Source organism: Methanosarcina baikalica, assembly GCF_031461075.1.
GTDB lineage: Archaea > Halobacteriota > Methanosarcinia > Methanosarcinales > Methanosarcinaceae > Methanosarcina > Methanosarcina baikalica.
The window spans coordinates 1-55063 of record NZ_JAVKPK010000020.1 but is presented as its reverse complement, the minus strand read 5'-3'; the positions used below and the strand labels follow the sequence as shown (position 1 = coordinate 55063).

Sequence of the window (55063 nt, the reverse complement as noted above, 5' to 3'; positions counted from 1 at the left end):
CCAAGTTCATGTGTTGTGAGAGTTATTTTTTGCACACTCCATAAACTTTTTTGAATTAATTCTTTATAAATTTTTAGTATGGTGTATGAAATTATACTATTTTTCGTAGTATTTTGAGTCTGAGATTCGTTCTTAATATTTGATTGTTCGAGAATTTACACCGAAAGAATATATAGGATGTAATGCCCAAACTCATATTTAGGACATATATAAAAGAGAATTTGTACAATTCAAAAGTCACCTAAGTTGATATTTAAACTAATCCTTACAAAACCTAGGCAGATTCATTCTCTACCTGCAATATACTGATGAATAACTGCGCGTATTAAAGATCCTATGCTTACCGATCACGGGTTATAAGGAAAGCTTCCTCAGGTTCCCAGTGCTATTCCATTTAGTAACTCACTCTAGCACATGTGTGCCTACAAGCTTCAAAATCCTAACTTAAAACTCTAAATTCTATGCCAATTTTGCGGGAAGACGGAACAAAAACCATAAAATAATCGACTGCGCAGTTATTCACCAGTAAGTTGCGGTTAGAAAAATGTATCTGTCCTAGATTTTGCATGGATTAGTTTTAGTACCGACTTAAACTGCTGTAACTCGCAAGATAAACAGAATCATGCTGGCGCATTCAGCTGCAAGTAATCGTGCCCGTCTGCGCCATCGCTTCCTTCCTGAATGAGATTATATAAAGGACGTTGTCCTATTAACAGAGAGAACTTAAAAGGGGGAGCCAGATATGAATAGCAGTAGTTTCAGCAAGATAATGATTGCAACCGACGGTTCTGAACTCGTCAAAAGAGCAGTTGATGAGGCAATTGAAATCGCAAAAATTAGCGACGCAAAACTGTATGCTGTCTATGTTATCGCACCTGGAGGGCTTTCGATAGGTTATCCCAAAGATGTGGAATGGGAAAAGACCACTTTAGAATATTTCAGGACTGAAGGTGAGGAAGCAACAGCTTATGTCGAAAACGCCGGAAAAGCTGCAAATGTTAAGGTAGAATCCGTCCTTCTTGAAGGAAGCCCTGCAAATGAGATTGTCGATTTTGCAGAAAAGAACGGTATTGACATCATCGTTATGGGTACACTCGGAAGAACCGGAATTGATCGATTCCTGCTCGGAAGCGTGGCCGAAAATGTGGTAAGGCACTCTAAAAAAGCAGTACTTGTTGTAAGGGAAGAAAGTACCGAAGAAGGAAGTAAATATTAAATTTTTCAAGGCGGAAATCAAGGACTTTTTCTGGATATATTGATTTACTGATCTATGCAAATAATTCTCACGGATAGGCCTTTTCATCAGAGTACTGAATTTTGCAGTCCCTGTACTTAGAAAGAATTCAGAGCTTTTTGGGGATTGCAGGAGTTTACATTATTGCAACTGCTATTATTTTAGTTCTTCAGAAACAGGGAGCTTTCGAGATTTTCAGTGTATTTCCTGGTGCTGAACTTTTTAAAATATCTCTCGATCAATCGTCCCGCTGACAAGCTATGTAGCAAGTCCTATCCTGGGAATCTCTCTTGTGGGTCCACTGTATTCGGTCGGGGGAGGTCACAAACATGCAGGCAATGATCGTGCTCATGCTTGGGAGCATGAAAATGCTCCCTATTTTTGCACTTCGCAGCCAGCTTCCAGGAAAAGTAGCGATTTTTCGGGACGCTCCCGGACCTTCAGATTGTCGCGTACTCAACTGTAAGCATTTTGTCAGGTTCTCAATTCTGTTAGTATTGCTAAGTATCGCTTCATAAGATCAAGAGAAGCTTCCGGAAAAGTTTTTCTTGCAATAAGGAAGTTCCTGAAAATTTAGAATAAGGCGATCTGAAAGAAGAAAAGTAGAAGAAAGATAACTAAAAATTACTTGTATAAACTTAAAAAAGATATAAAAAACATAGTAGTGAACGGGGGTTTTTGGAGGAGGTTAAAATATGTTGGATATAATTATTGTAAATAATACTTGATTTTGAGCGTTATCCGTTCACCAACCCTTTTTGACGATTAAGCTCTATATAACTATTTTGCTGCGTAAGAAAGCTGATTCCTTTTTGTGCCAAAATAATTAAAAAATACATTGAGTTTTAGAGCTTTTTATCCTATATGACTAATAAAACAGAGAATTATTCTACGCAGAAAAATTGAAAGGATTTCAATGATCCGATCTCAAAATCCATTTTATTCTTAATCATTTGAGTTTTTCAGAATTGCTTTCATGATCAGAAACTCTGTTGGGCATTCAACATAAGAGATTTAGAGAAGCAATTTTGAGTTTTGGGATCTGCTCAAGAGCAAATAGATGAAAACTTAACTAAAAAGTAATTTATATAATAATTGTATATAATAATATGTGGATGGGATGCATTTTTCGGTAAGAGGGGACAAATAAGAAAATGCCTGCACAATAGAAAGTTTCCAGAGGTTTGGAATTGTAGGGTATAATGTAAAAAATTGGGGATTTTAGGGTGGAAGGCAAAAAATACGAAAAGATAATGGTTGCAACCGACGGTTCGAAAGCCGTCAGAAAGGCAATTGAAACAGGAATTGAGCTTGCGAGGCTCAGTGGAGCAAAGCTCTATGCTGTGTACGTAATTGCCCCGTCAGGCTATTCTCAAAGAGACTTTGGGTGGGAAAAATCATTAAGAGAATTTCTACAGGATGAAGGGGATAAAGCCGTTGCTTTTATTGAAGATGCCGGAAAAACTGCCGGCATTAAGGTAGAACCTGTAACTCTTGAAGGGCATCCTGCAGAAAAAATTTTGGAGTTTGCAGAACAAGAAGGCATAGACATTATCGTCATGGGTACACTTGGAAAAACAGGACTTGAAAGGTTCCTGTTGGGAAGCGTAGCTGAAAATGTAGTAAGGCATTCGAAAATACCGGTGCTGGTCGTAAAAGACGAAATTGAGGAATGAAGGGAAATTTTTCCGCAAACTGAATCCTGTTAAAATACAGTATTCTCGTTAAAATGCAGTATTCTTTCTGCAACGCATCATTATAAAAAAGAAAAGGCTTAAAGAGCCTTTAACCTATTACACTCATATCCGAAACCCGGATAGAAGGCGTAATTATGCCGCCGACTTTCCTGACATCAAAGCCTGCACCTGTGATATGTTTTAAGAGTTCGAAAGCATTGCCCGAAATCATAAGAGACTTTACAGGCTTATCAAGAGCTCCGTCTTTGATTGTGAAAGCATTTCTGGCTTCTACGGAAAAATCTCCTGAAATTGAGTTTGCTGTGTGGGCACCGATAATCGTATTTACGAAAATTCCGGACTGCGTATCAGCAATAACATCCGTCTTCGGATAATCGATAATGAAGTTCCTTAGCCCTACCGAAGGAGGACTTGTATAAGAAGACCTTGAGCCATTTGCTGTGCTCTTCACGCCTGCTTTTCCTGCGGTATAGCTGTCATATAGATAGGTTTCAAGCACACCTTTCTCGATTACAGTGGTTCTCTGTGAAGGAATCCCTTCGTCGTCAGACACTGAAGTCTCGATTCCTGCCTCAATCAGCCCGTCATCGTAGATGCTAAGTTCCGGAACTGCCAGTTCCTCTCCAAGCTTTTCTATCAGGCCTGACCTTCCCTTCTGGACATTGTCCGCGTCAATTGAAGGGGCAAAGGCCTCTTCAATAATATCTGAGAAGGCAAAAGGATGGAAGATCACGTCAGTCTTTTGAGGTTCGATTTTTATTCCGCCATTAGACTTCAGGGCAAGTTGAGATGCACTTTTTCCGATAGCAAAAAAATCGATATCAAGAGAACGAGAAACGGCAAAATCATAAGCTGTTGAAGTATGCCCGTTTACCGTAATAACATCCACAAAACCTGAAACCGCTGTGGATTCTTCTTCTATTTCTATCCCGTTTGTATTCAGGATAAGTTGTCTGCCCTTTGCCCGGGTAAAGCCTCCTGAAGTCGGAAGCGTACCTGGAAACTCTTTTGTGCCTTCAACGAGTGCCAGGGCATACCCAATACACTCTTCGAGTTCCATCGCCTCGACTTTTTTATCAAAGATGCCCGATACCGTGGGATATTTTTCATTAGAAGGTAAACACACCCAATCAGGGTCGTTTTCTCGGACCCTGGCTTCGGAAACTGCAACTTCAACAGCATTTTCGATTTTTACTTTAGAATTTGTGCTGGCAAAACCCACAGCTCCATTTACTATAGCCCGGATACCTATGCCTTCCGAGAAGCGATCTTTAGCACTCTCAAGGGCATCCTTTTTAAAATTCACACCTGTTGAGTGACTTGCAGCGTAATAGATTTCAGCCTCCTCAGCTCCTGCTTTTTCTGCCAGCTTGAGGGCTTTTCTTGCAAGATCGTACATCTTCAGGCACCTCCCAAAAGGGCTTTTGAGATGGCCAGATGAGGAGAACCGTCTGATACGGGCACAAGCTGCCCGGCTTTTCCACATCTGCCTGCAGTCATTTTCAGGTCATTGCCCACAAGAACTACCTGGTTGAGAATCTCAAGGGTTTTTCCAGAGAGAGAGACGTCCCTTATAAGTTCAGTGAGTTCTCCGTTTTTTATCAGGTACCCTTTTTCGGCATTGAACTGGAAAATCCCTTCCCCTGTATTCACCTGTCCGCCTCTGGATCCGATAAGATACATTCCATCCCTGACCTCTTCAAGCATTTCTTCAAACCTGGCATCCCCGTTGTCTATGAAGGTATTGCTCATCCTGACAACTGGCATGGAATAACCTTGAGCCCTGCAGTTCCCTGGAGTTCCCCCGAGTTTGGCTGCAGTTTCTCGAGAATGGAGATAGGAATTAAAAACCCCTTTACTTATAATCTCGGTCCTTCTTGATTGTGCTCCTTCAGCATCAAAAGGATAGTAACCGAACTCGTGAAGGGTAGGGTCATCGATGATCGTAATAAGGGGAGATGCAATCTGTTCTCCTATCCTGTTTTCAAGGATCGAATCCCCTTCGAGAACAAGATCGGCTTCCGAAGCATGTCCAACGGCTTCATGGGCAAAGACGCCAGCCAGTTCCTGATCAAGAATTACAGGCATCTCCCCGCCTTTAGGGGTTTTCGCTTTAAGAAGTTCGACTGCGGTGTTCCCTGCCCTGCCTGCAAGCTCAAGAACATTTTCTTTCTCAAAGAGCTCATATCCATAACCAAACCGGCTCTCCCTGCCTGCCTGATATACGCCGTTCTCCGAAGCAACTGCAGAAACGGAAAAACCGACGTTCAGAAGCTCATAGGCACATTCCAGGCCCTCGGAATTCCGGTATTCGATTTTAAACTCGGCTTCCAGATACATTACTTTGGTGCTGTTGACTCCTTTTACCTTTGCATTAGTTTCTATGCTCTTCAAAAGGTCAACCTTTTCCTCGATAGCAACATCCCTTGGATCGATCCTGATCTCAGGGAGATTCATCATCTCCGGGAAATTCACGGCTGCAAGCTCTACAGCTTCTTTGGGAGTGTTAGTATTCATAGAAAAAGCAAGTTTTGATGCAGCTTCTACTCCCTGTTTAAGGTCGATTTCTCCTTCTATAGCCGTATAGCCCCAGGAACCCCCACAGAGAGCCCTTATGCCGGCCCCCCGCGTGAAGTTTCGGGAAATTTCTTCGATCTTTCCGTTATCCAGGACAATAGAGGTGGAACTTCCCTCTATAACCCTGCAGTCGTGAAATTTGATGTCCTGCATAATACCTGTCATAATCAGTTCCTGCATCCAAGAAGATTTTTAGCCTGTACGGTAGCGGATGAGACATCAGGAATATCGAAACTGAGTTTTGTAATGTTCTTCAGTTTTTCGATAATAGTGTTCTTTCTAGGGCCCACAAGACTATGCTCCAGCACTTCCGCAATCGTGGAAACCGCAACAATTTGAATCTTATCCCGGTACGCCTTTTCAATAAGAACATCTGCCTCGTTTGCTTTCGGGATAATAACTTTCTTTATACCTGCCCGGGCTGCAGCCTCGATCTTGTAGGTTACTCCACCTACAGGCAAGACATCTCCCCTTACAGAGAGGGAACCTGTCATTGCCACCGTCTGGTCCACAGGAATCTTCTCAATGGCAGATATGACGGCTGTTGCAATGGAAACTGATGCACTATCTCCTTCAACACCTTCATAGGTCCCTACAAACTGGATGTGGACGTCATGTCTGGATACGTCCGTACCGGTCATGTTCTTAATCACGGCAGAGACATTTAGTACTGCTTCCTTTGCAATCGTCTTAAGCTTACCTGTTGCGATAATGCGTCCTTCGGTCCCGGAAAGTGCAGGGGTGACTTCGGAAACTATGGGTAGTACAATTCCGGAATCTCCACCCATGACTGCAAGCCCGTTGACCCTGCCCACAGCGGAACCATTTTTCATGAAGGATTCGTATTCCTTACGCTGATCCAGGTAACTGTCTGCAAGCTGCTGTTCGATAGACCTTGCAATCGTCTTTGCTGCAAGCACATGTTCTGCAGTTGTAATTGGAGCGCCTTCGGAATGGGCAATGTCTCCTGCCACGCGCACAAGTCCGCCAAGGTCACGGAGCTTCAGGGTAAGATGGCCTTTTCTGCCTGCCCGCCTTCTGGCTTCACGGATTACTTCTTCTACTGCGCCTTCGTCAAAGTGAGGAATATGCCCGTCCCGAACAACTTCCTGGGCAACGAAACGGACCATTTTCTTCCGATTTTCAGCGGAGTCTTCCATGGAGTCCCGCATGTAGACTTCGTAACCGTAACCTTTTATTCTTGACCTGAGCGCAGGGTGCATCTTCTGCACTGCGTCCAGGTTCCCTGCAGAGACCATAATAAAGTCGCAAGGTACAGGTTCAGTTTTAACAAGAGCGCCTGAACTTCTTTCGGACTGCCCGGTAATAGGATATTCCTTTTCCTGAAGTGCAGTCAGGAGACTCTGCTGGGATTCCAGCCTGAGAGTATTGATTTCATCAATAAAGAGCACACCTTTGTGGGCCTTGTGGATATCTCCGGCTTCTACCCTGTCGTGAGCAGGGGTCTCAAGCCCGCCTGACTGGAAAGGGTCGTGCCTGACATCACCAAGCAGAGCTCCTGCGTGGGCTCCGGTTGCATCGATATAAGGTGCGTGCTCTTTGTCATAATTGGAAACCGCCATTTTCGGGATCATCATTTCCTCTTTAGGAAGGAACTGGCGGGTTAACATGAGGATCATGATGCCTGCAATAATTCCCCAGAGCAATTGGGCAACAAAATAAGAATAGATTATAATGCCCAATACAAAAAGCATCATGAGCATGTTCCTGGCCTGCGCTTTCTTCCTGGCCTCCATCTTGTGAGCCATGACGATTTCTCTGCCCTTTCCGGCAGGAACCTCCCTTATTTTAGGATTGTTGAGGTCTTCCATATTAGGATATACAAGGATATCCTTGAGTTCTTCTTTGGGAAGAAGCTCTGCCATTGCTTTTGCAAGTAAGGATTTCCCTGTCCCTGGGGTTCCTATCATCATGATGTGCCGTCTCTGGCTAGCCGCTTTCTTTACGACTTCTACGGCATGCTCCTGCCCCAGCACCTGGTCGATAAGAAGTTTGGGTACGTCTATGTTAGAAGTGTTTTCAAACAGGAAGCCGATGTCAACATCTTCATCCATATCGTGATTAGACTGAGACTCGGCCGTAACCTTATCGGATTCAGTAACCTGATTGGATTCGGATCCAGTTATACCCCTACCGGACTCATCCTTCCCGGCCGCAGATGACTCATCCTTCCCGGCCGCAGACTTGTCTACGTCCTGAACAGACTCGCCCAATTTTTGAGCGGATTCGTCCATATTCCCCGAAGACTCGTCTATGTTCTTATTATTATACACCATGGTTAGCTCACATATTCGAACGTTATTAAATAGACGTTACTAATCGACATATATACTTGACCTTTTCGAAAAAATAACAGACTTCGCGATAAATGATTGGCAAAAAGCGGATGTCACAATAACAATTCCTGAAGTTGCTGTGACCCCATTCATACTTCGGCTAATCATATAAACTTACTGTATATAAAATTAACCTACAACTGTGTATTACAGTATATAGAAACCTTTTGCTATATACTATTTGCTAGTTGCATACTTGGGTTGAAAAAGCGATTCGAAAATCAATGCTCAAATGAATCTAAATGAATCTTTGAGATCGATCTTTGAGATCGATCTAAGATAGTTTCAATTAACTTATGATATCTCCCCTATTTATATGTTAAGCTTTGTCCACAAATTCAGAGTTATTATTCTCCCGGCCATCCATAATCGGCATCGACAGTTATTTAAAAAACAGGAGGCATTTTTATATTATGTCCAGAAGCAAGGTAAAAGATCTTCTCCTTCTGAAGCAGATCCACAGTGCCGTAAACCAGATCAAAAAAGGCAAACTGGATAAGGCTCTTGAAACTCTAGATAAAGCTGAAAACTCAGCAAGTAAAGCAAAGTCCACTGACGCCCTCTATTACATTCTTTTCACGCGCGGAGGTATCCTTTATTCTGCATCAAAATACGATGAGGCCCTCGAAACCTACGAGAAAGCCCTCGGAGTAGGCGCAGAACTTCTCAAAACCGACCCTGAAAATACCGACTACAAGCACTACATGGGTACAACCCTGAGCAATACTGGAAACCTTCTTAAAAAGAAAAGCGAAAATCACAGAGCTGCTGAATACTATATCCGTGCACGTGAGATCTATGTAAACCTCCTGGCTAAAGATCCTGAAAATGCAATCTTCCGATCCTATGCCGGCGAAAACCTGAACAACTACGCTGCTCTCCTTACGGATACGGGCTCTTTTGAAGGAGCATGCGATATCCTCGGGCAAGCAATTGAGATTTACGGAAAACTCTTTGAAGAAAAACCCGATAACCTGGGCTATCAGGCCGAACTTTCAGTCGCGTTCAGCCAGTTAGGAGACTGCCTCATCCGGCAGGGCCCGGAAAATAACGAAAATGCAAAACAGAACCTCGAAAGAGCGCTGACCATGCAGGAAGACCTTCTCGCCCGGCAGCCCGAAAATGAGAATACTAAAGAAGCTATTGCTTTAACCCGGGAAAGGCTGGAAAAACTGGAAAGGCTTTAAGAATTGACTATAAGAATTATCTATAAAGATTTCATCTCAGATGCGCCGGCAATCTTTTAGAGCTGGCTTAAAGCTTGAAGATTCTCACCTTTAAAGGTTATCTTCTGAAAACAACAGCATATGCACATAAAGCAAAATCAGCAAACCCGCAACGACTCCCCATATAAACTGAGAAGTAAAGTATGAATAAATAACCACCCCAAGCACGAAAAGGGTAATAAGAATATTCGCAAGCCTGATTTTCCATTTTATTTGGGGGTCATGAGAAGTTCCTGCTTCTTCTTCATTCCGGTCACATTCCCTGAAATAACTCCTTTCCCTTTTCATGAGGAAATAAAGCCTCAAAATAAGGATATCAATAACTATGCCCCAGAGAAGCTGGCCGATATAAAGGGTATAAAAAAGAATAGCTGCGAGAAAGACACTCACGAGAATAAGGTATGTTTTTTCATGCTTGCGAGATTTAGGAACGTCGATTCTACCCTTCCCCTGACTGGATCTATCTGTTTCTTTCTCTGCTCCCATATCCACTTTCCTCAAATACCTTTTTAGATATCAATAAGCATCAAAAGATTAAAAACGCGGGTTAAAGAAAGATACGGAACTTCAAATATCTGTAATTAAGTTGTTATTAATATATATAAAGGGGTTGGAAGAAAAAGATAATTACAGGACGGAAAAAGCACAGTAACAGAAACGAAAAAAATGCGGTCCAAAACAGAACCTATAAAACGTCACACGCCAGTCTTTTTATTATGCTCGCGGAGAAGTTGAGAGAAGAAGCAGTAAAATATTTCAATGAAACCCTGGACCTGATGCAAAAAGGAAGGATCGAGGAAGCCTTTGAATCTCTCCAGACAGCCGAAAAAATTGCACAGGAGGCAAAGGATGGAGCCATTTTGTTCCACACTTTAAAAGTAAGAGGCCAACTGCTGCAATCCCTGGGCAGGCTTGAAGAAGCCCTGGAAACATACACCTTTTCCTTAAGGACCGGCGAAAAACTCCTCTCAATAGACCCGGAAAACAAGCTTTACCTTGATACCCTCCTCATGAACCTGAACAACATAGGGAACCTTGGGAACATATTTCAGAGAGCTGGCAACTCCCAATCCTCGCAAAAGTGTTATGAAATCGGTCTCGAAATCTGCCGGAAACGGCTTGATGCCAGGCCGGAAAGCGAATTTTATCAAATGTACGAAGGAAGCACGCTCAACAACCTTGGAGAACTGCTCGCCGGAATGGGGCAAACCGAAGAAGCAAAAGAAAATTACGAAAAAGCCCTCAAAACATATAAAAAGCTCCTTAAAAGTTATCCTGAAAACACGGAATATCTGTCAGATACAGCAATAACGCTCAACAATCTTGGAACTCTGTTTTCTGAAAAGGGGCAAAAAGAAGAGGCAAAAGAGAACTTTGAAAAAACGCTTGAGATCCTGAAAACCCTGAGCGAAAAAAACCCCGAAAACAAACAGCTCCAGGAAGAACTCAGCCTCATACGGGAAAAGCTCGAAGCGCTCTGAAATCGAACCCGCGTCAACCGTAATCAGCCTTTTGAGCACGAATTTGTCCACGCGCCGTCTGCGCGGCTTTTTCCTGTGTGCTAAGAGGAAGAAGCAATTCGTTTATTATTCTCACACTTTTTGCTACAATTGCATCGTAAAAAAACGCAACATTTAAGCCATCTTTAATTCATTCTTTTTATTATGTCGGAGAGTTTGAGAGATTCGGCTAAAAGACATTTAAAAAAGGCTTCACAACTTGTACAAAAAGAAAAAAATACAGAAGCCTTAATAGAGCTTGAAAAAGCAGAAGAAGCCGTAAAAAGGGTGAAAGCAAATGACATTTTACTCTATGCCCAGACTTTAAAAGGATGTATAATGCAGACAGTGGGGGCATATGAAGAAGCACTGAAGATCCATTCTCTTGCCTTAAAAAAGACTGACGAATTCCTCTCAAAAGATCCTGATAACAAACTTTGCCAGTCAAGTTTTCAGATGAATCTGGATGCCGTTTTTGATATTGGAAACATTTTCTATGAAATGGGACGTTTTCGTCAGGCAAAAAATTGCTATGGGCTACACCTTTTTATCTCTCAAAAACTCCTCAAAACAGATCCCGAAAACGTAGCCTACCAATTAGATGTAGCAATGACACTCAACAATTTAGGAAACTTGCTTTGGAATATGGGGCGCATCGAAGAGGCGAAACAAAGGTACGAAAAAGCACTTGAAATGTATGAAAAACTCCTCAATAACGACCCAGAAAACGTAGCCTACCAATCATCTGTAGCAATGACACTCAATAATTTAGGAATCTTGCTTTCTGATATGAGGAGCATCGAAGAGGCGAAACAAAGGTACGAAAAAGCACTCGATATGAGGCAAAAACTCCTCAATAACGACCCAGAAAACGTAGCCTACCAATTATCTGTAGCAATGACACTCAACAATTTAGGAAACTTGCTTTCTGATATGGGGCACATCGAAGAGGCGAAACAAAGGTACGAAGAAGCACTCGAAAAAGTCTATACTGAACCGATGCAGTACCTGACTATAGGTAAAAAATCAGGGTCAATAATCAGGTTTATTGAATTTAATTTGGAACTGGCAAAAAAAGGCAATCAATATGATCAAATGAAATGCCTGAAAGAAGCAGTCGAGCTGTGCAAAAAATATCAGGATTTTTTAATTAAATATGAGCTGAAGCACGAAAGAGAACTGGTTACTGGAGCAGGGCTAAGTGCATATATCGATTTTCTGCTCAAGAATATCAGAGCTGAGCCCGATGCGGGAAAACGTGCAGGTGAATATGAAAAAGCTATAAAAACAGTCGAAAAGCTAAAATCTGTTGGAGAAGACGAGGCTATTTCAAAACTCTGTGATTCTACCTCATATTACCTTTCTGGAAGAAAACTTGTAAACGAAGCACTTTCTTCAAAGCAGCCTGATCTGAAACGGCTCAAACAGGCAATGGAACAGTTCAAAAAAGCAACTGAAACATATGAAAAAGCAAATGTTTGTTACTGCGTCTATACCGGGCTGTTTGAAGTTCTGAAGGAAATTGAAAAACCTGAGGAAATAGATGTGCTAAGATTGAAGAAAGTTGTAGAGGAGGTTACCAAAGCCCTATCTGATGATGTCAACCCAAGTATCTGCGCTTCATTTAAGAACCTTCCGCAGATCTTTGAAGAAAAAGACTGCAAAACCAGGGAAAAACTTCTTTTTGATTTTTTGGAAAAAATTAATTCAATTGACTACCGACTTCTTGAAAACCTTTTCGAATATGTTCACAGGAAAACAAAGGACTATTTTGAAGAGCCTTTCAACCCTATCAAGATGATCTACGAAAACTGGAAACTCAAAATTATCTTTGATGACCCTGAAAAAGTAAAAGGCAAGTTGACAATCAAAGCAGGGAATAGAACGCTTTTCAATAGGCTCCTTACCCCTGAAGAAAGAAAAAACAATTCGCTTGAAATCGATTATTTTGAAAAAAAATATTTCCCGGAAGGAAAAGACGAAATCACTTTCAGCGTTAGAGGGCAGAAAAAACCAGTCATAAGGTCAATTGACTATTTTGAAAGCATACCTGGAAATAAGAAAATCCGGATCTTACAGCATGACTGCTGCAACATCTCTTTTGAGGGCTCTAATTTACGGATTGCGGCTGTACAATTGAAATATCATGTTTATGGAGAAAATTCAGTTGTAAAACTTACGACTGATGAGGCTTACCACAGGAAAGTTATGGCAATTCTTGAAGATATAAAGGAAAAAGCCAACATTGTGGTATTTCCTGAGTTTTCTATACCTTTTGAATATCTTGAAGAGATACAGCAATATGCCGATGAAAATGGGATTATTATTGTTGCAGGCAGCCATTATGTTCAGGAAAAGAACATTGAGAATTATGGAAAACTGTTCATCCGTGAGTTTGAAGAAGAGGACTTACGGAAAAATATTTCTCCTATTGTGATCCCGGATTCTAAAATCGTGCACAATGAAAAAATGCTGGCAGCATGGGATGAAAGAGGATGCGGCTTTGAGGAAGGAATGGAAACAGGCACATTGAACCATATTCTCAAGCTGAGAGAAGATTTCAGGGTAGGGATTATGATCTGTTATGAATACGTGAATTCTGATTTAAGGCAGCGTCTGATACGTGCCTGTGACGTAATCCTTGTGCCTCAGACAAACCCAGCTCCAGATATATTTTATAGAAAAGCAGACAGTGAGCTCAATATTCAGCTTTGCACCGGAAACAGGGCTCATGTTATGGCAAATGGGATATATACTTGGGGAAAAGATAAAACAATAATACATGGAGGGCATACAGGAGTTGTTTTAACACTTGACAAACACTCATACTCAAAACTTGGGGAGAATGAAACCGTCATAAAGCCAGTTGACGACGTAATGGAACAGTTTGTGTATATAATGTCACTAAATACGGATTTTAATGCATCAAGGGATACTCAGCAAGGGCAAGAACCAATAATCTTAAAGCTAATCCATATTTTTGAAGAAGCTGAAATTCCCGGCAAATTAAAAGAAAAAGGCAGTGAATTTGTGAAACTTATCAACAGAATAAACTCCTGTAATGATCATAATGAATTAAAATGCATGCTTATAAAAGAAAGGGGAAGTATTGAGAAAAAAATAGATGGTATTGAAACTTCCCTGATTAAGCAATTCTCTCCTCTAATGAACAAACATATTCAGAATCTTGATGAACGTAAAATCGAAGAATTAAAAGAAAAATGCCTTTTTCTCGTTATCCCGAATAATTAAAATTAATTCCAGAACTAATAGCGTGCAGGCTTCGTGGAATAGTTCCAATTTTTTCCAATTATTGTGTTCTCGTTTATTCTTTTGCTTGGATTAGATATAGAAAAGGCCGCTCTCCTGCGTCAAGCGTGAAAAAGCTCCGTTAAAGACGCTACTTCCCAGCCCCGGTTAATAAGCAATCAAAAAACGAAAAAAAGAGAGAAAAAGAGAGAAAAAGGGAGAATAAGGTAATTTCGCCAAAGAATTCCTACAAAACTCCTTTATCGGCTTATCTTGATGTAAAAAGGTCAAAAATGTTCCCCAGCATGCTGCTGTCGGCCTGGTAGAATTCGGTGTATTTACAGCGCTTGCAGGTGACGTGGGTGAATTTCCTGTTCTGGACATCGAGGAGTTTGCTGAGAAAGCCGCCTGTGGTGCGGATCTCGCCGGTTTCGTAAGAGGTGTTCCCGCATTTGGGACATATGAAGTTAATGTTTTTGCTCATTTTTATGGCCTCTTTATTATTTTTCAGGTAGTCTGGAGTAGCTTTACTCTTACAATATTTAACATTATTGCAAAAACAAAGGAAAGAGATATTAGAACAAAGGATAATTACTGCTTAAGACCTATGAAAATAAAAGCTATAATCACAATTGCCCTGATAATCTCGGCTGCCCTGCTGGCTGGAAAAGTGTCTTCTGGGATCGACGCTGAACAGTTCAGGGAAGGGAAATATATTCACCTTGACAACATGGAAATCGCATTCAATAAAGCCAATGCCGACATCAGTATAGAGTACCGTCTCAATCCCTTTACCCAGGTTTACATATTCCTTTTCGGGAGCAAAAATCTGGAACCCAAAGTAAAGGAGATTTTTTCTGATTTTGATGATATAGAAATAAAAAATATAGGACTAACCAGTGCTTCAATTGAGGTAAAAAATGTCTCCAAGATAAATGAAGATATCTCCAAGATAAATAAAGAAGTCTACCTGTTCGATTCCTATAAACTGGGGGTGCAGTCTGATGTCCTTACCTTTGTTTATCCTAAAGGCGAGAGAAGGAGTTATGAACATGTAAAAGTCACTCAGCCAGTCTTTTATGAATATGACTTACGCACTTGAAGTACCAAATCAAGTGCAAGCAGCATCATCAAAATCATTGGGATTTAGACAGTTAAGTATTTAGTGTTGCTGTTTTTCTGTTCAACTGCGTAAGTCTTAATGAAGTATAAGAGAAGATGTGCTAGAAATTACTCTCTTACTTTATTACCCATTTATTCTTACTTTTTTTACCTTTTCCATTCCCTCAATCTTCTCCTTTCCGTTCTTCTCTCCTTTCGTTCCAGTTCTTCCCTCTTTCCTTTCCAGTTCCTCAACCTTTTCTTCCCCAAGTGCCTTATTTAATTTCTCCGACTTGTTAATCATATAAAATGATTTTCTTCTCTTTAAGAGAATTGAATATCCAGATCTGGAAATTAATTTAAAAATATAACACAAAACGACTATATAAAATACATTTCAGGAATATATATTTAACAAGAGACCCAATTTTCTTTGATCGCGATGGGAAGATTCAAACTGAAATGTCTGAAGTGCGGAAGAGAATACGGCCAGCAATACAGGCTTACCTGTGAGAACGACGACTCCTTTTTGCGGGCGGAGTACTTTGAAAAGAAGCTTGAACTAAGAAACCAGCCAGGTATCGGAAGGTTCCATTCCTGGCTTCCTATTCAGGAAGAACTTACTACAGCTGCCGGGCCCATAACCTACAAAAGCGAAGCCCTTGCAAGGGAACTCGGGCTTTCAAACCTTTATATAGGGTTCAGCGGGTACTGGCCCGAAAAAGAGGCATTTATCAAGACCTGCAGTTTCAAAGAACTCGAAGCATACCCTACAATGCAGCTACTCAAAGAAAACGGGGAAAAAGCTATAGTCCTAGCCTCTGCAGGAAACACAGGCAGGGCTTTCGCCCACGTTTCGGCTTTGACAGGAACTGATGTCTACATAGTGGTGCCTGATTCCGGAATTTCGGCGCTGTGGCTGCCCGAAGAGCCTACAGCATCCATTCACCTTATAAGTATGAGCCCCGGAAACGACTATACTGATGCTATCAACCTTGCAGGAAGAGTTGCAAAACTGCCTGGCATGGTTCCCGAAGGCGGAGCGAGAAATGTCGCCAGAAGAGATGGAATGGGCACAGTCATGCTGGACGCGGCGGTAACTATAGGAAAGATGCCTGACCACTATTTCCAGGCAGTGGGAAGCGGCACGGGGGGAATTTCAGCCTGGGAAGCCGCATTGCGCCTGAGGGCCGACGGGCGGTTCGGGCAAAAGCTCCCGAAACTTCAGCTTGCCCAGAACCTTCCTTTTATTCCCATGTACAGCGCCTGGAAGGAAAAAAGAAGAGAAATCATTCCCGAGCTTGACATGAAGGATGCAAAGAAACAGGTAGAAGAAACTTACGCCACTGTTCTTACCAATCGGGCTCCCCCATATGGAGTTACAGGCGGGCTCTATGATGCACTTGTTGATACTGATGGGATAATGTATGCGGTTACCAGAGAAGAAGCCCTTGAGGCTAAAGCCCTTTTCGAATCCCTGGAAGGGATCGATATTCTGCCCCCGTCGGCAGTAGCAGCTGCATCCCTGTTAAAAGCCATAGAAACCGGAAAAGTTGGAAGAGATGAGAATATTCTACTGAATATTGCAGGCGGAGGATACGAACGGCTGAAAGAAGACTTTACACTTTTCCTGATCTCACCGGTAGCTACTGCCAGAAACCCTGATGTGCCCTTAGAAGAACTGAACATATGAGTTCGGAAAGACTGCAGAAGAAATAAGAGAAAGCAAACTGAAGAGGTATTTCTATGGCAAGTCCGGAAGAAGAAGTTATAGCAATCATGAAAAAAGCAGGTATTGACCTTGCTGCAACTCTGCCCTGCGACAGGATCAAGAACCTGCTTCCTCTGGTTTCGGAGAATTTCCCAGAGATCAAATTAACAAGGGAAGAAAACGGTGTGGGTATTTGTGCCGGAGCTTACCTGGCAGGGGGAAAACCCATGATGTTGATCCAGAGTACAGGGCTAGGAAACATGATTAACGCCCTGGAATCCCTGAATGTAATATGCAAAATTCCCTTACCTATCCTGACAAGCTGGCGTGGGGTCTATGGTGAAGGCATCGAAGCGCAGGTTCCCCTTGGAGTCTGCCTCCCGGCAATCCTGGAAGGGTCAGGGCTGGAATATACAATAATTGACGAGGCCGAAAAGCTCCCTCTTCTTGAAAATGTAATAAGAGATGCCTTTGAAAACTTAAGACCTCATATAGCTCTTATCTCCCCGAAAGTATGGGAAATGTCTGACTGTTGTGCATGGGAAGCTGCGGGATTGCCAGAAAAACCTGAGGTTATAGAACGGACATGTGCATTTAATCTTAAAGCGGAAAACCTCAGGCCAGTAATACTCAGGAACGATGCAATTTGCGCAATCGCCTCTCAACTTGATGGAGAAATTACAGTAACAAATCTTGGAGTTCCCTGCAAGGAACTTTATGCCTGCCGGGACAGAGATCTTAATTTCTATATGTTCGGTTCAATGGGGCTTGTTTCTTCCATAGGCCTTGGCCTTGCCATCAGCTCTGAGAAGACAGTCGTGGCCTTTGACGGAGATGGAAGCTTGCTGATGAACCCTAACGCGCTTCTCGAGGTTGCAAAAGAGGCCCCTAAAAACCTGATAATTATTGGCCTTGACAATGGCGCCTATGGGTCCACAGGTTCGCAGGAAACCTGTGCCCTTCGCTACATTGACCTGGAAATTTTTGCAAAGGCCTGTGGAATCCGGAATACGGCTAAAGTAAACAGCACAGAAGGGCTCATAGAAACTTTCAGAAAATTCAGGACCATGCAAGCACTTTCCTTTATCCATGTAATTCTGAAACCGGGGAATACAAAAGCTCCCAATATCCCCCTGAGTCCGGAAGAGGTTACAAAACGGTTTAAAACGGCTTTAAAAGCACAGAAGATATGAAAACAGAAACTTATAGATCCGGGCAGCTATTTACACAAACTCATTCCCGACTCTATAACCACGCCCACGAAGATACTGTAAATCTGTACCCCCTCTCCCATAAAATCTCCGGTTTCCCGTGCTCCCGAAGTGGATCTCGGGTGAGGCGCAATTAGGGAGAGAAAAAACATACTTAGTGGTCATTGCTTTCTATCGTCTTCATTGCCTTCTATAAAGTATTTCGGCGGGCTTAGAGCTTTTAGTTTTTCTCTCCGGCTTTTTCGATTTTATTCTCTCCAGCTTATTTTTTCTACAGGCTCCTTGAGTCTGAATGCGCCGGTGAGAATCTTTTCTTTGAGTTCTTCAGCAGCTTTCAATGCCCTGGCACGGTCTGATTGGCGCAGTGTTACTTTAATATCCCTCAGGCACCCTCCAGTTGCACACCTGACAGAACCCAGGTTTGCACTGAAGGTATCCCCTCTGCACCTTGAAATACAGAGCCCACAGTTAAAGCAAAGAGAGCTGGAATGGACAGCCTTTTTATCCTCTGTACGGTAGACGGCTCCCATGGGACAGGCTTCTTCAACCAGACATATCTTGCATTTCAGGCACTTTTCCGGCTCATAGCGGACTGTAAGGTCTGTGCCGTCCCATACATCTCCATAAGTAATTTCACATAGAGGGATTCTGCCTGCAAGATCTACAAGCTTAAGTGGAATTTCTTTATCCAGCTTCAGGATATTTTCCAGCATTCCCTCGTGAAGAACTGGGATTGGAACAGCCCAGGTATTGATAATCTCAGCACCCGCAGAAGTTGAAAAACCTCCCATATATTCAGGATTCATATCATGCAGGTCCGCAAAACCTGTCAGGTTAGGGTTATCCGGGGAGCTTCGGGTGCCTGAACCCGTAACAAATCCGTCTGCTCCGTTAAGAAGCACCCTTGTCCCGATTCCGATAGTCTCGAGTTTGGGGTCGTTTTCAATTGGGTTTAACTCACCGCAGCCGCAAAAAGTCATCTCCTTAAATTCACCTTCAAATGGCAGGGCATGGAAAATTGTTTTAATAGACTCTTTTCCAGGATTTACGAATGCCCTGTAATTCTTAAAGGCATGCCTTGTTGCATGGAGCCGTGCAAAGGGGATTTCAGAGAGCCATGTTTCCACTGAAAAGCGGTGTCCTTCACTGGTGATTACATCAACTTTAATGGTCTTTCCCTCCACCATCTCCCTTAAAAGATGTCCACCTCCGTAATGTGCGTCTGATTCGCTGTGAGCTGTCCCGAGTACTATCAGATCCACGACTCCAAGCCTTTCGTTAGGGCAGGGACCCACAACTGCCGGCACGCCATTCAGCAGGACTTTAGAAGCTTTAACAAACGAGTCGGGCTCTGAGACTTTGAACGAAAGTACAGCATACGTTCCGCTCATGATGCCGCGAGTTGCGGTAGTTACGACATCCACATCTTCAAGCTTTATCTCCTCCCCTGCCCGCATTCTCGCGCGAAGTTCTGCAGCCGTGAGAACCACGGCATCTCCAGCATCAATTTTATTCTGAATTTCCGGAATTGTCCGGCACGTCCCTGTTTTATCGAATGCTCCGTTCATATTATCTTCAACCGAAATATTGAGTTCATGCTATTTTAGAGGCTTGCTCATTGTATTTTAGATGGCAGGATTCTTAGAATAGGTAGAATATACATAAAGTGAAACTACATTAAAGTGAAACGTTAAGAAATGAATGAAAGAACTTTTAATAATTGCGCAGAAAATAAAAATCTGAACTGAGAGTGCAAAGTCAGAGAGCACAGTGAAAAATAGATTAGAGGAGATGCAAAATTTTTTATCATTTATAAGCTGCTTCGAGCAGGTAAAATTCAGATCACCCAAAACTTATATAAATGATGATGCGTACTATGGGGTTGCACTTTGGTGCGAAAAACGGAAACAACAAACAATGTGGGCTCGTGGTCTAGACGGTTATGACGTCGCCTTGACATGGCGGAGGTCCTGAGTTCGAATCTCAGCGGGCCCACTCAAAAACTTTCCGAAGATTTTTCTGGAAAGATTAAAGCACTACCATCTTTAAATAATAGTTTATAGGTAGTGAAATATATCTGCCTGCCCAGGTAGCTCAGTGGGAGAGCGCTGCCCTGAAGAGGCAGTTGTCCCCGGTTCGAATCCGGGTCTGGGCACCATATCACATCAGTAGTGTAGCGGTCATCACCGGGCGTTGCCAACGCTCGAACCCGGGTTCGAATCCCGGCTGATGTATAACTGTTTTAAACGTTAATGTTCCGGATCAATTTTTCCTGATGCAAAGAATAAGTAACAAACAACGTGGGCTCGTGGTCTAGACGGTTATGACGTCGCCTTGACATGGCGGAGGTCCTGAGTTCGAATCTCAGCGGGCCCACTCAAAAACTTTCCGAAGATTTTTCTGGAAAGATTAAAGCACTACCATCTTTAAATAATAGTTTATAGGTAGTGAAATATATCTGCCTGCCCAGGTAGCTCAGTGGGAGAGCGCTGCCCTGAAGAGGCAGTTGTCCCCGGTTCGAATCCGGGTCTGGGCACCATATCACATCAGTAGTGTAGCGGTTATCACCGGGCGTTGCCAACGCTCGAACCCGGGTTCGAATCCCGGCTGATGTATAAATAAAGTTACGAATAAAGTTACGAATTCAGATTAAAGTTACGAATTCGGCAACCTTTTCCAGTTTTTGCTTATCTCTTTTCTCGCTTATTCTTTATTTAGACCTTTTTTCCGAACCCATCATATATTAGAACTTTTTGCTTTAAGTTTGAAATATATATAATATTGTTTACTTTTTCCATAAAAATTAGTCTTGGAATAAATATAACCTGGATTTATTTTTAAAATACTATTTTGGAGCTTTATTGTCAAGCTTTTGAACGATATCAACTTCAACGTTAACCTATACATATGACTAGAATTTAGAGGAATAGCAGTTATAGGGTTTGAAAATCAAATATGTTAACCAAAGCATTGTCAACCAAAACATTAATTAAAACATAAAATCATTATAATCATTGGATATACATCTCGAAGAGACAAAGAAACGAGTCTGCTTGAAGAGATCTATACCAACTGTGTTGCAAACCTGAAAAATCGTAAGGAGATATGAAAATGACAGGAAAGTTCCAGAAAAGAAATGCAGAAAGGAAAGGCATCAGAAAAGAATATGAACTGGAGCAGAAGTTAATAAAGGAAATCGTAAACGAAATTCAGGTAAGCGGCGGTGGATCTATAGAGTGAGCAAAAAAATACACATAACAATCCAGGCTGGAGAGATTTCCGAGCAGACCGTAGAAATGGCCGAGAGCGCTACCTACGAAGACCTGCTTGCTACATTGGATATAAATCAGGAAACGGTACTTGTATTAAATGGAGGGAATGCTGTTCCCCTTGACGGGGCGATAAGTTCCGACAGACTTACAATTCTGAGAGTTGTCACAGGGGGCTAATCTCCCGTAAACGCAGAATCCCTTCTTTATTACAACTTCTTTTTTCCACATTTTTAAAAATTCATAGAGGATTTTTTAGAGCATGTTTATCGCCCGAGTTCCGCTTCGGGAATACGCGGTCCTTCCCGAGTTCCGCTTCGGGATCACAGAAAATCGGAGATTTTCTGGGAGTTGCGATGTAATCGCAACAGCACGGGGTCCTTCTCGCTGCGCTCGAGAGGACTAATTGAAAGGGCTTATTTACGAAATTACAGTTTTTCCGCGTTTTTCGTATTTTCTATGGTTATAGGATATCGATAGAATTTCTCTATACTGTCGATAGTCGTGACATAGAGAAAATCATAGTATAGAAAACTGAGGTAAAATCCTGAAAAGGAGACTGAAAAATCAAACAAGTTAGAAAAACCAGAATTAGCTTAATATTCAATACAAACATCACGTGAATTCAGCAGAAGAAAATTCAAAGGAATGAAGACAGGGAATGAAAATCCCGAGAAGGTTTTATTTCCATAATGGTCGAATTCCAGAGGAGGAGTGTCAGCCATTATGGAGCTAAGCTTGTTTGAAAACCTTCACTTTGAGGGAGTAAGAGGCACCTTTTTACTCATGACCTTCAGCTTCTTAATTGCTGAGATGGTTGCCTGAGATTCCTTGTAAATTTTATCTTCGTAATAACTTATGATCTCGTCAACTGGAGCCGCTAAAGCATAAATCTTTATCGGGCGACCTTTACCAGGTTTTTTTTCCGAACGCACACTAACCCAGGACTGATTGCGCATCAGCCTCATTGCAAGACTGACTTCAGGTTGTCTTAATCCGGTACTGATTTCGATTTCACGGGATGATGCTTCGTCCACATTCATAAGATATGCCATGGTTGTAGCGACATTTCTGGACATCCCGAGATTCCTTAACGTTTCAATGAAAATATGATCGTTTTCGTCCAGCACTTTTACTTCATAGTCCTTCATGATAACCCCTTCATACTTATTTATAGTTTATAGATAAGTTTGTCAGTTAAAAAATATCCGGTAATTTTTATTTTGACCTTCAAAGAATATTTTTATAATCACCTTTTAAAACTGACAACAATTGCTAAATATATACACAGTACATATATTTATACGGTAACGTATTTTGTTTTGAAAATTTAAAGGGAATAAAAAACGTTTTTACGTGATGTAGCGGATTGTTTCCGTTTTAAGTCCAACAACCGGTTATTAAAAGCAAATATTTTATGATTATAACCGACTACTAGAGCCTCATTTTATGAGATTGATGGGAAGGGCCATACAGACTTAACAATTAAACCTGCATACGTATATAATTAGAAGGTTATTCATCTCCAATAATTAATAATGTACTCATACTATTTAAAGTTGTATATATTAAAAGGAAATTGAAAACCTTTCAATTACGATTGACACAGGTTACTATAAAAAAATAATCAAATATAGAAGGTATTATAATACCGCCACCCAGATAAAAAATCTTGAGCCTCATAAGAAAAATATTATAATTCAACTGACTAATAATTTGGGTCCAGGTTTCAGGATAAAATGAAGTCAGAGAATAATTTAGAAATTTAATATTTCCGATTCAGCTAAGAGAAGAGAATAACCACACTTGACAAACCAAACCGACTTACCCCTATGAAGTCCCAGACATTTCTGTATAAAGACCATCTGAGTAAAAAAATAGAGATGATAACTAACATATAAAAAATGCAAACAGATTAGTTTTAATAACTAAAGCGAAAAAGCGAAGCCGATCTCGTAAAAGTAAAGAAATATAAAAACCTTATTTTTTATCAACTCTTTTTTTCACTTTCGTTTGCCGGAAAAAATATTCTAGAGGAGTGAGTTTACAAAATACCTTGAAATGTAGAATTAAAGTGAAAACTTAATAAAATAAATACAATTAAATAGGGTTAATAGTTACATAAGCCCATTATTTAAACGTACCTGAAGAATTGGAAAGTAGGGGAAAACAGTGAGCACATGTTACGGGTACGTTTTACAGCCAATTCATATAAAAAAGAAAGAATATAGAGATATGAAAGAAGTCAAGTTCTGCCTCTAAAAAGAATAAAATCGAGATAAAGAGTTGATATCACGATCGAGCTGATAATTAAAGCATTCTGGCTGATGCTTCCGGCATATCTCCCCAACCCATTTGCAGCTGTTTTCGGTGGTGGAAAGCCGATTGATGGAGGCAGGACTTTAAAGGACGGGAGAAGAATCATAGGAGATGGGAAAACCTACAGAGGGCTTTTTTCAGGTATTTTTTTCGGAGTTCTTGCGGGCAGCATCCAGATCTGGTTAAATTCAAGGGGATTCGAGATTCTGGGGATTGAGATGCCAGCTTTCGGCCCTGACTACCCTAGTGCGCTCAAAGTTGTTCTTGCCCTTGCCTGCGGTTCACTTTTCGGAGACATGTTCAAGAGCTTCTTCAAGCGCAGAATGGGTATGAAAAGGGGAGCTTCCTTCCCACTTGTAGACCAGCTGGATTTTGTCGTGGGAGCCTGGGTTTTCGTATATCTTACATTTCCTGAATGGTTTGTGAGCAATTTTACCCCCTCGATAATGATAACAATCCTCATAATGACTCCTCTGCTTCATCTTACAACAAATATAATAGGATACTTTGCAGGTGTAAAGAAAGAACCGTGGTAAACTTTTAGGAATTAATAAAGTTATGAAAAAAAGAACCTGAAAAAGGCTGATTACGATTCCTGAAGACAAAGAGCAATTAGTAGATTAGTAGAGATAAAAGAACAATTAGATTTGAAAACACTTAATGAAAAACAAATAACTAATAAGGCTGCAAACCGGTGAGATAATGAGCAAATTGGAAACAAAAAATGAGCTAGAGCTACAAAAACAGGAACTGATCGCAGCCCTCAAAGCCTGCGGAGCTGTCCGCTACGGAGACTTCACGCTCGCCTCGGGAAAGAAAAGTAAGTATTATATAGACATCAAAAAAGCCAGTACTGACCCAAAAACCCTGAAGCTTATAGCCAGGCAGGCAGCACTCAGGATAAGGGAGATGGATGTAAACACAATTGCAGGAGTGGAACTCGGGGGTGTCCCTCTGGCAACCGCAGTCTCCATGGAAACCGAACTTCCTCTGCTTATAGTCCGGAAAGCTATGAAAGACTACGGCACAAAAAGCAGGTTTGTGGGAGATATTAAACCAGATGATAGGCTTGTAATGCTCGAAGACGTAACGACCAGCGGAGGCTCGGTCAAAGATGCAATCGAAGTTGTCAGGGAAACCGGAGCAAAAATCAAATACGTAATCAGTGTCGTGGACAGGGAAGAAGGAGCGAAAGAAAACTTGAAGGAAGCAGGTGCAGAACTTGTCCCTCTTGTGAGTGCAAGCGATCTCTTAAAGTAAGGAAAGTTCGAGAGCACCTTCTTGTACTGAAGCTTTTCAAATTTTGCCTTCAAACCCATCAATAGCTGCAGGGAGACACTCAAGAACGCTAGCAAAACCGGAGTGATGTAGGTTCAAGACCACTGCAGCAATAATTTCTTCACGAGTTGCACCCTCGTTCCTTGCCATCATTGCATGCAGCTGTACGCCCCGTGGATTTCGATTCGCAGTCTGGATGGCTATGTTGATTAACTGTTTTGTTTTGGCATCAAGTCCTTTCAAGGCTTTCTGGGCTTCAATAAGCTCATTAAAACGTGCTGCTACTTCAGGACACTCTTTCTGGAAGATTTCATATGGATTTGGATTCATACTTTTCATCTCCTGAAAAGAGTTTACTCATTTTTTACATAATAAAAATTGGGTTTTGTGTCTCAGGGAAGGGAACGAGTTTTCACCTGGTAAGAAAACCTGGAGTTCTGGTTCAGGGAAATGAATTTATATTATCGGAAAGAATTGCGCAAAACTCTAGAAAAATATTAATAAGAAGGATTTTTAGTTAAATTTGAAGCCTAACAATGAGAAGATATTTATCGGAAGAAATAGAGAACTAGGAAGTCCTTCAGCATATTCCTGATTAGAAATTATTGTCGATAAAAATAGATATGCTGCTTAAAGTAATATTGAAAGGTTTTGAGGACAGAAAATCCAACTAACTTTTCTAATCTCATTTCCTTCTTGACACATATTAAAACTAAATTTGAATATAATAAAGTAATCTTTTTAAAAAAGAGGAGAATAAAAATGAATATTTTGCTTATCGGCGGCGGTGGAAGGGAACATGCAATCGCTGAAGGAATTAAGAAAAGCAAGCATAACCCTTCCCTTTATGCGTTAATGGCAAAAAAAAATCCAGGAATTGCTGCCCTCTGTGAGGACTTTCTCCTTGAGAAAGAAACCGAAATTGAAAAAGTCGTTGAGTATGCAAAAGCCAGGAATATCGAAATGGTTTTTGTGGGCCCTGAAGCTCCGCTTGCAGCAGGAATTGCAGATGCTCTCTGGGAAACCGGGATCCCAGTTGTAGGGCCTAAAAAAGCCTGTGCAATTATCGAATTTGATAAGGCCTGGGCAAGGAACTTTATGAAAAAGTATGGAATTGAAGGTTGTCCTGCCTATGAGGTTTTCACTGAGAAAGAACCCGCATATGCTTTCATCGAAAAGCTCGGTGATGTTGCAGTCAAGCCCTCGGGCCTGACAGGGGGAAAAGGAGTGAAAGTTATGGGAGACCAGCTTCCCGACCTCGAAGCAGCCAAGACTTATACAAGTGAGCTTCTTGAGAAAGGGCCTGTAGTTATCGAAGAGCGCTTCATTGGAGAAGAGTTTACTCTTCAGGCTTTGGTGGACGGAAAGAGCCTTGTTTTCTTCCCTGCAGTGCAGGATCACAAAAGAGCGTATGAAGGTGACCTTGGGCCCAATACAGGCGGAATGGGCTCATATACGGACGCCGGGGAGATCTTGCCTTTTATGCTTCCAGAAGACCTTGAAAAGGCAAAAAAGATTATGCAGGATACTGTAAAGGCACTTTATGAGGAAACGGCAACAGGATACAAGGGTATCCTGTACGGGCAGTTCATCCTTACAGTCAGCGGTCCCAAGGTAGTAGAATTCAATGCCAGATTCGGAGACCCCGAAGCTATGAACGTAATTCCCCTTATTGAAACAGACTTCGTGGAAATTATGTCTGCAATGGTTAAAGGAACTCTTGGAAAGCTGCCTGTAAGCTTTAGCAGAAAAGCGACCGTGTGTAAATATGCGGTTCCTGCCGGCTATCCTGATAATCCTGAAAAAGACAGCGAGGTATTTGTAGAAGATATAGGGAAAGCTTCCATCTATTACGCCAGTGTTTACGAAAAAGAAGGGAAAGTTTACACAACTGGCTCCCGTGCCATTGCAGTCGTAGGGTGTGCGGAAACTATAGATGCAGCCGAAAAAATTGCGCAGAATGCGCTTGAAAATATCCGGGGAAAGCTTTTTTTCCGGAAAGATATTGGTACTGCTGCCCTCATCCAGAAGAGAATTGACCATATGAAAGAACTTAGAGGCTGAGTGCCTGAAAAGCTCTGAAAAAGTACGACGTGCAAATAAGTACTATGCAGTAATATAAAGTTTAAATTCAGCCAGAATGAAGTCGGGGTTGAAACGATGAAGAAGGATGTACTTTCGATAACTGACCTTTCCAGGGAAGAGATTTACGAACTCCTCGAATCTGCTGCGGAACTGAAAGAAAAGCGCAAGGCAGGAGAATCCACAGAGTTCCTGAAGAACAAAAGCCTCGGGATGATTTTCGAGAAATCCTCCACAAGGACCAGGGTATCCTTTGAGGTTGCAATGACTGATTTTGGAGGACATGCCCTTTACCTGAACTCAAAAGATATCCAGGTGGGAAGAGGAGAGACTATTGAGGATACCGCCAGAACTCTTTCAGGTTATTTGAACGGACTCATGGCAAGGGTTATAAGTCACGAAACTGTAAAAAAATTAGCCGAATACTCAACAATCCCGGTGATTAATGCGCTTTCGGATAGGGAACACCCATGCCAGATCCTTGGCGACTTCATGACCATCCTGGAATTCAAGAAAAAGTTCGCAGGCCTGAAATTCGCCTGGGTAGGAGATGGAAACAATGTCTGCAACTCTGCCCTTCTTGGCTCAGCTATCATGGGAATGGAATTTGTCATTGCCTGCCCGAAAGGCTATGAGCCAAAAGCCGAGTTTCTCGAACAGGCAAAAGCTCTTGGAGGCAAGTTTTCAATCACAGATGACCCGAAAGCTGCCGCAAAGGATGCAGACATTATCTATACGGATGTCTGGGTTTCCATGGGCGACGAAGCCGAACAGGAAAAGCGCCTGAGAGACTTTATCAGGTTCCAGGTCAATACCGAACTCCTTGGAGTTGCAAAGCCGGAAGTAATAGTAATGCATTGCCTGCCTGCCCGAAGAGGCCTGGAGATTACGGACGAGGTCATGGACGGCCCGAACTCCGTAGTCTTTGAGGAGGCAGAAAATCGCCTGCATGCCCAGAAAGCTCTTATCCTGAAATTGATGAAATGAAAAATTTCATCAATTCTTGATTTTCAGCATTAGACCCGGCTTCCAGAAAAACGACAATTCTCCTGAAGTTAAGGATATATTCCATCCTCAGAAAAGGCTTTCAAGGAAAAGGTATAAAAACAAAGAACACTACTATGTGCTGCTGGAACATAAGCTATATCGTGCGAGGGTTGCCCAGCCAGGCCAAAGACGCCAGATTCAGAGTTTTCATAAAAACTAGTTTTATTAACAAATACTAATCGATTCGCGAGAGTTGCCCAGCCAGGTCAAAGGCGCTGGATTCAGAGTCCAGTCTTGTAGGAGTTCGTGCGTTCGAATCGCACCTCTCGCACTAATTTTTTTAATTTTCCAATTTTAATTTTTTATATATTTCAATATAACTTTTTTATGAAAATTTTCTCAAATCTCTTTCTGATTAAAGGTGACTTTTACTAACATCGTTATCGATTTTCCTGATAGGCTCTTAGTTGTCAAGTTTCTATTTAATCAACTCCTCTGAAAACTTTCCTCCACGCCCGCATGCTCACGAAGTGAGCAGATATCGGGAAGTCACTGGCAAAAAAGAAAAGTAGAATCGGCCGCTGCCATAAAAAGCGTGTTATAGCTGACACATTGTTTCTGGAATTTCTATCCAAGTTCTTACAGATTATTCAAGCTCTATCCTGAAATGAGGAAAAGATATTGGAGTGGCCGCACGCAATTTGATATCTTCAGGATATTTGCGGACATTTCTATAGGCGAGTTAGCGTTAATTTGGACGTTAGATTGCCTGTAGAGATACCTGCATTCGATACCGACGCTGTCGAAGACTCTGTGAAGCCTTGAACTTTTCATAATAAAAGAGGAAGGAAGCTGTTTTTTATTGAGTGTAGAGGTTTTGTGTGAGTTAAAAATAGTGTCCAGATGGCTTCTTAGTATGTAAAACAATATTATAAGGTAATTTTATAAATACTAAGTAAAGAATTAACCTGTCGTAAGATATTAGAGATCCGCTTGTGATCACGTTTATGTCAAATTCTATTTAACAAAAAGATTAGACAAAAGTGTCTAACAAATACTAATTTCCTACTTTAAAAGAGGGATCGGGGAATTATGGGTACTTCTAACCTTCCAGAGAAAGATGAACTAGAGATCCAAATAGAAAAACGGATCGCTGAATTGGAAAAGGTTAATCAAGACTTACGTGCCGAGAATATGGCACTGAACCGGGATATCACCAAGCACAAAAGGGCTGAGGAAGAATCGGGCCAGAATGAGCAACATTTTGGGCTGAAGCTGGAGAATAACCTCTCAACTTCCAGGAAGGCAGAAAACCTTGAGCTGACAGAGATCATTGATATTCAGGCAGTCCAGTCCATCATGGATGACTTTTATAAATTTGCTCACATTACCATGGCCTTGCTTGATCTCAAAGGCAATGTTCTGATAGGTGTTGGATGGCAGGATATCTGCACCAAGTTCCATAGGGTCCACCCCGAAACTTGCAAGCACTGTGTGGAAAGTGATACAAAGCTGTCCGCAGGCGTTCCTCCTGGAGAGTTTAAGCTGTACAGGTGCAAAAACAACATGTGGGACATAGTAACTCCTATCATTGTTGCCGGCCAGCATGTCGGCAACATCTTCTCAGGTCAGTTCTTTTTTGACGACGAGCCTGTGGACTACGAACTCTTCCGAACCCAGGCTAGAAAATATGGATTTAATGAAGAGGAATACATAGCAGCTCTAGAAAAAGTTCCACAGCTGAGCAGAGAAACTGTTGAAAATAGCATGTCCTTCTTCATGAAACTTGCCAATATGCTCTCACAGCTAAGCCACAGTAACATCAAGTTAGCCCAGTCGCTAGAGGAACGCAATACTCTGGTTGATGATTTAGACCGTGCCCAAGCTGTGGGAAATGTAGGAAGTTGGCGTCTGAATGTGCATAAAAACGAATTAACATGGTCCGATGAAAATCATCGTATCTTCGGCATTCCAAAGGGTACTCCTTTGACCTATGAGACTTTTCTTTCAACAGTTTATCCAGGTGATAGGGAATATGTTGATAATGAGTCGAAGGCAGGGATGGCTGGAAAACCATACGACATCGAGCACCGCATTATCGTAGACGGTAAGATCAAGTGGGTACGTGAAAAAGCATATCTTGAGTTTGACAAAGATGGAGCTGTCGTAAGCGGTTTTGGTATAACCCAGGATACAACCGAGCGCAGGCAGGCGGAGCACCAGCTCAGCAACGAACTGGCTCGAGCGACCGGCTTATACGAGCTCTATACCCGATCATCGAACCTATCAGACCGCGAACTCTACGATTTCGCACTCAATCAAGCCGTCAAGATAACCGATAGCATGATCGGCTTCTTCCATCTCATCTCCGAGGACGAGAAAGAGATCATCCTCACCACCTGGAACCAGGAAGCATTGAGGTCATGCACAGCAGGGAACGAAGGGCACTACTCTATTGAAAAGGCAGGTAACTGGGTCGATTGCGTCCGGCTAAAGCGGCCGGTGGTCTGCAATGACTTTCCTTCCTCACCGAACCAAAAAGGACTGCCGGCCGGACACGCTACAGTGAAGCGATTCATGAGCGTGCCGGTCACCGAGAACGGCAAGGTGAGGATCATCTTCGGTGTGGGCAACAAGGTGGATAAGTACGACGACCGCGATGTCATGCAGCTCCAATTGGTGGCTAATGAGCTTCACAAGATTATGAAGCTGCGTCGCATCGAGAACGAGGTCCGGGAGAGCGAGGCTTTCCTCCGAGACATCATGGAGAACGTCTCGGACGCCATCTTCGTCAAGGATAGAGAAGCCCGGATGATCCTGGCAAATCCAGCTTACTATAGGCTTATGGGCGAATCCCCTGAAGAGGTCCTCAATAAGACCGTTGCCGATTTTCACCCTCCTGAGATAGCCAAGAAGCTAGCGGAGGATGACAAACGAGTCATGGAGACCGGAAAAGGGACAACCTTAGAGGAAAGAATATCTACATCACATGGATGGCGCATCCTCCAGACCGTAAAAACACCGTACTATGATGGACAGGGCAACATCATAGGATTGATAGGAGCGGCGCGGGACATCACCGAGCGCAGACAGGCAGAAGAAGCTCTAAAAAAAGCACATGATAGTTTAGAAAAACTAGTCGAAGAGCGTACAGCAGAACTTGAGAAATCATACAACTCATTGAAGGAAAGTGAAAAAAGTCTTTCTGAAGCCCAAAAAATCGCTCATATTGGAAATTGGGATTGGAATCTTGTAACCGGTAAAATATGGTGGTCTAATGAGCTTTATAGAATTTTTGAGCTTAATCCTCAAGAGTTACCCCCAGCTTATAGCGAATTTTTAAATTACATACATCCCGAAGATCGATGCTATGTGGATGATTCGGTTAAACAAGCTTTAAACGGGAAATCTTACTGCATTGATAATAGGATTGTTTTAGCCAATGGGGAAAACCGCGTAATCCATGTACAGGCAGAAGTTGTCATTGATGAGAAAAATACTCCTATTAGAATAAGAGGCACAGTTCAGGACATAACTGAGCGTAAGAAAGCAGAAGAGAAAATTAGGATATTAGCGGATGCTGTGGAATCGTCAAATGATGCCATTTTAACAGGGTCTCTCGATAGTAGTATTACCAGCTGGAATAAGACGGCAGAGCATATTTACGGTTATTCAGCTGAAGAAATTATTGGGAAAAATGTCTCAATCCTTGAACCAGAAAGCATCAAAGGAGAAATAAAAAAGATAATTGAAAAGGTTAAACAGGGAGAAAAAATCCAGCATTACCGAACTTTACGGCAAAAAAAGAATGGCACAATAATAAATGTTTCAATAACTTATTCTCCGATTTTTGACGCTTCTGGAAAGCTGATGGCTATCTCAGCTATTGTCAGAGACATTACTGAGCAAGTCAACACGGAAAAGCTGCTAGCAAAAGCTGAAGAAGCCAGAAAAAAAGAAATCCATCATAGAATAAAAAATAATCTCCAAGTGATCTCTTCCCTTCTTGACTTACAGGCTGAAAAGTTCGGAAGCAGAGGATCTGCTGAGGATTTGGAAGTTCTTAACGCTTTCAGGGAGAGTCAGGACAGAGTAATGTCAATTGCCTTTATCCACAAAGAGTTGCACGAAGGCAGAGGAACCGATAAACTAAATTTCTCACCATACCTGAAAAGGCTTGTTGAAAATCTTTTCCAGACTTATAAACTTGGCAGTCTCGATACCAGCTTAAATTTGGATGTTGAAGAAAACATCTTCTTTGATATGGATATTGCAGTTCCGTTAGGAATTATTGTTAACGAACTTGTTTCCAATTCCTTAAAGTATGCATTTCCAGACAAAAGAACAGGAGAAATCCAGATTAAACTCTTCAGTGAAGAAGCTACCAGTGAGCTGGATACCAGAGGGGAGCTTTTCAAAAAAGGTAAAAGATATACCTTAATTATTTCAGATAATGGGATTGGTATTCCCAAGGAAATAAACTTAGAGAATACGGAGACTCTTGGTGTGCAGCTTGTAAATATCCTGGTAGAACAGTTAGACGGTCAGGTAGAGCTTAAAAGAGATAATGGGACTGAATTTGTAATTAGCTTCGGCGCAGAATAAAAAGAGAATTAATAAAACATAAGTTCTTTATTGCTGTCGGAGGGTATACTTGCACTATTTCATAATAAAAGAGCTAAGGAAGCTGCTTTTTAACCAAGTGTAGAGGCTCTGTGTGAGTTGGAAGAAGCCAGAAACACTTGACATGTGTGCTGTTTTAATTATGATATATGTCTACGGTTATCTATGCTTCGTAGATAAAGTGACAGAAGAAGTGAAAAATAAGTGAAAACAGGTCAGTAATCGACCTGTTCTGTTTCTTTTATCTTTTCTTTGAACAGAGTATATACCCACAGCTGATAGATGATGACTATGGGTACGAATACCAATGCTCCTCCCAACATGATGCTCAAGGTCATGTGGCTTGATGCTGCCTCAAAAATATCTATTCCGTATTCAAGAGAAACAGAGGACTTAAGCATGTAAGGATAGATACTTGCAAGCCCGCTTTGAACAACGAAAAGAAGCGCCAGGAGATTGCTGAAAAAGGCCGGGAATCCCTTATCCTTTTTTGCAAAAACCCCAGCAAGGATAGCTGCCACTACCGCAAGAACTGGCAATAAGTACAGAGCTGGTGTGGCTGAATAGTTGGTTGTAAAACCTTCTATACCCACAAAGGAATATGCCAGATAGACCAGAACAAGTACAAATACAATAGGAGTGCTCTTCTTTGCCAGATCACCTGCTTTTGCAGCTATTGCACCTTCGGTCTTGACATTGATCCAGAGTGCACCTGAAGTAACACTCATAAGCACGAACAGGACACCACCTATTAATGCATACGGGCCGAAAAGTCCAGGAAGGGTGCCTTTATAAACTCCTCCTGAAGCGATTTCAAGCCCCTTGAAGAAGTTCGCAAATGCAACTCCCAGGACGAGAGAGATCAGCAGGCTTCCAGCGAACCATCCCCACATAAGGACTTTCTGTATCTGGGGATTATCATCCTTGTGGAGATATTCCACGGAAATGCCCCTTGCGACCAGGCCGATGAGCAGCAACATCATAGGAAGATACAGGAAGGTAAACATCTTAGAGAATACCAGAGGAAATGCAGCAAATGTTCCACCTGCAGCCAGGATGAGCCATACTTCATTACCGCCCCAGAAAGGACCCACAGATCTCTGGATTTGTATCCTCTGCACCTTATTTGTGGCAATAAAAGGTACCAAAAGACCTGCTCCAAGGGAAAACGAGTCTACTATGAAGTAAACTCCCCATATTACACACCACAGGAAAAACCAGATAACAGCCAGCATGTCATGAGTAAGGAAATCGAACATCTTCACTCAACTCCTGTAGCATTGACTACGGTTTTCCTTATGAGGTATATCTCAAAGACCATCAGGATCAGATAGAATGTACTGATAAGGACAACACTTAACAACACATCTGAAGTGGAAACCGAGGATATACCATTAGCTGTCTTTAACAAACCATATACCAGCCATGGCTGCCTTCCTACCTCAGCTACAATCCAGCCAGCGGTGATGGCAAGATATGGAAGCGGAATTGACCACATCAGTAGCTTCAGATACTTATCCGATGTGTACAGCTTGCCTGACTTTTGAAGATATAAGCCTAAAAGAGCCTCTATGATGAACAGAGATCCCAGAATTGTCATCAGCCTGAAGCTCCAGAATACCATTTCTACAGGTGGTAATTCAGCCTGAGGCAGCTGGTTAAGTCCTGTTATCGTTCCGCTGAAACTTCCTGTATACAGGAAACTTGCAAGCCCTGGAATTCCCAGCAACTGAACACTATTGGAACCAGTGCTTGAATCAGGCATCTGTATTAGATACATGGGCACTGAGGAACCTGTTTCCCATATCGCATCCATTGCCGCTCCTTTAGCAGGCTGAAGCTCAGCAACATATTGTGCATAACCGTGACCAAGAACTGGAAGCAGGACTGCAGTAAAGAGTGCTATGGTAACTGCTATGCTGAAAGACTTCCTGAACACTTCATTGTTGTTCCTTTTAAGGAAATGATACGCACAGATTCCCATGATCAGGAATGCGGTTAACAGGTAAGCTGAAAGCAGAGTGTGTACCAGCATGTACCACACATAGCTGTTTGTAAGTAGAGCAAAGAAATCTGTCATAACCACCTTGCTCCCATCAGTAGCCATCTCATAGCCGACTGGATTCTGCATAAAACCGTTAGCAGTGATAATCCATAATGAAGATATGTTGGTACCCAGAGCGACCATCCACATGGAAAATGCCTTTAGTTTCTGACGGTTGCGGTCCAGGAATATCCATGCGCCAAAAAAAGTACCTTCAAGGAAGAAAGCCAGTAATGCTTCCACTGCTAAAGGTGGTCCAAAGATATCTCCCATGAATTCCGCATAGGCACCCCAGTTCGTACCAAACTGGAATGTCATTGCAAGACCTGTTACCAGACCTATTGCAAAGTTTATCTTGAATATCCTACCCCAAAAATCGGCCATCCTTCGCCAGGTTTCATCTTTGTTCTTGTAGTACATTGTTTCCATGCCTGCCACCAACAATGCGAGTCCCAGTGTTAGTGGAACGAACAGGAAATGGAACGCAACTGTTATGGCAAACTGAAGCCGGCTTAATAAAAGCAACTCAACCATTCATATCCCTCGTTTTTTTACTTACTGCACAAGATCATATTTGCGCTGAAGCAAGTCGATGTATTCCGTCACGGCTTGCAGATCATCTTCGTGTTCAATTTCATCAGTGAGAATCTGAAGTACAGTGTTGTATATCACCGGATCTTTATCTTTGACCATCTGAAGGATATACCATTGTACACCTGGATAGCACACTGTTCCCCCTTGATGTTCTGCTCAAGTTATGTTTTCTCCTTACACTCCTTACACTTCTTACAGATGCCATAAAAGTTAGTGCTCGTTGAAACAATAGTAAATCCGTCTATTTCCTCAGCTATCTTCATCGAGTAGTCCAACAATTGTTCTGAATTAAAATCCTCCATCATTCCACACTCCCGGCAGATGAGATGGTGATGTGGAATGAAATTCGCTTCAAATCTTGAGACCCCTTTTACATTCACTTCCTCCAGTAACCCTTTCTCCGTAAGGAATTTGAGATTTTTATATACGGTAGCCTTGCTTATACGCGTCAGTTTTTTTCTGACCCCATCATAAACGTCGTCTACAGTGGGATGACCCTCGTGTTCGCGCAGGAAATCAAGTATTTCGACTCTCTGGTTTGTGTATTTCATGTCAGCTTTCTCTGTGGGCTTCATTGCCGTCCACCTAAACTACCTGTGAAAGCAGGTTTATTCAGATATAAATGATATCTATTACTAAATGATATTTGTTATTATTTAACAATTACTATCATCTTATTTATTCTTTACTTTGAGAAGGCTTGTAACTGCTTTCTTTTTCTAATGCCTTAATTTACAGTTTCTTGCAACCTTAATTGGAATATAAATCCAAATTTTAAAGTACTTTTTTGGGGAATCACCTAAGAATCTATCCGAAAAGTGTCGTTCCCTCTGTATCTAATATTAGGCAATATACACAAATAGACAATATACACAATTGGAGTAAACATTTGATGTTAATACAGTGTTTTACTAATGTTGTTATCGATTCTGGCAAAAAAGAAGAAAAATCAAGCAAAAACTTACACAGGTATTTACGATGTCAAACGAGATAATTGTAAAAGGTAATCCTAACATCCCTAATGTTGCTCTGACCTTTGATGACGGTCCGGGCAGGGTAACCCCATACATTCTTGATGTGCTTCGAAAGTATGGAGCTAAAGCTACATTTTTTTGCCTTGGCTGTTGTATTGACAAAAACATTGCTGCTCAAGATTATACAGGTAAATACATAACAGGCAGTGAAATTGTCAAACGTGCAAACGATGACGGCCATCTCATAGCCATTCATTCTTATGATCATCTAGCTCTTCCCGAACTTACTGATGAAGAAATTCTTAACAATGAATTGTCCAGAACCAAAAATATAATCACTAATTTGATCGGAAAAACCCCTGTGTATTTCCGTCCTCCCTATGGCAGCATTAACGATAGAGTAAATAACATAGCAAAAGCGCTTGACCTCAAAATCGTTTTATGGAACTGCCGCTCAGCAGATAGTTCCACAGAACCTGCTCTTATTCTTGACGGATCTCTCAAATACAAATACGGACCAGTAGATATTTACAATAATATAATGAGAGATACTGGAAACGGATCAATTATTTTATGTCACGATGGACACAGTGGAACCTATGAGGCGGATTTCGGAATTGTATCGGCTTTAGACAGAGCAATCCCGGAACTGCAGAAAAAGGGATTTAATTTTGTAACAGTAGAGGACTTATTGGCGACTGGAAATTAAGTAATCCAGGATTGAAAAAAAGATTTTTTTCTTAGATCCTTTTAAACAAATGGTTCTGTGAAGTTTCGGGGGATAAGAGTTTTTTCCAGCTACTATCGGACCCATAAAATTGGCAATCTCCGGTAGTTGACAGTACCGAATTTTGTATAATTTATGTAATTCATTAACTAATAAACTCATGAAATAAACTATACCCCTGCGCTATATCTAAGGATTGCAGCAATTCCACCAAAAGCTATCATAAGTTGAGAGCCTTCGTCAAAATCTGTTGATACGAAAACAATCCTTGCATTGCCTTTATCAGCGAGTTCTGAGAACTCACCAACGATATCAATAACATCAGTAACTTCAAGTGCAGAATCACATTCAGGACACTTTCCTGCCACAGGAAAAGCTTCACTGGTTTTCCATTTTCTTATCCGTCTATTCTCATATCCACAAACACTGCATTTGATAGTTACTCTTTCAGATCGCAGGTCTTCAGAAAGTAAAAGCACATCAACTGCCTTTATTTCAAGATTCGCCCTTACATTGTCTTCTCCATAGGATACTTTACCAGACTCAGTAGCGATTTCTTTAAAAAATATTTCCATATCTTTCTTTTGCTTAATTAAGTCAATACCCTGGAGTGTATCTTTTGCTGCATTTATTAACTCAGAAAAACCTGATTCATCCGTATACCCTGTATCAAACAATCCAAGAACTTTTTTCTGAAGCTCATAATGTAGGAATTCCCCTTCATTGAACTCTTCTTTAGCTGGAGAATGCCCTCCTATAAGAATGCCTTTAAGTTCAGCTGACTCTACTTCAAGGAATGCCTCACTTGCAGCATCCCCAATTCTTTTGTAGAAATCATGAATAGCAATGTGTCTAAGTTGTTCAAAACGATGTGCACTCTGACCACCCTTTCTTTGTTTGCCAGGGACAGTAGAATGGAGATGTCTAATAACTTCAATTTGCTTACCTACAAGCATTCCTATAGTAGCTTCTCTTAAATCAAGAAGTATAAGCCCGTAAGTACTGCACTCTCTAAGCATTTCCTCAAGTGGATCAAGATAAAAAATGGAATCACAGCGATACATGTAATGTACAACAGGTTCCGGAGGAATGAGAACTTCGTTCACAATGCTTGTCCTGTTAGCTCCAGTATCGATAGCTCCTGTAAAATAAACTATCCCTTTTTCCGGTATTTTGTTAAGATATCTTAACTTTGCCAACAAAGAATCAAGTGCTCCCTGTACGCTATTTCTGGTAAGTTTAGACTCAATGTTCGAAGCCTGCTCATGTTCTTCCCTCAAATGATTAATAATATCTGGAATCAGTTTATCAGAAGAAATATAAAGGGAAATTAATTCTGTACTCCTTCCACTTTTACTTCTTAGAGTTTCAAGCTTCTTTTTAAACACATATTTTTCATATGTACAGTATTCAGCCATTCCAGCTTCCTCCTTCTCTCATATAAAATAGTTGAGGTTCCTAAAAAAATGATATGAAACTACAATATTCATTTATGCTTTATATTTTAAAAAACATTTTTTTGAATTTCCATTCAAAACTTCCCTCCACGCCCGCATGCTCACGAAGTGAGTAGATATCGGGCGGTCACTGGTAAAAAAGAAGAAAAAGTAGAATCGGCAGATGCCATAAAAATCGTTATATTATTAGAAATGAGAAGTTTTGAAAGATAGACCTATTTGCCGAAGATAAAGGCAACAATTTGATTTTACACAGGTTTTAGTAAAAGCTCTATATTTTTCCGATTTTTAGGCAAAAGTGTTCTCAAATTAGTAGCCAAAATAGCTAAAATGGTAGGTTTTATCACAACCTGTGCATCACACAAGATAGCATTCTGGCACATATTCTTATATCATATAAAGTCTAAATTAGATTACAGAGTTAAAGAGTGATTGTAAACGAAATGTACTTACTTAATATACACACATAGACCAAAAAGTGAAATTAAATACAAATGTGCGATCATAAAAGATAATTACATACCAACACATGAAGAACTATCCAAGTACTGTAATGTGGAAGGAGAAAGTGCATTTCTTACATGCCCAAGATTCCTAAAAAGATTAAGATATAAAAAGATGTAAAAATCGTATTTTCCTTCGAGCTAGGGAACTTAAATATTTCAGCATAATTAGCAATGTACCCACATTCCGCAGTATTTTTTTGAAAATCAATATTTTTCCTGATAGCGTTTTTGGAACAGATACAAATAATTTGGATTTTTAATGGCATTTGGTGAAAATTGAATGATATCGTTTTTGGTCTCTAAATACACCACATAGTTGCTTTTACCTACTGCATAAAAGTCCAATAAATCCACGTTTGATTGAAAATCGATAGCGGTAAAAATATGAATTTACGAAAATTTACTGCGGAAAGTGGGTTATACGTATCCTCACATTAAAGCCTCAATTCTTGTGATGGAAAAAACGGTTTTTCTATAGGGAAAAGGACAGAAAGAAGGTAAAATACTCTACAGACTATTAGAATTAATTGAGAATTGAGTATTTTTGCCCAATGCCGCGAAAAGGTAAAATAGGAACTTATTTGTTGTGTTAAAGAAAAAGATAGGCTGAGTTATTTGGAATTTACAGGGTTTTCCGCACACTGTCTAATAAAATATGTGTTTTATTCATGGAACTAAGTGAGAAAATGGAAAAAAGACATTTTTATATCTTAAATAATAAAATTCGTATTCCTGCCATCCTTTGGGGAAAGCAGAGTGAAAAGCTGTTAATTGAAGTTCACGGTAACTTTTCTAATAAAGAGGACACTGTAATTTCCATGATGGCACAAAAAGCCGTTACAAAAGGTTACCAAGCATTAAGCTTTGACCTGCCTATGCACGGTGAACGTTTAGATGAGGAATATGCGTGTATTCCCGAAAATTGCGTAAGTGATTTGGTCGCTGTTTATGAATTTGCAAAGTCTCTTGCTCCTAGCATTCATTTGTTTGCATGTAGCATGGGAGCCTATTTCAGTTTGCTTGCTTATCATGGCTTTGACATAAAGCAAAGTTTATTTCTCTCGCCCGTTGTCAATATGAAACGTATCATATGCAATATGATGGAAGGCTTCCAAGTAAGTGAAGAAAGACTAAAAGCTGAGCTTGAAATCCGGTTGCCGATTGGTCAAACATTGGAATGGAACTATTATTGCTATGTGAAAGAAAACCCTATTTGCTTTAAATGGAACGTGCCTACTGCCATTTTGTATGGTTCGGACGATAATTTGTCTGAAGGGAACGAGATTTCAGCATTTGCAACAAGGTATCAAGCAGCAGTTAAAGTTCTCGAGCATGGGGAGCATTACTTCCATACGGAAGAGCAATTGCAGGTGTTTGACATATGGGCAGATGAGAATCTGCTGTAAATACAGGCCAATTAGAATTTTACAGAAATTTCGGTATGCTTTCAGTTGAATCATCTTGGGGATGAGCCCCTACCCCACCAATATTCGTGTAATTACACGAATAATTTCCATAACCAAAAAAGAGTTTCAGGCGTAGGGGTCCTGCAGCGCCTTGTTGACTCTGACGAAGTTGTCAAATTTCTTTTTAAAATTCATCTAAAAACTTCCTTCCACGTCCGCATGCTACGAAGTGAGCAGATATCGGGCGGTTACTGACAAAAAAGAAGCAAAAGCAGAGAAGTTGAAGATTTTGTAGGTTTATTATGTGCTGTTCCTATTTTGGCATCTGATAGAAAAGCGACACATATTAAGTAATTGATGGACATAATCAAAAGAGAATGAAAAAATGAATACTTTTTTAGATTTGAAATGCTTTTTCATTGATATTTAAATTAGGTGAGTATTGAAAATCAAATTATTATTGTGATTTTACCATGCTAGAAATCGATTTTAAAGATATTTGTCCTCGAATGGGAAGCAAAGAAGACTCATTTGAAGAGTTATGTTGCGAGATATTTTACAGGAAAATTAAAGCTGTTAGGTCTGACTTAATTGTATATAATCGTAATAGAGGTGCTGGGGGTGATGGGGGAGTTGAAGCATATTGGGAATTAACTGATGAGAAAGAAATAGGTATACAGTGTAAGTATGTTTTTACATATACAGCATTGATTAAACAACTTGAGAAGTCGCTAGCATCTGCTACTACAATACACCCTAATTTAACCTGTTATGTTGTATGTATTCCATTTAATTTAACTACTAACACAAATAATGGGATAGGAGAATCAGAAAAATTTAAAAGTTGGTTGGAAAAAAAGAAAGTAAAATTGAACTTTAACTTCGAAGTATATTTATGGAGTGGAAGTTATCTTATAGATTATATAATAGAGCTGGATAAAAACAATGGATTAAAAAATTACTGGTTTAATAGAGAAATATTTCCAAAAGAGTGGTTTGAACAAAGAATTAATGAGGCAAAAGCACAAGCTGGAGAACGATACACTCCAAAGTTGTCAATAAGTGTCCCTTCTTTTGAGGAACTAGAGATATTCTCAAATTCTTATGTAAGGGATGAAAAAAATAAGCAAATTAATTCAAAAATAAATGAAAAAGTAGAGGATTGGAACCGCTCATATAATCTAAAGGAAACTATAAAAGAAAAAATATCAACATCACACGATGAAATAAAAAATAATCTAGATGAAGTTATTGAAACACTAAATAAGATTTATACAGAAACTTGGAATCAGAAAGAAAATATAGATCTATCTAAAAAATTACGAAATATACTAGACACATTCCACAATTATGAATCTTTAGTCTTTGAAGAATTTAAGGAAAAAGGCTGGGTAGACGCTCCTAGTTACCGTCAATATATGATGGAATATACGGCCACTTTTCCTGCTGCACATTTAGATTCAACCCGTGATATAATTATCTGCCTTGAACAATTTTTGTCACTTTTGACATCAAATAAAACAAAATTGTCATTTTCGAAAATAGTTCTTTTAAAAGGTCCTGCAGGAATTGGAAAGACGCATCTAATTATTGATCACGCTTTAAGCCGAAAAGATCGCGGGGCAATTAGTCTAGTTTTTTATGGGGAAGACTTCGATCATGATGAACCATGGACTACGATAAGTAGAAAATTAGGATTATCTGGCAACCTATCCAGAGATGAGTTCTTTGAATGTCTATCTATAGCTTCCGAAGAAACGCAAGAGCCAGTACTAATTTATATAGATGCGCTAAATGAGTCTAAAAATCACAAAAAATGGAAAACATGGTTCCCACTAATATGTGAGCAAATAAGACCATATCCAAAGATACTTCTTTGTGTTTCCTGTCGTGACACTTATATAAACGAGATCTTTAGCGATATAAATTCAATTTCACAGATTGATCATAATGGTTTCTCAGGATGCGAATTTGAAGCTATTACTGAGTTTTTTAATTACTACAAAATTGAACATCCTACGTCACCTTTATTGCAGAAGGAGTTTACAAATCCTCTATTTTTACACTTGGTTTGTAGTACTCTAAAAGACAAAGAACCATCTTCACTACCATTGGGTCAACAGGGATTTTTAACTGTAATGAACTCTTTTCTGAGAAAGAAAAATGAAGTAATTTCATCTGCAATTAACTGTGACCCTCGTGACAACGTTATAAATAAAGCATTGTTTGCTTTAGCAAAATCAATTGGTCAAAGCTCTTCAAATTATATCAAATTAGATGCAGCAAAGAGAGTTGTAAGTAATATATTGCCAGTCTCTGGTTATACTGACTCATTATTTATTCATTTGGAAAAAGAGAATTTAGTATCTGTAATACCATCAATGGTTGATGAAGATGGTTTACTTCAACATAATGTTAGATTCACATTTGAAAGAATTCAGGATTTTTTTATCGTAAGAGAAGCGATAAAAGACTTAGATCAATCATTAGTTAGAGATCTATTTAAAGAAGGAAATCCACTATATTTTGTACTTAATAGTGATTGCACGGAAAATATTAGATTGGGACTGCTAGAGGCTTGTTCAATCATTATTCCTGAGAAATATAATGTAGAACTAACAGAAATCATCGATATAAAAAATTCAAGTTTTAAAGATGATATTTACAATTCAATATTTAGAAGCTTTGAGTGGAGAAGTTCCAAAACATTTTTTGATGAGACGAGATCTCTTGTTTTAAACCAACTACATCAAAACTTAGATAATACCGTTTTAATTGACTCATTGTTAGCTATATCTACCAGAAACGATTGCTTATTAAATGGAGAATTCCTACACAAACTTCTGGAAAAGATTAATTTAACTACAAGGGATCCATTCTGGAATTATTATATTCACGAAAACTATGAACTGAAACGGAATGTTTATCGTCTTATATACTGGGCTAAAAACGCTAATATAGGACATATTAATCTTGAGTCTTTAACACTATGGGCAATAGTTCTCTCCTGGTTTTGTGCATCTTCTGATAGAAGAATTAGAGATCAGTCTACTTTAGGATTGACTCGACTTTTTATAACTAATCCACAAACAATTACTCCATTAATAAGCAAATTCAATTCAGTTGATGATGAATATATCTTCGAAAGAGTTACACTAGCAGCATATGGAGCGATCTTAAAATCAGGACCTTGTAATTCTCTGAAAGAGACTGCAGAAACAGTTTATTATTTATTTTTACATAAGAAGATCCCATGCAATGCACTTATTAGAGATAACTTAAGATTATTGCTTGAATTTGCAAATGAAACGAAAAACCTACCTGAAAATACAGATATGAGTGTGTTTAGACCACCATATGAAAGTTTTTGGCCTTTAGAGATCCCTAAACAAGAAATAATTGATGAACTAATGTCTTGTGAAGAGTTTGCCAAGATTCCAGAAATGTATTTGGGAAGCTATAGGATTGGGACAGATTTTGCTCGTTACATTGTAGAAAATATATTTTATAAATTCGATTTAAAATCGGCTAATATTACTAAGAATGATATTCATAATTGGTTCTTATACTCCGTTAAAGAGATGAGCTATCCAGGCTATAATTCGATGTGTTATAAATATGATATGCATCTAATATCCAAATATGGTGGAGGTCGAGGTAAACCAACGTGGGCAGAGAGATTAGGGAAAAAGTATTATTGGATTTTATACTACAGATTAATTGGTATTCTTTCCGATAACTTAGATTACATAGCCGATGAATTTAGTGATCATGTAATAAGCAAAGAATCCTCCAGATTACAAGGTCTTAACATAAGGCATCACACAATGGATCCAACTGATTTAAGATATACTATTTTTAAAAAAGTAGGTTCGCATGATTGGTGGAATCCTATTGATTATAGTTTTTCAACCTTAAGAGACATTTCTCCCGAAGAGTGGATAGAAACTCTTGACCTACCAAGTGTTTATGAAGCAATAAAAGCATTTGATAGCAAAAATGGACAGTGGATTAATCTATCACTTTCTAAAATAAATAAAGAAGAGGGCCAAACTCAATCTGAAAAACTCACCGGTTTCAATAGAGAGGTTACTACTGTCGTAAGATCGATATTAGTTCCTAAAAAAGAAACAAAACATTATAAGAAAGGAATTAAGGAAATGAAGGATCAATTTAAAATTTACACTTCATCTTTCAATCAACATAGTTACTCTATTTGTTTAGAAGAGTATCCTTATAGTGAAGCTGTCCGACAAGATTCATTATATGGAGGTCTGTTTTTAGAACTTACTGGGATTTTACCTAATACGACATCTGCATATTCAAATGAGATAAGTATGCTGAGAGAAAAAAGCTTTGATTATGACTTTTCAAATGACGAACGTTCTGAGACTATAGAATTTCCTTTGCCAACATTCATAAGTGAACTAAACCTCAAATGGAATGGAAATAGCAGTTGGGTGGATAGTTCAAATGAGGAGATAATAATTAACGTAAAAAATAAGAAGTGTAGAGGCTTGATAATAAGGGAAGATAAATTAGTACCTTTATTAAACAAGATAGAAATGAATATTATTTTCGTAGTCCTTCAAGAGAAACTAATACGTTCTACGAATGAGACACATTTCAAGCTTGTTCAAAAGGTTTCACATTATTTATATTCTAATGGAAAGCTTAGTAAGATTTATGAAAAAGAAATTGATCGATAATCAATTTTTCTACAATTAAGGAATGATTCTAATATAATATCAAGAATTATTGTTACCAAGAATGATTAGTTGGGGAAATGGAACTATAGAGCAATTCCCTAACTGAAAATTGAAGTTATATTTTAATCATTCCTAAGCTGTTAACTTGACTCTTTTGCTCGACGCTATCACAATTCATCACTTTGATTTTTTTTCTCAAATACTGCTAACAATATGCTATCTATAGTCACTATTTATGGCAGCAGATTCCTCTTTTTCACCAGTGACCGCCCGATATCTGTTGCTTCGCAGCATTTGGGGGTGGATAGAAGTTTTCAGATGATTTGAATCAAAGTATTTTCTGGAAGCTGTCTGAATTTTGGCACTATGTAGTTTAGGAAGGATGGACAATATATAAGTTCGACCGTAGCTGGAAAGAATTCTTATTCCCCATAGATTACACAGTACCGCACTGGGCAGAATTTATCAACACTGGGAACTTTCAGAAATAATTATATATGATAGTTTGGAAATACACGTTGGAATAATATTTACACAATATTTCTGCCGATGGAAAGTAGATCGAAAAAAACAGCTTAAATTTGGATAAAATAAGAGCTAATCCAAAAACTCAAAAATGCATCTTTGAATTCTAAATTCTGAATAATTAATTGAGTTTCCGATCATGAAAGGAAAAAAATTGAAAAATTAATTATTTTGAGCTCTGAAAGTTAAATTCCATTCTCACTAGAGATTATTGGAGAATTTCTTAAACCTGTACTTGGCGATTTCTTAAAGGATGGTTTCGAGCTTTCAGATGCTCTTATCGAGCGCTTAAAGAGGGATATATTGTCAAAAAGTCGCAATTCTGCAATAAATAAAGCCAACAGGTACTTCGCCCTTCTATTCCTGGTGATGCTTGTTTCTACTGTTTCAATGGGCAACCTGGGGACCTTAAAACCTGAAAAGGGTACGATAGAAGTCCAGATCCTGGCCATTAACGATCTCCATGGCCAACTTGAGCCTCCCACAAACAAGATGGTTATGGGCTATAATGAGACGGGTGCTCCCATAAGTGTCGATGCCGGCGGTGCGGAGTACCTTGCCACCTACATAAAGAAACTCAGATCTGAGAACCCTAATACATTCGTGGTCTCGGCCGGAGACAATATAGGGGCTAGTCCGATTATTTCATCCCGCTTCCACGATGAGCCAACAATAAAGGCCCTCAACATGATAGGGTTCAACTATTCGGCTGTGGGCAATCACGAGCTGGATAATGGGTTAAACGAGCTCATGCGCATTCAAAATGGTGGCTGCCACCAAGTAGACGGCTGCTATAACAACTCTACCTTCGAAGGAGCACAGTTCCAGTATCTGGCTGCGAATATCGTCAATGAAACCACTAATGCAACAATATTCCCTGCTTACAAAATTGCCTGCGTAAATGGGGTACCCATAGGATTCATCGGAGTGGCCCTAAAAGATACGCCTTCTATATTGACTCCTTCCAAAGTGAAGGGACTCAAGTTTCTGGATGAAGCTGAAACCATTAACAAATATGCCAAAAAACTGAAGCATATGGGCGTAAAAACCATAGTGGTGATCATACACGACAGTGGCTACCAGGAAGGACTATATAACGAGAGCCTGAATATGAGTGGCCCAATTCTAGATATTGTTAATGCCACCGATCCCGAAGTAGACGCATTCATTACCGGTCACACCCATCAGACCTACAATGCTGTTATTAACGGACGCATAGTGACCCAAGCTGGTTCAGCAGGTACTGTGCTCACAGATATCGATCTGGAAATAAGCAACAAAACTCATGATGTGGTCAAAGAAAAGTCAAGAAATATTATAGTATCCAGAGATGTTCCTAAAGATCCCGAAGTATCCGAGCTGATCACGGAATACAAAGATCTGGTTGCAGCCCTTGCCAACCAGGTGATAGGTAACATTACGAGCGATATTACAGTGGTCATGAGTAATTCAGGCGAATCTGCTCTGGGCGATGCCATAGCTGATGCTCAGCTCTATGCTACTTCCGATCCAGAAGATGGCAGTGCTGTGGTAGCTTTCGCGAATCCGGGAGGCATTCGTGCTGATCTGATATATAATCAACAGAGTGCAGGTGAACTGCCCGGTCAGGTCACATATGGCGAGGTCTTCAGCGTCCAGCCCTCTGAAATCAGCATGGTCACAATGACCTTAAACGGCACTCAGATAGACACACTGCTTGAGCAACAGTTAGACAACCCAACTCCGCGCATACTGCAGGTCTCAAAAGGCTTTAGCTATGTCTGGAACGAAAGTGCTCCCCCGGGAAATATGATCGACATCTCCAGCATAAAGATTAATGACACTTCTATCAGTCCGAGCGGCCTTTACCGCGTAACAGTTAACAACCGCATGGCCGAAGGAAGCTATAATCTCTTTGTTCTAAAGGAAGGAGTCAATAGGACAGAAGGTTCTCTGGTTAGAGATGCCCTCGTCAATTATCTTGCAGCTTTCTCTCCAGTGGCTCCAGGACCTATGAATCGCATTGCTGTGGTAAAATAAGAGAACAATGGGCTATCTACTTTTTCGATAGGGAGAATCACCGCGGGTACTGTGTAGTTTTCGGGGCTGACCTTCCGATGGCTTCAGAGTTTACTGAAAATCTATCGCAGCCCCCCTCAGACTACATAGAACCCTTGTTTCTATGTTTCTAAAAGTATTCAGATATCTGCTTCTTGGCTATCTGTCAAAAGTCCTAGAACCATATTGTTATATGCAAGAGGAGTACATTTGTATATTTTTTGCTTCTCTAGATATAGGCAAAGATTGTGAAAATAATCATAATTTGCCCAAGAACTCATATGTGCTACCTTGATTTATAACGTAAAGCATAACACTTTCTTACGTTATTTACCTCACTTGAATTCAGTTAGTTTTCTTATTTCTTCGCAGCACAACATCCAAACAGTTTAAATATATTGGATCTAATAAAATATTAACTTTAGGATGTACGCGTTTAAGGCAGAAAATAAAGTAGTTTTGAATTTTGGGCAGGACTAGTGTTTTTCGGAGTTTATACTATAAATTTATTGATTTCTCTGTTCAATCCTAAGTATACTCAGCAAAAAATAATAAACTGTTCTCAAATTCGAGGTAATTTAATGAAAATTAAGAAAACAAACTTTTTGCTGACATTTCGGGTTTTAAGAAGGGCACATCCTGCTAAAAAATATGGAATCAGAGGTTTCTAAGATGAATAAACCCCTCAAAATGTTAAAATATTTTTTATTGACATCTGCAGGTTTGGTTGTGCTTTTCTATGTGGGCTTATTTGTGCTTTTTATGTTAATTGGTATTAATGATCAGGCCTCTTATTATGGAGATATGGTTAACATCGGACCTATTAATTACAATTCCGTTGTCACAAAAGCAGAGAAAGCAGGATATGAACTCAGCGGACCTTATACCAGGCTGGATAAAGCAAATTTAATAGAACCTGGAAATGTCGAATCTCTTGAGAATAGGTTCAAAACAGACTACAGAGTATCAAGAGTTGCTCTCTACTACAACTTAAACACGTATCTCGAATTTAAAAAGGATGAGAATAATCAAACGCTTGTAACACTCTTTAATTATTCTCATCATAATGATGCAGGTGATATTACGTCTCAGATGCCTTCCATGTTTCCGGATGACTCCTGGATGCTTAAAATGCTAGGAATGAGTTTAGAGCTTAATGAAACTGAATCTGGAGAATTTCTTAAACAGCTAAAGAATGAGTCCCCAGATCAGAAGGGAGTTGCGAGTCTAACTACAAAAGAAAATGTGGATTTTCCAGCAGTCTATGCTTATCTTAACCAAAGCAAAACAACAACTTTCATAGGATCTGAGGACAAATTTTACAGAAACGACCAAAAACTTGGGTGCGTAGGGTTTGTTATCCCCGAAACTACCATCACTCGAATAAATAACTCCAATAAATATAATATCTATGTGAGCAGTTCGGGATTTGTACGCGCAGATATTGCGATGCCCATAGGCAGCGCCGGAAAAGAAATCCCTGAAGAGGAGTACATAACAGTATTCAGGGAAATGTTCGAAAACCTTGGCCTACCTGCCGAGAAAGTTGATGAAATCAAATTAAATTACAGTCCAAGTATCTGGTGAGACCCTTCACACTCTCCATCTCCATTTATTGAGGTCGCAGGCAAGATAGCTGCAAAGAGGAATTTTCGATCTCAAAAAAATCCTGACAATTTTTGTGAAGAAAGGAAAATAAAAAATATAAATATGTTTAACAAAAACATTGTATTTGGGGTACCCCACTTGACTCAGATAGATTTCCTCATCTCAGCTAAGATACCATGCGCTTCTGCATATTTCTCTTGAATTTGCTGTTGGAGCTTGTTTATTTCTTCGAAGACTTTCTTGTATTCAGCGAGGTCAACCCGTTCGTTGCATTCATTACACAAATTTAGCGTATTATCATCATCTATAAGCTCCATATTAGAGCAATTATTACAGACATCTCTCCCACAAAGTTCGCATTTGCGGATATCTACAGTGTCTCCTTCTTGTCTATTGCACAAGTCGCATACTAGAAACTCCATCATCACCGGGATTTTTTTTATCATACTACTACCTCATACATTGAATTTTAATCTTGTAGGACTTACACATTTAAAGTACAAAATCAAGCACATTAAGCGTTGTAACTGGTTTAGTTTTTTATAGAAGTTGAGGTTTAATGCTATTGATTTCTCAGTTCAACTGCGTAAGTCCTATATTGGATATGTTACATTAACATTTAGGGGACGAATAAAAGCTATCTATTCGAAACAATGGATAACCATTTTTATTAAGGTCAATATATAATACCGAAAACGTTATTTTGAGGTAACTACTCAGCCTGGAAAAAACAACTTCAATAGCCATATTTCATAAGATTAAAGAGGTAAATTTCTCTGAATTAGTTTCCGTTAGTTGTTGGCTATTGATTGCGTTTTTTATTTTTTCATTGGTTAGTAATCACACTTATCTGTGATATCAAAATCAATATCATCAACTGATTTTTGGTAGGCTGAATAGTTACCAAAATTGTTTTTATTGCAATAATTACAGACGTGACTATATGTTTATCGACGAATCTTGTAACAAAGAATTTGAATGCAAAAATATGATCAATCATTAAAATAATAACCTATTCTTTCCTCTTTTATGTCAAATGTACGAATTCTAAAATTAAATTTAAGGTGAAAAGATGAATGAAAAATATACGGCTTTTTGTGGGCTATGCTGTATTGATTGTATTCCTTCTAATCACGAATTATTTAACATTGTTCAGAATCTTGAAGAGCTGCTTTCAGACCTTCAGTTTGATGAATATTCCAAACTCAAGGCCAAGAATAATCCTGTCTTTGAAGAGCACCCGACGTTTATTAAGGTGCTGAAAGAGATTGAATCATTGAAATGTTCTGTGCCTTGTAGAGAGGGAGGCGGAAAGCCTGAGTGTGAGGTTCGGAATTGTGTACAGGGGAAAAGCCATCTTGGATGCTGGGAATGCATAGATAGGCATACCTGCACCAAACTCAATTCTTTGAGGCTTATCCATCTTAATCTGGACTATCACCTGGATTTGATAGGTAAATACGGACCTAATAACTGGTTTTCAAAACGTAAAGTTCATTATAGATGGCAAACTGACAATTCCAAATAAGCTATGTATTCCCTCAAAAAAAATATTAAAGATACCTGAAACAGTATCTCTGTCAGTTGGTGGCATATCAGAATAAGCATGCAAATATATGTATGATGAACAAAAGTCAAAATATCCGAGGAAAATATATCAATATTACAGAACCATTCCAAATAATTGACTAGGAGCTGATCCCAAAACTCAAAATTGCTTCTCTGAATCCCGCATTCTGAATAATCAATCGAGTTTCTGATCATGGAAAATATTTCTGAAACTTTAAAGATTTGAGAAGAGAATTGGTTGGGATAAACTCAATAAATAATATATTGAATTACATATCCCGCTGAGACACTTATCCCAAATAGTAGAAGCAATATACTCAATACATCTTTCTTGTCTTTTTCTTCTTTAAACAAGACTAATAATCCTAAACCCCCACTGGCGCAGAGTCCAGCAATCACTGAGCCATAAGTAATAGCACCTTTGAGATACAACATCGTTATCGCGACAGAGGCAGCACAATTTGGAATAAGTCCGAATAACGCCACTAAAAACGGTTGGAAAACACTACTCCCTAAGAACAGGTTTTCGAAAGCTTCTTCACCCATTTGAGCAATAGCAAAATTAATTGCAAACGAAACACTAAGAATAAAAACAAAAACCTTGGCTGTATGGATTATTGGGTGAAGGATGATCTCTTTAGGATTAAATTCTACTGAGGAAGGGCTTGCGCTGTGCCCGCAGCAAGCTTTTTCTTCAAGTATTATTTCATGATTATGCTGTTTATTATCGGAACCTTCTGCATATGCCTTGATATGGGCTAAGGTCTCTTTGTTCGATTTTCTAAAAGCGAAATCAACAGCATATCCACCGATTATAGCGATAATAATTTTTGTTATTACCAGAGGCACAATAATTTCAGCCTTGTCTGGTTGAGAAAGAATTACCGGAATTGCCTCGTCTGAAGTGGACAGATAGACAGCAAGCAAAGTGCCAATAGTGGTTAACCTTTGCGTGTATAGAGCCGAAGCGACAACGGATATGCCACACTGAGGGAAACTGCCTGTCACCGCTCCTACAGCAGGTCCAAATACTCCAGCCTTTTGTACGGCTTCCCTGATCTTGTTTGCATATTTGTATTCAACTAACTCAATTCCAACATAACTAATAAGAAGTAGTGGAATCATTTTTGCGCTGTCTATTAAAGCTTCTAAGAAAATATCAAACAAAGAATTTATTTCCATCAATAGTTACCTTTGGTGTTTAAGGATAAACTCTTTTGCCGCTTTTCTTGTTTTGGGACTAACGGATTTAGTTTTGTCCCTGACAAAACTCATCAATTCCTCTTTATTATCATACTTATCGTAAATGGTATCAAATGCCTCAATTATATCACTAATTAGTAATTCTTTTTGTTTTACGGGGTAATTACAACTATCTGCCAAATTTATAAAATGAACAATAATTTTGTTCATTAATTCCGGTTTGTTAAGCAAGATTTTCGATGAGTTTTTTATGCAGCATCTGGAGGTCATAAATTTGTCATCCTGAGCATGTTCCAGATACTCATCAATAACTTCGATAATCAGGTTATTTTCATCGGATTTCGACAGATTTGCAATTAGAGTGAGTCCGATATCTCTATGATATGAATTTTCATAGTTCAATAAATTTAGACAACTATTCCAATACTTATAGAATAACTCCGGCCTTGAACAACTCGCCTCTGAAACAATGTCGTAGCAATGATAATACACCATAATGTTTTTGTTGGAAATCATCTGGTCAATAATCAAGTCACGTAATTCTTCATCAAATTGAATTTGTTCAACATATTTGAATTTATCAAAGTTCTTATCGGCTATATCACGTATGATTTCTTTGGTTTCCATACCAGTACCTCGTTACTGATATTTCAGTGGAATGTGAAAATTCTCTACTGTTTTATAAAGTGTCTGGACCTCATCAAAGGCCAAATCTCCAGCATGCGATTTCTGCGATATGGTCAAGAGCAGCTAATTAATCCCCAGCAATCCGGGTAATACCAGCGTTGCTTAAACCAGACGCAAAGTAGTTAGTTTATACTGAGAATTCGTCATGATACTTAATTCTTCATATTGTATATTCTTTCAACAGGCGAACGTGAAAATTTATCGTCCACTATTACATGGTTGATGTTTTCATGATTAAGTTTCAAATTCAACGAATGATTGCTTTTTTGCGCACTGAAGCAGGTCTGCTCTAGCCTCACTAAAGTACGAGACAAATGCCACAAAATACAGTATTTTTCCGCTAAAACTACTGTATTTTGTCCTTTATTTCAACATATGTTTCTCAATTACAGCTCTATTTAATTAATAATTAAGTGGTTTTAAGAAAACAACTGTATACTAAGTGATGAAAGAAAAGTATCCAGTTTCAGGCTTTACAAAGAATAAAGAAGCTATTTATGTAACTCAAAACCGTAAAACGCCAGTCAGAATTGAATACCTGAGAAAGCAGGTAGACCTAATGAGCGACCAGCTGAACACAAAAGATGATCAGATAAACGAAGTTACAGAGCGTAAATCCTGGTGGCGTTTTTGGTTAATCATGGAATTTTAGACATCGGAAATAAATCAACAGATTTATTTACCTCACTTTTCCAATAAAACGAGTGTTATAAGTTGAAAGTAATTTTGGACGGCGGTAATTTGGATAATGGTAAAATACCAATATTTCTTAGTTATGCAAAACCATTTAATCAAAATCAAGAAATATTTATCAACAACGTAAAATCACATTTAAAAGAAAATGACTTTGACCCGTTGACTCTTGGAGAGACTTATGTTGGTATATCGGATCCAATGGTAAATATAAAAGACATGATGAACGTATGTTACGGACTGTTATCAATCGCTTTTAGACGAGCTTATATAAAAAGCGGTACTCGGAAACCCGGTACAGAACTTACAAATCAAGAAGAGACCGATATTTCTAACAAATGGATTACAAGTCCTTATTGTCATATTGAGCCCGCGATGGCTTTTCAAATAGATATGCCAATTTTAATTTTTAGACAAACAGGAGTAATTGATGACGGTATTCTTGAAAAGGGTGCAATTCCTTCACATATGCCAGTATTTGATCTTGATACTCCAAATGATGAATATTTTAACTCTTTGGAATGGACGAAATTAATGGAAGATTGGAAAGCATTGGTGCTAACATATAAAACAAAAAAGCAGTTTGCAGCAAACGATATAATTAAGCAAATTATAAGCTATTCTATATGTGAAGGAAATAAGATTTCTCCCGATCAATTATATGATATGTTCAACAGTACGATTGATCCATATAAAAGGCATTGGTCTGGCCAAAGATCGAATGATCCAGATCATTTTTGTAGGCAGCTTGGAAGTTATCTTAAGGTGGATGAAGCTGATATTCAAACAAGGTATAAAAAAACAGGTCGTTTTCTAATTAAGGATTACATAACCATTTGTTCGGAATTTTTTAAATAAGACTCATTTATTACCAAATATCAGTAAATTTTCAGAACAATTTTCCATAACTTGAAACTTGATTGATTAATGAGCAGAACCCTATGACATTTTTCAGTTTTCATTTGGTGTTCACGCTCTCTACATTTTCCGGGTATGTTGAATATGAGCTTTTATGAACTCAGTTATTCCATGGGATATAGGAATATAGAACATATGACCGATTAATCCCCCACTCTAGAGCAAAATCGTTTTGAAAAATACACAGGCACTTTTCTCTGTGCCTTTTGATGTTGGTTTTTAGCTTAAAAATAAGAATATGAAAAAAATAAAAACACGTTTATTAAAAAAGATAAACTCTATTTTTATAGTAAAGAAAAAGACTACAGAATCATCTAAATTTTACAGAAATTTCGGTGCGTTTTCAGTTAAATCATCTTGGGGATGAGAACCTATCCCATCCCCATATTCGTGTAATAACGCGAATAATTTCAAAGATAAAAAAGAGGAGTTTCAGGCGTAGGGGTTCCGCAGCGCCTTGTTGACGCCGAAGGTCCTGCGCTCCTCTACTGTCTTCTGATTCTTCCTTCTCCTTCGCGAGCTTCGTGACGGGCTCGAGGCCGGGCTTGACCTCCTCGATGGGCTTCGTCTCGAACAAGCCTGTATCGACATCCCTTGATCTGCAGGATCGGTACAGGCATGAAAGCTGCAAGGAAAAAATTTCTTATTAAAAATGATCTTGGCACTTTTATGAGAAGAAAGGAAAATAAATGAATGGTCACACATTGGGTTATACTCGCATGAGAACTTCAATCAAAATTCTTGACTTGCGGTTTTTTTCTTTTAGTGACTTCTATCATGCACAGGTTTTGCCATAAAACCTGTGAATTTTTCATTAAATCTGATTTTGCAGGATTTGTTAATATACGAACGTTTTAAGATAGAAGGTTCGTATTTTAAAGGAAAATCACTTATTTTTCGTATCCTCTTCAAATTCAAGGGAGAATTTTCCAACCTATAAAATATGCAACAATTTTTTCATACATTTGTAAAGTTAAATGCATTGA

Annotated in this window: 41 protein-coding genes, 7 tRNA genes and 1 pseudogene; 32 read left to right on the top strand and 17 right to left on the bottom strand. The window is 39.6% G+C overall.

Translation table 11 applies throughout. From position 1 onward, the window contains the following. Positions 1–742: 742 nt before the first annotated feature. The 3 genes from RG963_RS06715 (at position 743) to RG963_RS06705 (ending at position 2910) form a co-directional block, all read left to right on the top strand. Positions 743–1216, top strand: a complete 474-nt coding sequence (locus RG963_RS06715; protein WP_310575500.1) for a universal stress protein — start codon at positions 743–745, stop codon at positions 1214–1216. Positions 1217–1563: 347 nt separating this feature from the next. Further along, entirely contained in the window at positions 1564–1752 is a 189-nt protein-coding gene (locus RG963_RS06710) for a hypothetical protein (RefSeq protein ID WP_310575499.1), read from the top strand. Between the two features lie 708 nt (positions 1753–2460). Then, the gene (locus tag RG963_RS06705) at positions 2461–2910 is read left to right on the top strand and encodes a universal stress protein (protein WP_310575498.1); all 450 of its coding nucleotides are present in this window, start codon (positions 2461–2463) and stop codon (positions 2908–2910) included. 109 nt (positions 2911–3019) lie between these two features. On the opposite strand, the gene RG963_RS06700 is transcribed toward RG963_RS06705, so the two are convergent. Genes RG963_RS06700 through lonB form a run of 3 tightly spaced genes read right to left on the bottom strand, consistent with a single transcriptional unit; the run spans position 3020 to position 7805 of the window. After that, entirely contained in the window at positions 3020–4330 is a 1311-nt protein-coding gene (locus RG963_RS06700) for a TldD/PmbA family protein (RefSeq protein WP_310575497.1), read from the bottom strand. Between the two features lie 2 nt (positions 4331–4332). Further along, positions 4333–5688, bottom strand: a complete 1356-nt coding sequence (locus RG963_RS06695) for a TldD/PmbA family protein (protein WP_396654694.1) — start codon at positions 5686–5688, stop codon at positions 4333–4335. Beyond that, positions 5676–7805, bottom strand: coding sequence for an ATP-dependent protease LonB (gene lonB, locus RG963_RS06690; protein ID WP_310575495.1), 2130 nt, complete (start codon positions 7803–7805; stop codon positions 5676–5678). Before lonB ends, RG963_RS06695 begins: the two co-directional genes overlap by 13 nt. A 473-nt stretch (positions 7806–8278) precedes the next feature. Here lonB and RG963_RS06685 point away from each other — a divergent pair, with 473 nt between their 5' ends. Next, positions 8279–9052, top strand: a complete 774-nt coding sequence (locus RG963_RS06685; protein WP_310575494.1) for a tetratricopeptide repeat protein — start codon at positions 8279–8281, stop codon at positions 9050–9052. Between the two features lie 90 nt (positions 9053–9142). Here the strand turns inward: RG963_RS06685 and RG963_RS06680 are convergent, their stop codons facing one another. Beyond that, positions 9143–9577 (bottom strand): hypothetical protein, encoded by a 435-nt coding sequence (locus tag RG963_RS06680; RefSeq protein WP_310575493.1) that lies wholly within the window; start codon positions 9575–9577, stop codon positions 9143–9145. Positions 9578–9807: 230 nt separating this feature from the next. Between RG963_RS06680 and RG963_RS06675 the strand changes: the two genes are divergently transcribed. Then, complete coding sequence (locus RG963_RS06675) at positions 9808–10572, top strand: tetratricopeptide repeat protein (protein WP_310575492.1); 765 nt, start codon at positions 9808–9810, stop codon at positions 10570–10572. Positions 10573–10755: 183 nt separating this feature from the next. Next, on the top strand, positions 10756–13842 hold the full coding sequence (locus tag RG963_RS06670; protein WP_310575491.1) for a tetratricopeptide repeat protein: 3087 nt from the start codon (positions 10756–10758) through the stop codon (positions 13840–13842). A gap of 265 nt (positions 13843–14107) precedes the next feature. Here RG963_RS06670 and RG963_RS06665 read toward each other — a convergent pair whose 3' ends face one another. Next, positions 14108–14323 (bottom strand): zinc ribbon domain-containing protein, encoded by a 216-nt coding sequence (locus RG963_RS06665; RefSeq protein ID WP_310575490.1) that lies wholly within the window; start codon positions 14321–14323, stop codon positions 14108–14110. A gap of 123 nt (positions 14324–14446) precedes the next feature. On the opposite strand from RG963_RS06665, the gene RG963_RS06660 reads away from it, so the two are divergent. Then, positions 14447–14941 carry a hypothetical protein gene (locus RG963_RS06660; protein WP_310575489.1) on the top strand — a complete coding sequence of 165 codons (495 nt, stop codon included), beginning with the start codon at positions 14447–14449 and terminating at the stop codon, positions 14939–14941. Between the two features lie 144 nt (positions 14942–15085). Here RG963_RS06660 and RG963_RS06655 read toward each other — a convergent pair whose 3' ends face one another. Continuing rightward, a complete protein-coding gene (locus RG963_RS06655; protein ID WP_310575488.1) occupies positions 15086–15316 on the bottom strand; it encodes a hypothetical protein in 231 nt (76 codons plus the stop codon). A 66-nt stretch (positions 15317–15382) separates the two neighbouring features. Here RG963_RS06655 and RG963_RS06650 point away from each other — a divergent pair, with 66 nt between their 5' ends. Both RG963_RS06650 and comE read left to right on the top strand, forming a co-directional pair. Next, positions 15383–16633 (top strand): cysteate synthase, encoded by a 1251-nt coding sequence (locus RG963_RS06650; protein ID WP_310575487.1) that lies wholly within the window; start codon positions 15383–15385, stop codon positions 16631–16633. 53 nt (positions 16634–16686) lie between these two features. Continuing rightward, positions 16687–17844 carry a sulfopyruvate decarboxylase subunit beta gene (gene comE / locus RG963_RS06645; RefSeq protein WP_310575486.1) on the top strand — a complete coding sequence of 386 codons (1158 nt, stop codon included), beginning with the start codon at positions 16687–16689 and terminating at the stop codon, positions 17842–17844. A 266-nt stretch (positions 17845–18110) separates the two neighbouring features. Here the strand turns inward: comE and RG963_RS06640 are convergent, their stop codons facing one another. After that, positions 18111–19430: a methanogenesis marker 16 metalloprotein gene (locus RG963_RS06640; RefSeq protein WP_310575485.1), complete on the bottom strand. Its 1320-nt coding sequence runs from the start codon at positions 19428–19430 to the stop codon at positions 18111–18113. Between the two features lie 353 nt (positions 19431–19783). On the opposite strand from RG963_RS06640, the gene RG963_RS06635 reads away from it, so the two are divergent. The 8 genes from RG963_RS06635 to RG963_RS06600 all read left to right on the top strand — a co-directional run bounded on the left by RG963_RS06635 (position 19784) and on the right by RG963_RS06600 (position 21311). Then, positions 19784–19857, top strand: a tRNA-Val gene (locus RG963_RS06635). 88 nt (positions 19858–19945) lie between these two features. Further along, positions 19946–20020 (top strand) — tRNA-Phe (locus tag RG963_RS06630). Positions 20021–20024: 4 nt separating this feature from the next. After that, positions 20025–20096: transfer RNA gene (locus tag RG963_RS06625), tRNA-Gly, on the top strand. A 68-nt stretch (positions 20097–20164) separates the two neighbouring features. Continuing rightward, a tRNA-Val gene (locus RG963_RS06620) sits at positions 20165–20238 on the top strand. 88 nt (positions 20239–20326) lie between these two features. Beyond that, positions 20327–20401, top strand: a tRNA-Phe gene (locus RG963_RS06615). A gap of 4 nt (positions 20402–20405) precedes the next feature. Further along, positions 20406–20477: transfer RNA gene (locus RG963_RS06610), tRNA-Gly, on the top strand. A gap of 496 nt (positions 20478–20973) precedes the next feature. Continuing rightward, entirely contained in the window at positions 20974–21102 is a 129-nt protein-coding gene (locus RG963_RS06605) for a hypothetical protein (protein WP_310575484.1), read from the top strand. Then, positions 21099–21311 (top strand): MoaD/ThiS family protein, encoded by a 213-nt coding sequence (locus RG963_RS06600; RefSeq protein WP_310575483.1) that lies wholly within the window; start codon positions 21099–21101, stop codon positions 21309–21311. The genes RG963_RS06605 and RG963_RS06600 overlap by 4 nt, the downstream gene beginning before the upstream one ends. Before the next feature lie 572 nt (positions 21312–21883). Here the strand turns inward: RG963_RS06600 and RG963_RS06595 are convergent. Beyond that, the gene (locus tag RG963_RS06595; protein ID WP_011308457.1) at positions 21884–22282 is read right to left on the bottom strand and encodes a hypothetical protein; all 399 of its coding nucleotides are present in this window, start codon (positions 22280–22282) and stop codon (positions 21884–21886) included. A gap of 1158 nt (positions 22283–23440) precedes the next feature. Here RG963_RS06595 and RG963_RS06590 point away from each other — a divergent pair. Continuing rightward, positions 23441–23986, top strand: coding sequence for a CDP-2,3-bis-(O-geranylgeranyl)-sn-glycerol synthase (locus RG963_RS06590; RefSeq protein ID WP_310575501.1), 546 nt, complete (start codon positions 23441–23443; stop codon positions 23984–23986). Positions 23987–24152: 166 nt separating this feature from the next. Beyond that, positions 24153–24710 carry an orotate phosphoribosyltransferase gene (gene pyrE, locus RG963_RS06585; RefSeq protein ID WP_310575482.1) on the top strand — a complete coding sequence of 186 codons (558 nt, stop codon included), beginning with the start codon at positions 24153–24155 and terminating at the stop codon, positions 24708–24710. Positions 24711–24746: 36 nt separating this feature from the next. On the opposite strand, the gene RG963_RS06580 is transcribed toward pyrE, so the two are convergent. After that, entirely contained in the window at positions 24747–25058 is a 312-nt protein-coding gene (locus RG963_RS06580) for a carboxymuconolactone decarboxylase family protein (RefSeq protein WP_310575481.1), read from the bottom strand. A gap of 432 nt (positions 25059–25490) precedes the next feature. Here RG963_RS06580 and purD point away from each other — a divergent pair, with 432 nt between their 5' ends. From purD to RG963_RS06560, 5 genes and pseudogenes are all read left to right on the top strand, one after another. Next, complete coding sequence (gene purD / locus RG963_RS06575; protein ID WP_310575480.1) at positions 25491–26792, top strand: phosphoribosylamine--glycine ligase; 1302 nt, start codon at positions 25491–25493, stop codon at positions 26790–26792. Positions 26793–26888: 96 nt separating this feature from the next. After that, positions 26889–27797, top strand: coding sequence for an ornithine carbamoyltransferase (argF, locus tag RG963_RS06570; protein ID WP_310575479.1), 909 nt, complete (start codon positions 26889–26891; stop codon positions 27795–27797). A gap of 246 nt (positions 27798–28043) precedes the next feature. Further along, positions 28044–28128: transfer RNA gene (locus tag RG963_RS06565), tRNA-Leu, on the top strand. 279 nt (positions 28129–28407) lie between these two features. After that, positions 28408–28488 (top strand): annotated as a pseudogene (locus RG963_RS16540) (IS200/IS605 family transposase); the annotation flags it as partial. A gap of 401 nt (positions 28489–28889) precedes the next feature. Continuing rightward, complete coding sequence (locus tag RG963_RS06560; protein ID WP_310575478.1) at positions 28890–32402, top strand: PAS domain S-box protein; 3513 nt, start codon at positions 28890–28892, stop codon at positions 32400–32402. 233 nt (positions 32403–32635) lie between these two features. Here RG963_RS06560 and cydB read toward each other — a convergent pair whose 3' ends face one another. Genes cydB through RG963_RS06540 form a run of 4 tightly spaced genes read right to left on the bottom strand, consistent with a single transcriptional unit; the run spans position 32636 to position 35633 of the window. Then, entirely contained in the window at positions 32636–33679 is a 1044-nt protein-coding gene (gene cydB, locus RG963_RS06555; protein WP_310575477.1) for a cytochrome d ubiquinol oxidase subunit II, read from the bottom strand. A gap of 2 nt (positions 33680–33681) precedes the next feature. Further along, on the bottom strand, positions 33682–34998 hold the full coding sequence (locus RG963_RS06550; RefSeq protein WP_310575476.1) for a cytochrome ubiquinol oxidase subunit I: 1317 nt from the start codon (positions 34996–34998) through the stop codon (positions 33682–33684). Positions 34999–35019: 21 nt separating this feature from the next. Continuing rightward, positions 35020–35193: a hypothetical protein gene (locus RG963_RS06545; protein WP_310575475.1), complete on the bottom strand. Its 174-nt coding sequence runs from the start codon at positions 35191–35193 to the stop codon at positions 35020–35022. A gap of 26 nt (positions 35194–35219) precedes the next feature. Then, entirely contained in the window at positions 35220–35633 is a 414-nt protein-coding gene (locus tag RG963_RS06540) for a Fur family transcriptional regulator (RefSeq protein WP_310575474.1), read from the bottom strand. A gap of 403 nt (positions 35634–36036) precedes the next feature. Here RG963_RS06540 and RG963_RS06535 point away from each other — a divergent pair, with 403 nt between their 5' ends. Then, on the top strand, positions 36037–36741 hold the full coding sequence (locus RG963_RS06535) for a polysaccharide deacetylase family protein (protein ID WP_310575473.1): 705 nt from the start codon (positions 36037–36039) through the stop codon (positions 36739–36741). A gap of 188 nt (positions 36742–36929) precedes the next feature. On the opposite strand, the gene prf1 is transcribed toward RG963_RS06535, so the two are convergent. After that, a complete protein-coding gene (gene prf1, locus RG963_RS06530; protein WP_310575472.1) occupies positions 36930–38177 on the bottom strand; it encodes a peptide chain release factor aRF-1 in 1248 nt (415 codons plus the stop codon). Between the two features lie 1213 nt (positions 38178–39390). Here prf1 and RG963_RS06525 point away from each other — a divergent pair. From RG963_RS06525 to RG963_RS06510, 4 genes are all read left to right on the top strand, one after another. After that, positions 39391–40128, top strand: coding sequence for an alpha/beta hydrolase (locus RG963_RS06525; protein ID WP_310575471.1), 738 nt, complete (start codon positions 39391–39393; stop codon positions 40126–40128). A 473-nt stretch (positions 40129–40601) separates the two neighbouring features. Then, positions 40602–44837, top strand: a complete 4236-nt coding sequence (locus tag RG963_RS06520) for an NACHT domain-containing protein (RefSeq protein ID WP_310575470.1) — start codon at positions 40602–40604, stop codon at positions 44835–44837. A gap of 828 nt (positions 44838–45665) precedes the next feature. After that, on the top strand, positions 45666–47381 hold the full coding sequence (locus tag RG963_RS06515) for a bifunctional metallophosphatase/5'-nucleotidase (protein WP_310575469.1): 1716 nt from the start codon (positions 45666–45668) through the stop codon (positions 47379–47381). A gap of 822 nt (positions 47382–48203) precedes the next feature. Then, on the top strand, positions 48204–48986 hold the full coding sequence (locus tag RG963_RS06510) for a hypothetical protein (RefSeq protein ID WP_310575468.1): 783 nt from the start codon (positions 48204–48206) through the stop codon (positions 48984–48986). A gap of 164 nt (positions 48987–49150) precedes the next feature. Here the strand turns inward: RG963_RS06510 and RG963_RS06505 are convergent, their stop codons facing one another. After that, positions 49151–49453 (bottom strand): hypothetical protein, encoded by a 303-nt coding sequence (locus RG963_RS06505; protein ID WP_310575467.1) that lies wholly within the window; start codon positions 49451–49453, stop codon positions 49151–49153. 626 nt (positions 49454–50079) lie between these two features. Between RG963_RS06505 and RG963_RS06500 the strand changes: the two genes are divergently transcribed. Beyond that, positions 50080–50535: a DUF3795 domain-containing protein gene (locus RG963_RS06500; protein ID WP_310575466.1), complete on the top strand. Its 456-nt coding sequence runs from the start codon at positions 50080–50082 to the stop codon at positions 50533–50535. 290 nt (positions 50536–50825) lie between these two features. Here the strand turns inward: RG963_RS06500 and RG963_RS06495 are convergent, their stop codons facing one another. Continuing rightward, the gene (locus RG963_RS06495) at positions 50826–51758 is read right to left on the bottom strand and encodes a putative manganese transporter (RefSeq protein ID WP_310575465.1); all 933 of its coding nucleotides are present in this window, start codon (positions 51756–51758) and stop codon (positions 50826–50828) included. 6 nt (positions 51759–51764) lie between these two features. After that, complete coding sequence (locus tag RG963_RS06490; RefSeq protein WP_310575464.1) at positions 51765–52406, bottom strand: hypothetical protein; 642 nt, start codon at positions 52404–52406, stop codon at positions 51765–51767. A gap of 505 nt (positions 52407–52911) precedes the next feature. Between RG963_RS06490 and RG963_RS06485 the strand changes: the two genes are divergently transcribed. Then, the gene (locus tag RG963_RS06485; RefSeq protein ID WP_310575463.1) at positions 52912–53118 is read left to right on the top strand and encodes a hypothetical protein; all 207 of its coding nucleotides are present in this window, start codon (positions 52912–52914) and stop codon (positions 53116–53118) included. A 62-nt stretch (positions 53119–53180) separates the two neighbouring features. After that, entirely contained in the window at positions 53181–54017 is an 837-nt protein-coding gene (locus tag RG963_RS06480) for a hypothetical protein (RefSeq protein ID WP_310575462.1), read from the top strand. Positions 54018–55063 lie beyond the last annotated feature (1046 nt).

Bases quoted from the DNA above. Each gene is read 5' to 3' on its own strand.
- prf1 (WP_310575472.1), bottom strand. From the start codon at position 38,177: ATGGCTGAATACTGTACATATGAAAAATATGTGTTTAAAAAGAAGCTT.
- argF (WP_310575479.1), top strand. From the start codon at position 26,889: ATGAAGAAGGATGTACTTTCGATAACTGACCTTTCCAGGGAAGAGATT.
- RG963_RS06505 (WP_310575467.1), bottom strand. From the start codon at position 49,453: ATGATAAAAAAAATCCCGGTGATGATGGAGTTTCTAGTATGCGACTTG.
- RG963_RS06500 (WP_310575466.1), top strand. From the start codon at position 50,080: ATGAATGAAAAATATACGGCTTTTTGTGGGCTATGCTGTATTGATTGT.
- RG963_RS06525 (WP_310575471.1), top strand. From the start codon at position 39,391: ATGGAACTAAGTGAGAAAATGGAAAAAAGACATTTTTATATCTTAAAT.
- RG963_RS06520 (WP_310575470.1), top strand. From the start codon at position 40,602: ATGCTAGAAATCGATTTTAAAGATATTTGTCCTCGAATGGGAAGCAAA.
- RG963_RS06660 (WP_310575489.1), top strand. From the start codon at position 14,447: ATGAAAATAAAAGCTATAATCACAATTGCCCTGATAATCTCGGCTGCC.
- RG963_RS06580 (WP_310575481.1), bottom strand. From the start codon at position 25,058: ATGAATCCAAATCCATATGAAATCTTCCAGAAAGAGTGTCCTGAAGTA.
- RG963_RS06640 (WP_310575485.1), bottom strand. From the start codon at position 19,430: ATGAACGGAGCATTCGATAAAACAGGGACGTGCCGGACAATTCCGGAA.
- lonB (WP_310575495.1), bottom strand. From the start codon at position 7,805: ATGGTGTATAATAATAAGAACATAGACGAGTCTTCGGGGAATATGGAC.
- RG963_RS06700 (WP_310575497.1), bottom strand. From the start codon at position 4,330: ATGTACGATCTTGCAAGAAAAGCCCTCAAGCTGGCAGAAAAAGCAGGA.
- RG963_RS06495 (WP_310575465.1), bottom strand. From the start codon at position 51,758: ATGGAAATAAATTCTTTGTTTGATATTTTCTTAGAAGCTTTAATAGAC.
- pyrE (WP_310575482.1), top strand. From the start codon at position 24,153: ATGAGCAAATTGGAAACAAAAAATGAGCTAGAGCTACAAAAACAGGAA.
- RG963_RS06650 (WP_310575487.1), top strand. From the start codon at position 15,383: ATGGGAAGATTCAAACTGAAATGTCTGAAGTGCGGAAGAGAATACGGC.
- RG963_RS06605 (WP_310575484.1), top strand. From the start codon at position 20,974: ATGACAGGAAAGTTCCAGAAAAGAAATGCAGAAAGGAAAGGCATCAGA.
- comE (WP_310575486.1), top strand. From the start codon at position 16,687: ATGGCAAGTCCGGAAGAAGAAGTTATAGCAATCATGAAAAAAGCAGGT.
- RG963_RS06595 (WP_011308457.1), bottom strand. From the start codon at position 22,282: ATGAAGGACTATGAAGTAAAAGTGCTGGACGAAAACGATCATATTTTC.
- cydB (WP_310575477.1), bottom strand. From the start codon at position 33,679: ATGTTCGATTTCCTTACTCATGACATGCTGGCTGTTATCTGGTTTTTC.
- purD (WP_310575480.1), top strand. From the start codon at position 25,491: ATGAATATTTTGCTTATCGGCGGCGGTGGAAGGGAACATGCAATCGCT.
- RG963_RS06695 (WP_396654694.1), bottom strand. From the start codon at position 5,688: ATGCAGGAACTGATTATGACAGGTATTATGCAGGACATCAAATTTCAC.
- RG963_RS06560 (WP_310575478.1), top strand. From the start codon at position 28,890: ATGGGTACTTCTAACCTTCCAGAGAAAGATGAACTAGAGATCCAAATA.
- RG963_RS06670 (WP_310575491.1), top strand. From the start codon at position 10,756: ATGTCGGAGAGTTTGAGAGATTCGGCTAAAAGACATTTAAAAAAGGCT.
- RG963_RS06540 (WP_310575474.1), bottom strand. From the start codon at position 35,633: ATGAAGCCCACAGAGAAAGCTGACATGAAATACACAAACCAGAGAGTC.
- RG963_RS06485 (WP_310575463.1), top strand. From the start codon at position 52,912: ATGAAAGAAAAGTATCCAGTTTCAGGCTTTACAAAGAATAAAGAAGCT.
- RG963_RS06535 (WP_310575473.1), top strand. From the start codon at position 36,037: ATGTCAAACGAGATAATTGTAAAAGGTAATCCTAACATCCCTAATGTT.
- RG963_RS06680 (WP_310575493.1), bottom strand. From the start codon at position 9,577: ATGGGAGCAGAGAAAGAAACAGATAGATCCAGTCAGGGGAAGGGTAGA.
- RG963_RS06715 (WP_310575500.1), top strand. From the start codon at position 743: ATGAATAGCAGTAGTTTCAGCAAGATAATGATTGCAACCGACGGTTCT.
- RG963_RS06550 (WP_310575476.1), bottom strand. From the start codon at position 34,998: ATGGTTGAGTTGCTTTTATTAAGCCGGCTTCAGTTTGCCATAACAGTT.
- RG963_RS06490 (WP_310575464.1), bottom strand. From the start codon at position 52,406: ATGGAAACCAAAGAAATCATACGTGATATAGCCGATAAGAACTTTGAT.
- RG963_RS06665 (WP_310575490.1), bottom strand. From the start codon at position 14,323: ATGAGCAAAAACATTAACTTCATATGTCCCAAATGCGGGAACACCTCT.
- RG963_RS06710 (WP_310575499.1), top strand. From the start codon at position 1,564: ATGCAGGCAATGATCGTGCTCATGCTTGGGAGCATGAAAATGCTCCCT.
- RG963_RS06510 (WP_310575468.1), top strand. From the start codon at position 48,204: ATGGTTAACATCGGACCTATTAATTACAATTCCGTTGTCACAAAAGCA.
- RG963_RS06685 (WP_310575494.1), top strand. From the start codon at position 8,279: ATGTCCAGAAGCAAGGTAAAAGATCTTCTCCTTCTGAAGCAGATCCAC.
- RG963_RS06675 (WP_310575492.1), top strand. From the start codon at position 9,808: ATGCTCGCGGAGAAGTTGAGAGAAGAAGCAGTAAAATATTTCAATGAA.